This window comes from Anaeromassilibacillus sp. SJQ-1, assembly GCF_046693725.1.
Lineage (GTDB): Bacteria > Bacillota > Clostridia > Oscillospirales > Acutalibacteraceae > Anaeromassilibacillus.
The window spans coordinates 1-54570 of the sequence record NZ_JBKEIV010000040.1 but is presented as its reverse complement, the minus strand read 5'-3'; the positions used below and the strand labels follow the sequence as shown (position 1 = coordinate 54570).

70 protein-coding genes and 4 pseudogenes are annotated in these 54570 nt (G+C 47.1%); 10 read left to right on the top strand and 64 right to left on the bottom strand.

Features of this window, described 5'->3' with window-relative positions:
* The first annotated feature begins 70 nt into the window (after window positions 1–70).
* The gene (locus ACGCCZ_RS10975) at window positions 71–529 is read left to right on the top strand and encodes a TspO/MBR family protein (protein ID WP_411656043.1); all 459 of its coding nucleotides are present in this window, start codon (window positions 71–73) and stop codon (window positions 527–529) included.
* Here ACGCCZ_RS10975 and ACGCCZ_RS10970 read toward each other — a convergent pair.
* From ACGCCZ_RS10970 to ACGCCZ_RS10915, 12 genes and pseudogenes are all read right to left on the bottom strand, one after another.
* Window positions 469–855 (bottom strand): hypothetical protein, encoded by a 387-nt coding sequence (locus ACGCCZ_RS10970; protein ID WP_411656042.1) that lies wholly within the window; start codon window positions 853–855, stop codon window positions 469–471. The genes ACGCCZ_RS10975 and ACGCCZ_RS10970 overlap by 61 nt on opposite strands.
* Window positions 852–1082, bottom strand: a complete 231-nt coding sequence (locus ACGCCZ_RS10965; RefSeq protein ID WP_054323315.1) for a helix-turn-helix domain-containing protein — start codon at window positions 1080–1082, stop codon at window positions 852–854. Before ACGCCZ_RS10965 ends, ACGCCZ_RS10970 begins: the two co-directional genes overlap by 4 nt.
* Window positions 1083–1708: 626 nt before the next feature.
* Window positions 1709–4351, bottom strand: coding sequence for an NYN domain-containing protein (locus ACGCCZ_RS10960; protein ID WP_411656041.1), 2643 nt, complete (start codon window positions 4349–4351; stop codon window positions 1709–1711).
* Between the two features lie 137 nt (window positions 4352–4488).
* A complete protein-coding gene (locus ACGCCZ_RS10955; RefSeq protein ID WP_411656040.1) occupies window positions 4489–4665 on the bottom strand; it encodes a hypothetical protein in 177 nt (58 codons plus the stop codon).
* 535 nt (window positions 4666–5200) lie between these two features.
* A pseudogene (locus tag ACGCCZ_RS10950) lies at window positions 5201–6762 on the bottom strand (glycine betaine ABC transporter substrate-binding protein).
* Window positions 6759–7895: an ABC transporter ATP-binding protein gene (locus ACGCCZ_RS10945; RefSeq protein WP_054323319.1), complete on the bottom strand. Its 1137-nt coding sequence runs from the start codon at window positions 7893–7895 to the stop codon at window positions 6759–6761. Before ACGCCZ_RS10945 ends, ACGCCZ_RS10950 begins: the two are co-directional and overlap by 4 nt.
* 410 nt (window positions 7896–8305) lie before the next feature.
* Window positions 8306–8986, bottom strand: a complete 681-nt coding sequence (locus ACGCCZ_RS10940; protein ID WP_411656039.1) for a YczE/YyaS/YitT family protein — start codon at window positions 8984–8986, stop codon at window positions 8306–8308.
* Entirely contained in the window at window positions 8983–9117 is a 135-nt protein-coding gene (locus ACGCCZ_RS10935; RefSeq protein ID WP_411656038.1) for a hypothetical protein, read from the bottom strand. The genes ACGCCZ_RS10940 and ACGCCZ_RS10935 overlap by 4 nt, the downstream gene beginning before the upstream one ends.
* Before the next feature lie 17 nt (window positions 9118–9134).
* Window positions 9135–9410, bottom strand: coding sequence for a MarR family transcriptional regulator (locus tag ACGCCZ_RS10930; protein WP_411656037.1), 276 nt, complete (start codon window positions 9408–9410; stop codon window positions 9135–9137).
* Between the two features lie 178 nt (window positions 9411–9588).
* Window positions 9589–10011, bottom strand: a complete 423-nt coding sequence (locus ACGCCZ_RS10925) for a cupin domain-containing protein (RefSeq protein ID WP_411656036.1) — start codon at window positions 10009–10011, stop codon at window positions 9589–9591.
* A 111-nt stretch (window positions 10012–10122) separates the two neighbouring features.
* Window positions 10123–10359 (bottom strand): hypothetical protein, encoded by a 237-nt coding sequence (locus tag ACGCCZ_RS10920; RefSeq protein WP_411656035.1) that lies wholly within the window; start codon window positions 10357–10359, stop codon window positions 10123–10125.
* Window positions 10360–10681: 322 nt separating this feature from the next.
* Window positions 10682–11242 (bottom strand): flavin reductase family protein, encoded by a 561-nt coding sequence (locus tag ACGCCZ_RS10915; protein ID WP_411656034.1) that lies wholly within the window; start codon window positions 11240–11242, stop codon window positions 10682–10684.
* Between the two features lie 616 nt (window positions 11243–11858).
* Between ACGCCZ_RS10915 and ACGCCZ_RS10910 the strand changes: the two genes are divergently transcribed.
* Together ACGCCZ_RS10910 and ACGCCZ_RS10905 are read left to right on the top strand one after the other, a co-directional pair.
* A complete protein-coding gene (locus ACGCCZ_RS10910; RefSeq protein ID WP_411656033.1) occupies window positions 11859–12275 on the top strand; it encodes a DUF3788 domain-containing protein in 417 nt (138 codons plus the stop codon).
* A gap of 73 nt (window positions 12276–12348) precedes the next feature.
* Window positions 12349–12711 (top strand): VOC family protein, encoded by a 363-nt coding sequence (locus ACGCCZ_RS10905; protein WP_411656032.1) that lies wholly within the window; start codon window positions 12349–12351, stop codon window positions 12709–12711.
* A gap of 198 nt (window positions 12712–12909) precedes the next feature.
* On the opposite strand, the gene ACGCCZ_RS10900 is transcribed toward ACGCCZ_RS10905, so the two are convergent.
* The 8 genes and pseudogenes from ACGCCZ_RS10900 to ACGCCZ_RS10865 all read right to left on the bottom strand — a co-directional run bounded on the left by ACGCCZ_RS10900 (window position 12910) and on the right by ACGCCZ_RS10865 (window position 18658).
* Window positions 12910–13935: an LCP family protein gene (locus ACGCCZ_RS10900; RefSeq protein ID WP_411656031.1), complete on the bottom strand. Its 1026-nt coding sequence runs from the start codon at window positions 13933–13935 to the stop codon at window positions 12910–12912.
* Window positions 13932–14603: pseudogene (locus ACGCCZ_RS10895) on the bottom strand (CpsB/CapC family capsule biosynthesis tyrosine phosphatase). The gene ACGCCZ_RS10900 and the pseudogene ACGCCZ_RS10895 overlap by 4 nt, the downstream one beginning before the upstream one ends.
* Window positions 14587–14733, bottom strand: coding sequence for a CpsB/CapC family capsule biosynthesis tyrosine phosphatase (locus tag ACGCCZ_RS10890; protein WP_411656030.1), 147 nt, complete (start codon window positions 14731–14733; stop codon window positions 14587–14589). The pseudogene ACGCCZ_RS10895 and the gene ACGCCZ_RS10890 overlap by 17 nt, the downstream one beginning before the upstream one ends.
* Entirely contained in the window at window positions 14730–15575 is an 846-nt protein-coding gene (locus ACGCCZ_RS10885) for a CpsD/CapB family tyrosine-protein kinase (protein ID WP_411656029.1), read from the bottom strand. Before ACGCCZ_RS10885 ends, ACGCCZ_RS10890 begins: the two co-directional genes overlap by 4 nt.
* Window positions 15572–16117: a hypothetical protein gene (locus ACGCCZ_RS10880; protein WP_411656028.1), complete on the bottom strand. Its 546-nt coding sequence runs from the start codon at window positions 16115–16117 to the stop codon at window positions 15572–15574. Before ACGCCZ_RS10880 ends, ACGCCZ_RS10885 begins: the two co-directional genes overlap by 4 nt.
* 445 nt (window positions 16118–16562) lie before the next feature.
* Window positions 16563–17168 carry a GNAT family N-acetyltransferase gene (locus ACGCCZ_RS10875; protein WP_411656027.1) on the bottom strand — a complete coding sequence of 202 codons (606 nt, stop codon included), beginning with the start codon at window positions 17166–17168 and terminating at the stop codon, window positions 16563–16565.
* A 55-nt stretch (window positions 17169–17223) separates the two neighbouring features.
* Window positions 17224–17625, bottom strand: coding sequence for a MerR family transcriptional regulator (locus ACGCCZ_RS10870; RefSeq protein WP_054323334.1), 402 nt, complete (start codon window positions 17623–17625; stop codon window positions 17224–17226).
* Between the two features lie 214 nt (window positions 17626–17839).
* Window positions 17840–18658: a carboxymuconolactone decarboxylase family protein gene (locus ACGCCZ_RS10865; RefSeq protein WP_054323336.1), complete on the bottom strand. Its 819-nt coding sequence runs from the start codon at window positions 18656–18658 to the stop codon at window positions 17840–17842.
* Window positions 18659–19019: 361 nt separating this feature from the next.
* Between ACGCCZ_RS10865 and ACGCCZ_RS10860 the strand changes: the two genes are divergently transcribed.
* Complete coding sequence (locus ACGCCZ_RS10860) at window positions 19020–19250, top strand: helix-turn-helix domain-containing protein (protein WP_054323337.1); 231 nt, start codon at window positions 19020–19022, stop codon at window positions 19248–19250.
* Between the two features lie 596 nt (window positions 19251–19846).
* Here ACGCCZ_RS10860 and ACGCCZ_RS10855 read toward each other — a convergent pair.
* The 3 genes from ACGCCZ_RS10855 to ACGCCZ_RS10845 all read right to left on the bottom strand — a co-directional run bounded on the left by ACGCCZ_RS10855 (window position 19847) and on the right by ACGCCZ_RS10845 (window position 21672).
* On the bottom strand, window positions 19847–20602 hold the full coding sequence (locus ACGCCZ_RS10855) for a class I SAM-dependent methyltransferase (protein ID WP_411656026.1): 756 nt from the start codon (window positions 20600–20602) through the stop codon (window positions 19847–19849).
* Between the two features lie 143 nt (window positions 20603–20745).
* Window positions 20746–21333, bottom strand: a complete 588-nt coding sequence (locus tag ACGCCZ_RS10850) for a GNAT family N-acetyltransferase (RefSeq protein ID WP_054323338.1) — start codon at window positions 21331–21333, stop codon at window positions 20746–20748.
* An 81-nt stretch (window positions 21334–21414) separates the two neighbouring features.
* Window positions 21415–21672 carry a phosphotransferase gene (locus tag ACGCCZ_RS10845; RefSeq protein WP_411656025.1) on the bottom strand — a complete coding sequence of 86 codons (258 nt, stop codon included), beginning with the start codon at window positions 21670–21672 and terminating at the stop codon, window positions 21415–21417.
* A 436-nt stretch (window positions 21673–22108) separates the two neighbouring features.
* On the opposite strand from ACGCCZ_RS10845, the gene ACGCCZ_RS10840 reads away from it, so the two are divergent.
* The 5 genes from ACGCCZ_RS10840 (at window position 22109) to ACGCCZ_RS10820 (ending at window position 25938) form a co-directional block, all read left to right on the top strand.
* Window positions 22109–22663, top strand: a complete 555-nt coding sequence (locus ACGCCZ_RS10840) for an RNA polymerase sigma factor (protein ID WP_411656024.1) — start codon at window positions 22109–22111, stop codon at window positions 22661–22663.
* 17 nt (window positions 22664–22680) lie between these two features.
* Entirely contained in the window at window positions 22681–23394 is a 714-nt protein-coding gene (locus ACGCCZ_RS10835; protein WP_411656023.1) for a DUF4367 domain-containing protein, read from the top strand.
* A gap of 98 nt (window positions 23395–23492) precedes the next feature.
* Window positions 23493–23723 carry a helix-turn-helix domain-containing protein gene (locus ACGCCZ_RS10830; RefSeq protein WP_411656022.1) on the top strand — a complete coding sequence of 77 codons (231 nt, stop codon included), beginning with the start codon at window positions 23493–23495 and terminating at the stop codon, window positions 23721–23723.
* Between the two features lie 137 nt (window positions 23724–23860).
* On the top strand, window positions 23861–25219 hold the full coding sequence (dinB, locus tag ACGCCZ_RS10825) for a DNA polymerase IV (RefSeq protein ID WP_411656044.1): 1359 nt from the start codon (window positions 23861–23863) through the stop codon (window positions 25217–25219).
* A 152-nt stretch (window positions 25220–25371) separates the two neighbouring features.
* On the top strand, window positions 25372–25938 hold the full coding sequence (locus tag ACGCCZ_RS10820) for an SOS response-associated peptidase (RefSeq protein WP_411656021.1): 567 nt from the start codon (window positions 25372–25374) through the stop codon (window positions 25936–25938).
* Between the two features lie 37 nt (window positions 25939–25975).
* Here ACGCCZ_RS10820 and nrdD read toward each other — a convergent pair.
* The 40 genes and pseudogenes from nrdD to ACGCCZ_RS10620 form a co-directional block, all read right to left on the bottom strand.
* Window positions 25976–26095 (bottom strand): annotated as a pseudogene (gene nrdD, locus ACGCCZ_RS10815) (anaerobic ribonucleoside-triphosphate reductase); the annotation flags it as partial.
* A 281-nt stretch (window positions 26096–26376) separates the two neighbouring features.
* Window positions 26377–27363, bottom strand: a complete 987-nt coding sequence (locus tag ACGCCZ_RS10810; protein WP_411656020.1) for a BspA family leucine-rich repeat surface protein — start codon at window positions 27361–27363, stop codon at window positions 26377–26379.
* On the bottom strand, window positions 27282–27899 hold the full coding sequence (locus ACGCCZ_RS10805) for a hypothetical protein (RefSeq protein WP_411656019.1): 618 nt from the start codon (window positions 27897–27899) through the stop codon (window positions 27282–27284). The genes ACGCCZ_RS10810 and ACGCCZ_RS10805 overlap by 82 nt, the downstream gene beginning before the upstream one ends.
* Window positions 27889–28122, bottom strand: a complete 234-nt coding sequence (locus ACGCCZ_RS10800) for a hypothetical protein (protein ID WP_411656018.1) — start codon at window positions 28120–28122, stop codon at window positions 27889–27891. Before ACGCCZ_RS10800 ends, ACGCCZ_RS10805 begins: the two co-directional genes overlap by 11 nt.
* A gap of 31 nt (window positions 28123–28153) precedes the next feature.
* Window positions 28154–28480 carry a PF13754 domain-containing protein gene (locus ACGCCZ_RS10795; protein ID WP_085532756.1) on the bottom strand — a complete coding sequence of 109 codons (327 nt, stop codon included), beginning with the start codon at window positions 28478–28480 and terminating at the stop codon, window positions 28154–28156.
* The gene (locus tag ACGCCZ_RS10790) at window positions 28477–29394 is read right to left on the bottom strand and encodes an Ig-like domain-containing protein (protein WP_411656017.1); all 918 of its coding nucleotides are present in this window, start codon (window positions 29392–29394) and stop codon (window positions 28477–28479) included. Before ACGCCZ_RS10790 ends, ACGCCZ_RS10795 begins: the two co-directional genes overlap by 4 nt.
* Window positions 29395–29397: 3 nt before the next feature.
* Entirely contained in the window at window positions 29398–29685 is a 288-nt protein-coding gene (locus ACGCCZ_RS10785; RefSeq protein ID WP_085532758.1) for a hypothetical protein, read from the bottom strand.
* A gap of 13 nt (window positions 29686–29698) precedes the next feature.
* Window positions 29699–29986, bottom strand: coding sequence for a hypothetical protein (locus ACGCCZ_RS10780; protein WP_085532760.1), 288 nt, complete (start codon window positions 29984–29986; stop codon window positions 29699–29701).
* A 15-nt stretch (window positions 29987–30001) separates the two neighbouring features.
* Window positions 30002–30739 (bottom strand): N-acetylmuramoyl-L-alanine amidase, encoded by a 738-nt coding sequence (locus ACGCCZ_RS10775; RefSeq protein ID WP_085532762.1) that lies wholly within the window; start codon window positions 30737–30739, stop codon window positions 30002–30004.
* A gap of 122 nt (window positions 30740–30861) precedes the next feature.
* Complete coding sequence (locus ACGCCZ_RS10770) at window positions 30862–31284, bottom strand: carbohydrate-binding protein (RefSeq protein ID WP_411656016.1); 423 nt, start codon at window positions 31282–31284, stop codon at window positions 30862–30864.
* Window positions 31277–31942, bottom strand: a complete 666-nt coding sequence (locus tag ACGCCZ_RS10765) for a phage tail assembly chaperone (protein WP_411656015.1) — start codon at window positions 31940–31942, stop codon at window positions 31277–31279. The genes ACGCCZ_RS10770 and ACGCCZ_RS10765 overlap by 8 nt, the downstream gene beginning before the upstream one ends.
* Before the next feature lie 147 nt (window positions 31943–32089).
* Window positions 32090–32524 carry a DUF6273 domain-containing protein gene (locus ACGCCZ_RS10760; protein WP_411656014.1) on the bottom strand — a complete coding sequence of 145 codons (435 nt, stop codon included), beginning with the start codon at window positions 32522–32524 and terminating at the stop codon, window positions 32090–32092.
* 653 nt (window positions 32525–33177) lie between these two features.
* Window positions 33178–34158: a hypothetical protein gene (locus tag ACGCCZ_RS10755; RefSeq protein ID WP_411656013.1), complete on the bottom strand. Its 981-nt coding sequence runs from the start codon at window positions 34156–34158 to the stop codon at window positions 33178–33180.
* Between the two features lie 41 nt (window positions 34159–34199).
* Entirely contained in the window at window positions 34200–35747 is a 1548-nt protein-coding gene (locus tag ACGCCZ_RS10750; protein ID WP_411656012.1) for a hypothetical protein, read from the bottom strand.
* Between the two features lies 1 nt (window position 35748).
* On the bottom strand, window positions 35749–36126 hold the full coding sequence (locus ACGCCZ_RS10745) for a DUF6711 family protein (RefSeq protein ID WP_411656011.1): 378 nt from the start codon (window positions 36124–36126) through the stop codon (window positions 35749–35751).
* A complete protein-coding gene (locus ACGCCZ_RS10740) occupies window positions 36123–40208 on the bottom strand; it encodes a hypothetical protein (protein ID WP_411656010.1) in 4086 nt (1361 codons plus the stop codon). Before ACGCCZ_RS10740 ends, ACGCCZ_RS10745 begins: the two co-directional genes overlap by 4 nt.
* Before the next feature lie 718 nt (window positions 40209–40926).
* Entirely contained in the window at window positions 40927–41487 is a 561-nt protein-coding gene (locus ACGCCZ_RS10735; RefSeq protein WP_411656009.1) for a hypothetical protein, read from the bottom strand.
* Window positions 41488–41590: 103 nt separating this feature from the next.
* A complete protein-coding gene (locus ACGCCZ_RS10730) occupies window positions 41591–41914 on the bottom strand; it encodes a hypothetical protein (protein WP_411656008.1) in 324 nt (107 codons plus the stop codon).
* Window positions 41915–41976: 62 nt separating this feature from the next.
* Window positions 41977–42348 (bottom strand): DUF5055 domain-containing protein, encoded by a 372-nt coding sequence (locus ACGCCZ_RS10725; RefSeq protein WP_411656007.1) that lies wholly within the window; start codon window positions 42346–42348, stop codon window positions 41977–41979.
* A 13-nt stretch (window positions 42349–42361) separates the two neighbouring features.
* Window positions 42362–42841: a hypothetical protein gene (locus ACGCCZ_RS10720; RefSeq protein ID WP_411656006.1), complete on the bottom strand. Its 480-nt coding sequence runs from the start codon at window positions 42839–42841 to the stop codon at window positions 42362–42364.
* A gap of 66 nt (window positions 42842–42907) precedes the next feature.
* Window positions 42908–43312, bottom strand: coding sequence for a hypothetical protein (locus ACGCCZ_RS10715; protein WP_411656005.1), 405 nt, complete (start codon window positions 43310–43312; stop codon window positions 42908–42910).
* Complete coding sequence (locus ACGCCZ_RS10710) at window positions 43309–43635, bottom strand: hypothetical protein (protein WP_411656004.1); 327 nt, start codon at window positions 43633–43635, stop codon at window positions 43309–43311. Before ACGCCZ_RS10710 ends, ACGCCZ_RS10715 begins: the two co-directional genes overlap by 4 nt.
* 61 nt (window positions 43636–43696) lie before the next feature.
* On the bottom strand, window positions 43697–44209 hold the full coding sequence (locus tag ACGCCZ_RS10705; RefSeq protein ID WP_411656003.1) for a hypothetical protein: 513 nt from the start codon (window positions 44207–44209) through the stop codon (window positions 43697–43699).
* Window positions 44206–44535 carry a hypothetical protein gene (locus ACGCCZ_RS10700; RefSeq protein ID WP_411656002.1) on the bottom strand — a complete coding sequence of 110 codons (330 nt, stop codon included), beginning with the start codon at window positions 44533–44535 and terminating at the stop codon, window positions 44206–44208. The genes ACGCCZ_RS10705 and ACGCCZ_RS10700 overlap by 4 nt, the downstream gene beginning before the upstream one ends.
* Window positions 44532–44837, bottom strand: a complete 306-nt coding sequence (locus tag ACGCCZ_RS10695; protein WP_411656001.1) for a hypothetical protein — start codon at window positions 44835–44837, stop codon at window positions 44532–44534. Before ACGCCZ_RS10695 ends, ACGCCZ_RS10700 begins: the two co-directional genes overlap by 4 nt.
* Window positions 44800–45015, bottom strand: coding sequence for a hypothetical protein (locus tag ACGCCZ_RS10690; protein WP_411656000.1), 216 nt, complete (start codon window positions 45013–45015; stop codon window positions 44800–44802). Before ACGCCZ_RS10690 ends, ACGCCZ_RS10695 begins: the two co-directional genes overlap by 38 nt.
* Window positions 45016–45032: 17 nt before the next feature.
* The gene (locus ACGCCZ_RS10685; RefSeq protein ID WP_411655999.1) at window positions 45033–45404 is read right to left on the bottom strand and encodes a hypothetical protein; all 372 of its coding nucleotides are present in this window, start codon (window positions 45402–45404) and stop codon (window positions 45033–45035) included.
* Window positions 45401–46177 (bottom strand): major capsid protein, encoded by a 777-nt coding sequence (locus ACGCCZ_RS10680; protein WP_411655998.1) that lies wholly within the window; start codon window positions 46175–46177, stop codon window positions 45401–45403. Before ACGCCZ_RS10680 ends, ACGCCZ_RS10685 begins: the two co-directional genes overlap by 4 nt.
* Window positions 46141–46470 carry a major capsid protein gene (locus ACGCCZ_RS10675; protein ID WP_411655997.1) on the bottom strand — a complete coding sequence of 110 codons (330 nt, stop codon included), beginning with the start codon at window positions 46468–46470 and terminating at the stop codon, window positions 46141–46143. The genes ACGCCZ_RS10680 and ACGCCZ_RS10675 overlap by 37 nt, the downstream gene beginning before the upstream one ends.
* Window positions 46471–46483: 13 nt before the next feature.
* Window positions 46484–46816: a hypothetical protein gene (locus tag ACGCCZ_RS10670; protein WP_411655996.1), complete on the bottom strand. Its 333-nt coding sequence runs from the start codon at window positions 46814–46816 to the stop codon at window positions 46484–46486.
* Window positions 46817–46835: 19 nt separating this feature from the next.
* Window positions 46836–47405 (bottom strand): hypothetical protein, encoded by a 570-nt coding sequence (locus ACGCCZ_RS10665; protein ID WP_411655995.1) that lies wholly within the window; start codon window positions 47403–47405, stop codon window positions 46836–46838.
* Between the two features lie 127 nt (window positions 47406–47532).
* Window positions 47533–47706: a hypothetical protein gene (locus tag ACGCCZ_RS10660; RefSeq protein WP_411655994.1), complete on the bottom strand. Its 174-nt coding sequence runs from the start codon at window positions 47704–47706 to the stop codon at window positions 47533–47535.
* Window positions 47707–47794: 88 nt separating this feature from the next.
* Complete coding sequence (locus tag ACGCCZ_RS10655) at window positions 47795–47986, bottom strand: hypothetical protein (protein ID WP_411655993.1); 192 nt, start codon at window positions 47984–47986, stop codon at window positions 47795–47797.
* Window positions 47983–48588: a hypothetical protein gene (locus ACGCCZ_RS10650; protein ID WP_411655992.1), complete on the bottom strand. Its 606-nt coding sequence runs from the start codon at window positions 48586–48588 to the stop codon at window positions 47983–47985. The genes ACGCCZ_RS10655 and ACGCCZ_RS10650 overlap by 4 nt, the downstream gene beginning before the upstream one ends.
* A complete protein-coding gene (locus tag ACGCCZ_RS10645; RefSeq protein WP_411655991.1) occupies window positions 48585–50060 on the bottom strand; it encodes a phage portal protein in 1476 nt (491 codons plus the stop codon). The genes ACGCCZ_RS10650 and ACGCCZ_RS10645 overlap by 4 nt, the downstream gene beginning before the upstream one ends.
* A 123-nt stretch (window positions 50061–50183) precedes the next feature.
* Entirely contained in the window at window positions 50184–50351 is a 168-nt protein-coding gene (locus ACGCCZ_RS10640; RefSeq protein ID WP_411655990.1) for a hypothetical protein, read from the bottom strand.
* Window positions 50352–50613: 262 nt separating this feature from the next.
* Complete coding sequence (terL, locus tag ACGCCZ_RS10635; RefSeq protein ID WP_411655989.1) at window positions 50614–51534, bottom strand: phage terminase large subunit; 921 nt, start codon at window positions 51532–51534, stop codon at window positions 50614–50616.
* 121 nt (window positions 51535–51655) lie between these two features.
* Entirely contained in the window at window positions 51656–52246 is a 591-nt protein-coding gene (locus ACGCCZ_RS10630) for a hypothetical protein (RefSeq protein ID WP_411655988.1), read from the bottom strand.
* A gap of 111 nt (window positions 52247–52357) precedes the next feature.
* Window positions 52358–52629 (bottom strand): annotated as a pseudogene (locus ACGCCZ_RS10625) (type II toxin-antitoxin system YafQ family toxin).
* 18 nt (window positions 52630–52647) lie between these two features.
* Window positions 52648–52902, bottom strand: a complete 255-nt coding sequence (locus ACGCCZ_RS10620) for a type II toxin-antitoxin system RelB/DinJ family antitoxin (RefSeq protein ID WP_411655987.1) — start codon at window positions 52900–52902, stop codon at window positions 52648–52650.
* A 254-nt stretch (window positions 52903–53156) separates the two neighbouring features.
* Here ACGCCZ_RS10620 and ACGCCZ_RS10615 point away from each other — a divergent pair, with 254 nt between their 5' ends.
* The gene (locus tag ACGCCZ_RS10615) at window positions 53157–54062 is read left to right on the top strand and encodes a hypothetical protein (RefSeq protein WP_411655986.1); all 906 of its coding nucleotides are present in this window, start codon (window positions 53157–53159) and stop codon (window positions 54060–54062) included.
* 91 nt (window positions 54063–54153) lie between these two features.
* Here the strand turns inward: ACGCCZ_RS10615 and ACGCCZ_RS10610 are convergent.
* The coding region (locus ACGCCZ_RS10610) for a recombinase family protein (protein WP_411655985.1) at window positions 54154–54570 on the bottom strand (417 nt) is incomplete at its 5' end.

Here is a 54570-nt window from a genome sequence, read left to right as displayed (position 1 = left end):
TTCATGTAGTCTACTTCGTTCAGTTACGCGCTTTGAAGCCGGATATTAACCCAACGACTTCCATACTCGTGTGAGTTTTCGCATTTATCGTGAAACGCTTTCGCGTTTTTCGTCGCTTCAGCCCGCACTGCGAATCTATGGTATTCAGCTGGCGGTCAACTTTTTCTGGTCCATCCTGTTTTTCTGCTTACAAGCCTATTGGTTTGCATTTGTGTGGCTGATTCTTCTGTGGGTGCTGATTCTCGCCATGATCGTGTCGTTTGCAAAGGTGTCCTTCCCTGCTGCAATGTTACAGAATCCCTTATCTGCTCTGGGTCACCTTCGCGGGGTATCTCAGCCTAGCGGTCGCTTTGCTCAATTGACGGCTGTTTTCCCTTTTCAAAAGGCTGCCCGCACTGGCAGGCTTTCGGAAAGGGCATTCCGCCGGCCGGCCGGATTTCATTCAACCGCCTGGCAAAGCCCGATCGGTTATTCGCAGGTATCCGCACTCGTTCCCGCCAGGAAGTCCGCCATGTGCTTTGCACAATAGGCGTGCCGGATCTCGCCGCAAAGCCTCTCCTCCAACCCGCCCTGATCGGTCAACATACTGCGTATCAATGCTGCGCGGTCCCGTCCGGAGAGCTGTTGCCAAAAAAACCGGGCAAAATCCTCCGCACGCGACCCGCTGCACGCATACGCCGTTTCCCATCTGGCCAGGCAATCCCCGCAGATCTCCTGCCCGCCCGTTTCTCGCAGGGAGTCCTCCGGCACAACGCGCCGGCATACGTCGCATCTCCCCCAGCCGATTGGCAGATAGCGCTCCGGTCCTTCGCACCGGTCGCGCTGCTGCTGGGCGGTTGCAAGCCCCCAGATCATGAATCCCTCCCGAGCAGCCAGTCCACAGATACATACAGCGCATCCGCCAGCGCCACCAGTTCAAAATCCAGAACCTGCCGCGTCTGCCGCTCCATATTGCACAGACATGTGGGATGCATCTCCACACCGCTCGCGTGGACACGCTCCAATACCTCCTGCCTGCGCATTCCCTGTGCAATCCGAGCCAGTTTGATTCGTTTTCCCGCTAGATTGTTGATCCGTTTCATCCCGAATCCCCCCCTGATCTTCCAATGTATTCGGCTGTGCATGGGCGGCGCCCTCCTGACCGGTCGAGTTTCGTTTTGCGGACAAAAGGCGCCTTTCGCACGGTCCAGTCATATTTTCTTTCTACGCATTGCTTTTGCGTAAAAGAAATCTTATTAGTACGCTACCAGTATAGTACGTTTGTTCGCAAATTGCAAGAGGAAATCGAAAATTTGTTCCTAATTTTTTGTGAAAAAAACTGGCCTGCTATATGCGGCCAGTTTCTTTCTTTTCTATTGTGGGAATGAGGCGCGGCTTCTTTGGCGATAGCCGCCCCTTTTTCTGAAGATCCGTGCAGGGCGATAGCGGGCGGATGTAGGCCGCAAGGTTGCGGCAAAAGGGGAAACGCACGGCTATTCCCCTCCTTTCAGACAGCACCTGCCCACCGGACATCGCCTGCCCCCTAACTTCCCAAAAGTCTGCTGCTGTAACGGAACGGGGACTTTCAACGGCTGTCGCTCTTGCGCGCCCCTATCCCCATCGGGTTCCAAAGCGCCAAACTCCCTATTAAAACGCCCGGCGTGTTGCCTTTTACCGCCTGCGCCCATCGGGTTCCACACACCGGAACCCAGCGCCATGGCCTTTCGCTTTACGTCTTTTCCAAAGCCTTGTCCATAGCGGCCTTGACCGTCAAAGTGCGGCGGTGACGGTTGTTTTCGGTCAATATCTCCCGAATCTGCCGGTTCGTAAAGCCGATCTCTTCCTGGAACGCCCGGGCAGAAACGCGCAGCGCCCCATGCCCCAAGATGATGAGCTGTTCCGCTGCATCGGAGGTAGCCACCCGGACGCGGTATTTCTTCGCAATCTCATAGGTAGCTTTTTCGATATAGGCGTCCGCGGTCTCGGCCTCTTTGGTATATACCACGTAGATGTTGTGGTAGCGGCTGACTTCGCCCAAACCGCCCGGAACCTTGTAGGCGTCAAATACCAATATCACCTCGCATTTGTGAAAACCCTGGTAATTGCTGAGCAAGTCCATCAGGACCTGGCGGGCTGCATCGAGGTTATCCTTTGCGAGATCCTTGAGTTCGTCCCAGGCAAAGATGATGTTGTATCCATCCACCAGCAAAAACTCCGGCCGTTCGTCCCGCGGGGGAACCGGCCAGAGCTCGGCTGCACCCGCTGCTTCGCGTTCTGAACGAGGACGGATGGACCGCGGCTTGATCGCTCCATAGGTGCGTTCAAAGATGGTTTGCAGTTCTTTGTCCTGCTCCAAACCTCCTGAATACACCACCGCCTGTGGAATATGAGCGGCAGACGCCTGCGCCTGTCCCGGCGCGTTCCAATCGAAACCCTCCAGATGCATGTGCTGGCGCACCTGGTCCCACTTCACCACAAAGCCCGCGCCATGGCTGCAAAAGACTGAATCCGCGGGGTTGTCCAGATCCTGCTCGCTGTTGTAACCAATGGCCTCTATGACCTCGTCGGGGTTGTGGCACACTTCATAGCCTTTGAGTGTGCAGAAAAGCCGCCCCTGCCCGCGGGTGTATGCGGCGACCTCCGCCGCATAGTCGCGCATATTTGCCACCGGCGCCGAGCCGGTCAACACCACGTCACTCCCCACCGTCTCCGGCGGAGAAACCGTCCCCGCCATGCGCTGTACATCCGACATCGCGCGGCCCACATAGGCAGCGGGCATTTCCAGCCGGAAATCATACCATGGTTCCAACAAAAGGCTTTTCGCACACATCAATCCCTGCCGCACCGCTCGATAGGTGGCCTGCCGGAAATCTCCGCCCTCCGTATGCTTTTCATGGGCGCGGCCAGCTATGAGCGTGATCCTCATATCCGTAATGGGGGAACCGGTCAGTACGCCCCGGTGCACCCGTTCCTCCAAATGGGTAAGAACCAGCCTCTGCCAGTTGCGGTCCAGCATGTCCTCGCTGCAATCCGTGCCGAATTGCAGGCCGCTGCCCCGCTCGCCGGGTTCCAGCAGCAGATGAACCTCTGCATAATGGCGCAGCGGCTCGAAATGGCCTACACCTTCCACCGGCGCGGCGATCGTCTCGCGGTACACAATGTTCCCGGCGCCGAAGTTTACATCCAAGCCGAAGCGTTCCCGGATGATCCTCTGCAAGACCTCCATCTGCACGGCGCCCATGAGTTGAATATGGATTTCACGCAACTGTCCATTCCAGACGATGTGCAGCTGGGGGTCCTCCTCCTCAAGCTGGCTCAATTTCTGCATAGCGGTGTGCGGGTCATATCCATAGGGCAGCAACACCTGGTAGGTCAAAACCGGCTCCAAGATGGGCGAATCCGAGGAAAACTCTGTGCCCAGGCCTTCTCCGGGATAGGTCCGGCCGAGCCCCGTCACTGCACAGACCGTCCCTGCGGGGACCTCATCCACCGCCTGGAATTTCGCGCCGGAATAGATGCGAATTTGATTGACCTTTTCCTCCCAGATCTTTTCCTCCGGCAAACTCGCCCGGCGGTTGCTCAGAAGCGCCCGCACTTTTAGGCTTCCACCGGTCACCTTTAAATACGTCAGGCGGTTGCCCTGCGGGTCCCAGGCAACCTTATAAACCTTCGCGCCAAACGCCTCTGGATACGCGGGGCAGCGCGCATACCGCGCCAAGCCCTGCAAAAAGGCGTCTATGCCGTCCAGTTTGAGCGCCGAACCGAAAAAGCACGGAAACAGCCTGCGCCGCGCGATCAACCCGGCAATCTCCTTGTCTGCAATTCGCCCATTTTCCAGATATTGATTGAGCGCGTCCTCATCGCACATGGCAACGCTCTCCCAAAAGCCCTCCCCGTATCCCCCGCTGAAGTCCACACAGCTGCTGTCCAGGCGCTCCTGCAACTCGGTCAACAGTGCGCTGCGGTCCGCCCCATCGAGGTCCATTTTGTTGACAAATAGGAACGTTGGAATCCGATACCGCTTGAGCAGATGCCAGAGCGTCAGGGTGTGCCCCTGCACGCCGTCGGTCCCACTGACGACCAGGATTGCATAGTCCAGCACCTGCAATGTCCGTTCCATCTCGCTGGAAAAGTCCACGTGCCCGGGTGTGTCAAGCAGTGTAATCTCCCAATCCTCCAACGGCAGGATTGCCTGCTTGGAAAAAATGGTAATTCCACGCTCCCGTTCCAGGGTATCCGTGTCCAAAAAGGCGTCCTGATGGTCTACCCGCCCGAGCTTTTTCAAACATCCGCAGCGATAGAGCATCCCTTCCGAGAGGGTAGTTTTTCCTGCGTCCACATGTGCCAGAATCCCAACGGCCAATTTTTTCATGAATCGATTCTCCAATATGATTTGATCTTGCTGGCTATGCACAGGCGATGCCCTGCCGTATGCGCATAGCCGGGAAATTTCCGCGCGACCGCTATGGTGGGGAACACCCGCCAAGCTCCATCTTACAGAGTTGCCATTTAAGGATGCAAACTTCTTGAACCGTCCAAAAAGCACTCCGCCTCTGCCACAAAAATCGGAACCGAAGGCGTTCTGTCCTCCTTCAAACGTGGAACCGCGCGGCTTTGCAGAGCATGTTGCCGCGCCCCATCCATTCTACCGCCGGGAATGGCAGACCTTTGCCGTCCCGCTTTCATTTCCAATATAAAATGATTATAACACATTTCGTCTCCGGAGAAAATGCAGCAGAGCGCTGAAGAAGAAAAATTGCTAATGGCGTTCTCCCGCGCCCGGGAAGACGCCGTCACCCCTCTGGCTCAGCCGGATGCATAAGAAGGCCCCATAAAAGCCCCTTACCGGCAAGCGTTTCCAAACGCCTGGAACTGGATTCCCTTGCATCACTTACTCCACAGCCCGTAAGCGGGCAATCGCCGTTCAAGCGTCAACCCTCTATCATGGAAAGATGGTTGTGGGCAACTCGCTTCATTCGATGCTGGGAGCGGAAGCTTTTTTGCGGGATACCTCCACCGGCAGAACGGGTTCTCCTAACCAAAAACGCCATACAGAAGGCAGCCTTTCTGCGGCCTTCCGTATGGCGTCTCTTTGGGGATACCACCCGTTGAAGATCGGTTGTGATGGGAGGGGTTCGACATGCTTCACGCGGAATGGCTCCTTAAAATGTCGAATCACGGGAAACCCTTTCCTCAGCAACGGATGTTCTTCACACAGCCTTTAAAAGCCGTGCGCCTTTAAGAATTCCTGAGCTACTTCCCGTTCGGTTCTTTGCAGCTCGTCAATCTGATAATTCATCTCCTGCATGGCCTCTTCTGTTGAGCAGGGGGCCGAGTTCGTCAAACACCGCCTTGAGTTCCGGATACATCTCATAAACCTCCTCCCGAATCACCGGCACCGGATAATACGGCGGGAAGAAGTCCTGATCGTCCTCCAAAACCGTCAGGTCGAACTTCCGGAGCAGGCCGTATCTGGAAAAGGCGTCGATCACGTCGCTCTCCCCGCTCATAATCGCCGTATAGCGCGGGGAGCCATCGATTCCGATCTCCTCTGCAAATTGGAGCCCATATGCTTTTTTCAAACCTGGAAGCCCATCCTCGCGGTTCATGAACTCCAAAGTCGGGGAGATGCGCGCCTGACCGTTGATCTTGGTCAGGTCGCTGATGGTCTGAAGCTGGTGCGCCTGCGCATAGGCGGGCAACACGGCAAGGGTGTAGGTATTATTGAACGCCATCTGGTCCAACACGACCAACTGGTATTGGTCCTGGAATTCCTTCCGGACGGTTTCAAACACCGTCTCCACATCTGAAACCGGCGGATGCCCCAGTGTCTCTGTATAGGCGGTCCCGGTGTACTCGATATAGGCATCTACTTCTCCGCTCTTCATAGCATTGAACAAAACCTGGGTTCCGCCGAGGTTGGATTTTCTCTGGACGGTGAGATCGGTTTTGGCTTCGATAGCCTGGGAGGCAAGTTCGCAAAGCAAGCGTTGTTCGGTGTAGTTTTTCCCTCCCACAACAATGGTGTCCCCGGTGGGCGTTCCCACCATGCTGCGGATACCGGAAAATGCGAGCAGGCCGGCCAACAGGACCCCACAGGCTGCCAGGAGAATCTTTTGATGGGTGCGGCGCTTTTTGCTGTCCGCATTGCGCTGGCTGACCGGGGTGACAAATTTCTCCACTTGACCGAGTAGAAAATCCACCAGCAGCGCCAGCAGGCAGGCCGGGATGGCTCCAGCAAGGATTTGGGCATTGTTGACCGTGCTGATGCCGGAGAACACCAGGTAGCCCAGGCCGCCGCCACCGATAAAGGCCGCCATCGTCATTAAGCCGACCGCAGTCACCGCAGAGATGCGGATGCCGGCCATCATCACCGGAAGCGCCAGCGGAATCTGTACTTTAAAGAGGATTTCCGGCTTTGTCAGCCCGATTCCCTTCGCCGACTCCATCAATTCGGGGGAAATCCCCTGAATGCCGGTGAATGTATTCTTCACGATCGGCAGCAGGGAATATAGCACCACCACAATGACGGACGGCAGAAACGCCGATCCCAAGAAACGGGATGGCAAAACCGAGCAGCGCCATACTGGGCACCGCCTGAATCACGCTTGCAATGCCCAACACCAGCTTGTTCAACCCCTTCGTATAGCTGATGAGCAGGCCGAGCGGAACCCCGATCACAATCGCCAGCCCAACGGCCAGGCAGGTCAACTGGATGTGGTCCAGCAGCAGGGAAAGAATCTGTTCCCGGTTCTGGACGATGTACGTGAAAAAATCAGTCATATGTGCAAAGCCCCCTCTCCATCCGTATCCAGGAATTGCGTGCTCATGGTGGAGACCAGGCTGCTTTTGGTAATCAAGCCCTCCAATTTTCCATCCGCATCGACGACCGGCATATTGGAGGTCGTCGCGTTTTGCAAGGCCTTTAGGACGCTGATGATGTCGGAATCCGGGCTGGTGGAAAGCAGCGGCGGATGCATAATGTCTTTGACATAGCCGTAGTTGTTTTCCCTCTGGCGGACGTCCTTGGACTGTACCACGCCGAGCAATGTGCGGTTGCGGTCGACCACCATGAGGCTGTCCACCTTATTGGAACGCATCTTTTCCACAGCGCGCACCAACGGGAGGTTTGGCGGGCAACTGACCGGTTCGGTAATCATAATATCCCGCACCTTGATAAAATTGGGCGATTCCCAGATGCGGTGTTTTCCGACAAAGTTGCTCACGTAGTCGTTGCACGGATGTTTTAAGATCTCCTCTGGAAGGCCGTACTGTAAGATCTCCCCCTGGTACATCATGCAGATCTTGTCCGCAATTTTGATGGCCTCCCCCATATCGTGCGTGACAAAGACGATGGTCTTTTTAAAATCCTCTTGGAGGGTGACAAGCTCATCCTGAAGCTGGGACCGCGTCAAGGGGTCTAACGCACTGAACGGCTCGTCCATGAGAATGATCTCCGGGTCTGTTGCAAATGCACGCGCCACGCCGATGCGCTGTTTCTGCCCGCCGGATAGTTCCGTGGGGTAACAATCCAGATACGCCGGGTCCATATTGACCATTTTCATCAGTTCCAAGGTACGCGCAGCAATCTGTGCGCCGTCGCGTTTTTCCAAACGTTCAATCAGCTCGATATTTTGGCGGATGGTCATGTGAGGAAACAAGCCGGTGGACTGGATGACATACCCCATGCTCCGCCGGAGGCGAATCACGTTTTCCTCCATAATATCCCGCCCATTGATGAGAATCCTCCCCGTGGTGGGTTCCAAAAGCCGGTTAATCATCTTGAGCGTTGTGGTCTTCCCGCAACCGCTCTCCCCGATCAAAGTGACCAGCTCTCCGGATTCGATGGTAAAATTCAGCTCTTTTAAAATGGGGCGGTTCTCAAACGATTTTGTGACATGTTCAAATTGAATCATAAAGTACCTCCTTTGGATGGGCTATCCATGATTCTATAGGACATATACACAAAGAATTGTATCACACGCTCCATGAAAAACGTGTTAGAATTCCCCGGCTTTTATTAAGACGCTATAAAGATGAGGGCCCGACAGGGCCTGCATCACAGGAATGGGAACCGTACTCTGCATTTTTTGGGGCCATTCTCAGCAAAAAGAGGATGTCCCAAAACTACGAATTTTTCGATTCATAGGAATGGGGCGTCCCCTTTGTGTTTGGAAAAATATCTGCGTTTCGAAAAAACGAGGGTATTCCTTCCGTCATTTTATGACTTTTGGGACACCCTCCTTCCCCAGTTGTGGGAATGGACCGGAACTTTCAACCGTCTGTCTCCCCAAAACCGGCCCCTGCCGGCTACCGGCTGAAACCGTCACTGTCCAGCTGCCGTTTCCGCAGTGTGATCCGGAACAGCAAGCGCGCGAATCTTTTGTACGGCCTTGACATGGCGGTTGATCCAATTGACGCATTTGCCAACAGCGACAGCGGAGACGACGGTGCCAACCCCCACGCCGTTCAATTTGTGAAAGAAGGCCAACGACAATAAGGCGGCAATGGCAATCAAAGCGACGTCGAAATAGACCTTGACCGTGCCAAACGTTCGCCGTGTTTTCTTCGAAAGAGCGCGGACAACCCCCTCCCCCGGCACGACCAGGACGTCCGGCGCCACCTCGATGCAGATTCCGAACGCAAGAATCAGGCAACCGATTCCCAAGCTGAGCAGCCGGAGCCAGAGGGCCTGCGGTTGAAAAAAGGACAGCGCCCCCATGCTCAGATCGATCAGACCGCTGAACAGCAGGTTGACCAGAACCTGGAGGAACTGTACCGGGTGGAAATCCCGTTTGAGCAGCAGCAATTGGAGCAAAATAAAGAGCAGGTTGAACAAAAAGGTACACATCCCAAAGCTGACGCCCGGAAATTGCAGGCTGAGTACATAGGGCACGCTGGAAATCTGCGAAGTGCCCAGTGCACTTTTGGTTATAAACGCAATCCCAAAAGAATTGACGGCGACCCCCAGGACAAAATACAGATAACGCAGTGCCAAGCGTTTCATCGGGTCCCCTCCTCTAAATTGGAAAGAATCGTCCGCAGGGTTTGCAGGAACGTTTCCTGCCTGTCGCGAGAAATCCCCCGAAAAGCCGCTTCATCGGTTTGCGCACAGATCTCTTTAACCTTCACCGCCAACGCCTGCCCTTCCTCCGTCAGATGGATGTGGGAGGCGCGCTTATCCAGGGGATGCTCCTTTTATAGAGCAAATTCTGCCGCTCCATGCGAACGAGCAGATTTGCAATCGTGGATTTATCGATCACACATCCCTCGCCGATCTCTTTCGCAATCGCGCCATCGTGTTCCAGCAGGTATTCCAAAATCTTTGGCTGACCTGGATACAGCCCCAACGCCAATACCTTTTGGGAGATGGCCTTATTGCTGTAGTGAAACCCGCACAGGAGCAAAAAATGCAACTCTGCTTCCAGCATATTATGGTTCCTCTCCTGTACATTTTCCTATACTGTGTTTCATTCTCTTTCATTAGTTTTAATTCAAACGATATAACAGTATAAATACATTCAACGGATTTTGCAATACTCCCTGCAAATTTTCTCGAAAATGGACAAACCGAGCTGTTGAGACAACCCAACAACCCGGTTTTCTACTTTAAGGAAGCTTGTCATATTCCTCCGGGGCGAGAAATTCCAACCATTCATTGGATGCCCCTTCCGCCGGAACCTCCACCGCCAAGTGTTGAAACCAGCTGTCCCTGGCCGCTCCGTGCCAGTGCTTAACCTCTGGCGGGATGTTCACAACGTCGCCGGGGTGCAGTTCCTGCGCGGGCTTTCCCTCTTCCTGATACCACCCCCTGCCACCGGTCACCAGCAAAATCTGCCCGCCCTTGTGGTGAATGTGGTATGCATTGATGGTCCCCGGTGCAAAGGTTACATTCCCAATGGATACCCCCTGTGTGGTCAATCGATTCAGATAACACTCACCGGTAAAGTACGGCGCAAACGCCCGGTTCTCCTCGCCAATGGGAAATACGGCGCCTCCGCCCAACTCCTGTTTCATCCGTCCTTCTTGCATCGACCCATTCTCCCTTTCGTGGATTTCTTTGGCGAATGTATGCATTCGCTTTCTTTAATAAATAGCATACTCCTTGGAGTAAACTCTAAGTCAAGCCCCTCTTTGCAAATTTTATGCAGACACAAAGAATCTTCCCTCCTGGGAATGTCCAGATGCAGTTTCGCGGCGAATTAGAAGGACAAACCGTTCCATCTTCATAACCCCTGCCCATATCCCATAGGTTCCGGCCAGAATGGACAAAACGCCCTGTCTCCGGCCAAATAACCGGGTGCAGGACGTTTGGGTTGATTCGGGAACCCTCCGCAGAACCGGTAGAGGGACCCGGTAAAAAGTTTTCGCTTCCAGCATTGCGCGAAGCGAACGGTTCACAACAATCCTTCAATGATAGAAGGCCGCCATTAGAATGGCGGCTGCCCGTTTACGGGCTGTGGGGCAAGTGATGCAAGCGGAATAAAATCCCGTAGATCGGGAGACGCTTGCCAACAATCGGTCCTTATAGGGCTCCTTACATCTCCGGCTTGGCCGGTGGGATGGCCCAATAATAAGGGATTCGTACCGTTCGCCTGGATGCCCTTTTTCTAAAAATCCGGTTCGCTGTTCGGAACGTTCCCCTTTGAAAAAGCTGTCTCATATGCCCGCCAAATGGACAGTTGGACGAGTCAAATCGCGCTTACTTCAGCCGGGCGCCATCTTTAAACGCATTGCCTACCTTTTCTCCCAGTTTGAGATATGCATAGTTGACCGGGTCAAATGAAATCGGGCACAGCTTGGACGGATCGATCTTTCCCTCGTCGTTGAGTATGGATTCCTCCGCGCACACATTGACGATCTCTCCGATCAACAGCTCGGATTCCTCATCGAAGCGCACCAGCTTACACTCCAAAGCCATCGGCAGCTCATCAATCAGGGGCGCATCCACGAATTCGCTCTTGGTTGTGTGAAGCCCTGCCCGGGCGAGCTTGTCCGGCACATTGTTGCCCGAAACGATTCCAACATAGTCCGCTTCCACAACGTGTGCGGCGTCGGCCATGCTGACGGTAAACGCCTTGCGGGCAAGGATATTTTTTACCGTCTTGTGGGTAGCGCTCAGATAGAGCGCAATCTGCTTGGTGTCGGCGATGCCTCCCCAGGCGGCGTTCATCGCGTCGGGGGTGCCGTCCTCCCCATATGTGGCGATGATGAGAACGGGTTGCGGGTACAGAAACGGCTTTGCGCCAAAATTCTTTCTCATGGAAAACCTCCTGTTATCAAATACATTTCCTATAGTATACAATTTGTCCGCAAAAAAATCGAGGGGATTCTGGTATTTCTTTCTCCACCGGGCGAAAACTTGCCGGTACCGCGGTCCAGCCGTTTCATCTAACGCCCCAGGGGCCTGCAACAAGAGAGTCCTTCAAAAGCGCCCTTTTGTCCTCCCTTGCGTGTGTCCCGAATTCCTCTATTTCTTCCATGAAGACGGTCAAAAAATGGAGGACATCCGTATAAATAGAACATTTACCCGTAAAATATCCAAAGAAAAAGGAACCCATTTCCAATAAAATTGCAACCAGTAAAAGAGCCATATTAACGGCTTGCACAAGGGAATAGAATCATATGGAAAAAAGGCACTTGAAATAAAGTGCTTTTTTCTATGGTGAAACAGCATCGTGTTCCATTTCGGCATGATTCCCCAAAACGTATGAGCGTATGATTTGTCAAGGGGTCGTTGCGGAAACAATGCTTTCGTACCCTTTCCAAAGCATAGGTGGATCAGTAGCTTTTCAAAAAACAGAAAAGAAATGACGGTATTGAACGATCATGATATAATGTGCATAAAGATAAATAGGGGTTTACGGAGGGAGAAAACGATGCTTGATAAAATACCCAATGCAGAGGAAATGACTGCTTTGGTCGGGCAACCATTATATGATGCATGGAATAAGTTGTGCGCTTTCATTGATGAAAAATATGAGATGGAATGCCTGTGGAATAAGGGCGGTAAAGCATGGACCTATGAGTATAAATACCGTCGAGGTGGTAAAACACTTTGTGCATTATATGCCAGAAAAAATTGTGTGGGTTTTATGATGATCTTGGGAAAAGATGAGAGGGCAAAGTTTGAAGCCGAACGAAATCATTATTCTAAACAAGTCCAAAAAATCTACGATGCAGCGAACACTTACCATGATGGTAAATGGGTAATGTTTGAACCGATCGACCCAGCAATGTTTCCGGATTTTATGAAATTATTAAGCATTAAAAGAAAGCCCAACAGAAAGGCATGACTTTCTGTTGGAATGAGAAGGTAAAACCCAAGTTTATAAAACTTGATAATTTAAATTTGGTGGGATAACGACAATGAAATTAAAGAACATTTTGATTGTTGTAAAAGATATTGAAGCATCCAAACAATTTTATCACGACTTGTTTGGTCTTAATCTGGTACTTGATAATGATGGCAACATGGTTTTGACAGAAGGTCTTGTACTCCAGGATGAAAAGATATGGAAAAAGTTTCTGGGAAAAGATGTTATTCCAAAAAGCAATTCATGTGAGCTGTATTTTGAAGAACAGGATATAGACGCATTTATTGAAAGGTTGGAAAAAATGTATCCCTCAATTCAATACGTCAATCGGCTTATGACACATAGCTGGGGACAAAAGGTAACCCGTTTTTACGATTTAGACGGCAATCTGATTGAAGTGGGAACACCTATGTAATGCGACCATTCCCCGTTTGTGTGGCGAATGATCCATAAGAACTTGTTCATTTCCACTGACAAATACGATGTAAGGTAAAACAATACCAGCAGCAAGCTTCATTTCGCTAGAAAGAAGGGCGATCCGCTTACAGCGGTAGCCCTTCTTTTGCCGTGCGCTTGCCTACAACCTTATTGGAAGGTTCCCCGCTCCTTCTGACTAATGAAGCGCTTCCTTTCTCCCAAAAGCGTGGAGAGGAAGATATTCCTCCTGCAAAAGGCTCCGAATCTTCGGAAGGTCCGGCACCAACACATACATTCCTCGAATCATGGCGCTGTAGTATGTCTGGTCGGCGGGAATGCGGTACGAGGAGAGTTCCATGGAGCGGAATACGGGGAACATCTGAAACAGCAGGGAAAAAATCTGCGCATCCGTCAAATCTGTGGTGAGGGATGGTAAAATCGCATTGGCGAGGTCCTTCATCTCTGAAAGGCTCAAATGTTTAATCTTTCGAAAGGCCGCTTCCAGGATGTTTCTCTGCCGTTCCGTCCGTTGAAAATCGCTGTCAATCTTCCGAATTCTGGCATATTCCAGCGCCATTTTCCCATCCAGATGATTCATCCCCGCAAAGGTTCCTCTGCCCAAATGTTCCGCCTCAGCAGCAGTCAGAACAATATCCACGCCGCCCAGCACGTCGATCACCTTTTCGAAGCGCTCAAAATCCACCTCGATGTTGCCGTCGATCGTAATGCCAAAATTTTCATAGATGGTGTCATCCAGGAGGGGAAAGCCCCCAAAGGCGTAAGCCGCGTTGAGGCGGTTGTCCGAATATCCACCGGGGATTCGGACATAGAGATCCCGCATGAAGGAAATCAGAGAAACCTGTTTTGTGTCCGGATTGATGCTGCACAGGATCATGGTGTCGGAGCGTTGGCGCCCCTCCCCCTCCCGGCGGTCCTGCCCCACCAACATCAGGTTGACCAGCGCATCGTCCTCAATCTGCTCAATCTCCTCCCATTCGACGGCCTCGGGGTCCAAAACAATCTGCGAGCTGGCTTCCGGCGCAGTGGGCGGGTCCACCTCGAAGTCCTCATCCTTCGGGGCAACCGTAGACAGGGTGGATTCGTCCACCCGGTTGATTTTATTCAGGTAATGCTTGGCAATCAGTCCTCCCGAACCGACCAGAAGAAGCAGTACCAAGAGAATGCTGCCGGCAATCCACATGGTTTTCTTTGGGAGCTTCAATATTCCCACACCCTTTCCTTTTCTCGGCCCCTGCCACGGGCCTTTTTAACACCAATCAAACGGGATGGGGCCTTCCATAGGACCCCTTTGTCCTGTAAGATTCGCAGGGGATTTCGTTCCAGTAGGAGCGGCGTACAGCCCTCGCCATCCTTCCAGTCCAACGTCCGGCGCAGTTCCATCAGGTCCGGGGTACGGTAGAGGGACCCATGCGCATCCAAGGCGATGACAGCGGCCAGACGATGCCGTAAAATGGCATCCGCTGTCTGCTGGATGTGCTTTCCAAACCGTCCCAAAATGCTGCCCTTGTTGATTTGGATAACAATGCCCATCCGATACCAGTCGTATATACAGGAACGATCCTGCATCACGCAATGGTAACGCTCTGGATGCGCTAGGATGGGCTTATACCCGGCGTTCAATAGGCGGTCCATCTGCCGTTAGATTTCCATTGCATCCACCTCAAAGGCAAACTCCACCAACGGGTATCGAGTGTGATTGAGACAGATCAATTGCCCGGAATTCAATCGTTCCAGTACATCGTCTGTCGCAAAAATCTCCATCCCCTCGACCACGCGAAGCGGGATGTCCTGTTCCTCCAAAAGTTCCCGCAGGTGTTGAATCCTGCGCTGGTAACGTGCATCCCAGATGGTTTCAAAGAAGCCGGGCATATCTGTGCGGTGTCGCTGCAATGGCAAAAGTGCCGCTGTGCACCGCCATACTTGCCATCCGAAGGGCTTCGCTCCATATCTGTGCGCCGTCGTCCAGCCCCGGCAGAAGATGTATGTGTAAATCGGTCATATCCTATTTCTCCAGGCGCCCGGCGCCCTTTTGTTCTCAGGTCTCATGGTCTTTCCCTGCGGGCGCTTTTCTTCGCCGTAGACCTTATAATGGCCATACGTTCTATATTTCCCATATCTACCATATTTTCCGTAGCTATAAGGAGAAAATACGCCGGAAACACCATTGAATACATATCCAATGATTGGAAGGTCCCCTGCCTCCAATTCAGCGACAGCCTCTAAAATTTGTCCCTGGCTGGCGTGGTCCTGTTTGACGACAAACAATACCCCATCCGCATATTCCTCCATCAAGAACACATCTTCGAAGGCGCCGCAGGGCGGTACATCTATTACGATGTAATCCACCTGGAACTCAAGCTGGGCCAGCATCGCCGGCATCTTTTGGCTCAGAACCTTGGCAGGATTTTTAACCGCTTGATTCCCTCCCAAAAAGAATACATGCGTCTGTTGGTCAAAACAGAGCAGATCATCAATCGCACATGTTCCCTGTAGGGCGCCGTCCAAACCATGCTGTGTGCGGAGCTGTTTCATGTAAGTGCGTAAGTCCTGCTTCCGGAGGCCGGCGTCGATCAAAAGGACCTTTTTCCCATAACGCGCCAGTTCCGCCGCCAGGTTCAGGGTCACAACGGATTTTCCTTCGCCCGGCACAGCGCTTGTCACCAAAAGCGTCTTACTGTCCAAATCCTCCAGCGCTTTTGTGACGCGCAGTTGCAACGTCTCCATATTCTCTGAAAACCACGGGCTGACGCTTCGATTCCAGATCGGGGAAGGGGCCGTATGTTCTTTCCGAACCTTCTGCACGACCACCGGTAGCTCGGCCAGGCAGGGAAGGTTCATCATTCGTTGCAGTTCCCCGGCCTTATGAACGGCATGCCCACCAAAAGGGAAGAGATCAACAGCGGCCGTTTGTTTCTCTTCTCTTTCAACACTTCGCGTAGGGAATGGGTTTTTCGCTCATAGGGGATGCTCCCCAAGATAGTTCCATCCAGTTGTTTTTTGGCCAGCTCTCGCTTTTTCACCGTGAACCGCAGGTAGGAGGTCAACACGATCAAAGCAGCTACCACTCCTGCCGCTGCCAGTGCCCCCATCCGGCGTAGTTTGGACATCTGCAGCGGATTGGGCGGATTATAAGGAATGGTTGGGCTTTTCAGCGTATCCAGCAGCGCATTGGAAAACAGGTAGTCCGATACGCGGTTGTACTTGTCCAGAGCCGATTGAGCCATTTGGTAAGCGTGGCGCGGGGAATCCGAAGTCACGGTCAAAAGCATCAGGTTCGTCTCTGAAACCAGTTCGATCGAAATGATCCCTTCGACCGATGCGACTCCCATATCCTCCGCGATGAGCTTTCGCAGTGCGTCGCTCTGAAAAACCTCACCAAACACCGCCGCCATCTCCTTCGCGGTATTCAGCGAGGTGTAAGAGCCCCCATTATCTCACACCCCTATACAAAATAGATTGACATTATTATACTTGCATATAAAGTCGTTGTAATAGACGAGAAAAGTAATCTTTACCAATCTCTTCCTTTTAATGAATACTATATATAACACAAAATAAAAGTGATAAACCAGTAAATAGAATTCATTTCATCGCTTATAGATCTGTGAAATTCGCCTCCTGAATGAAGTGGCTATTTCCGACTTTTCCAATCCTTGCAACTTCTCTCTATTTTTCAAGTAAACAGAATATCTCTTATCTTCTAAAAGAAAAATCTCTCTACTATGAATTTCATAGTAGAGAGATTTTTTAAAAAGGAAATGGTCATTCATGCTATATCCAAAAACTGTCCCTAAAAAAGCTCCTGAACAAAAACATTGCTCTCACATTTCATGAAAAAGCGGTTTCATATACACCATAGAGAAAGACCCAAAAAGGCCGATCTTTCTTGTAAGGGTTCTCATGTGCTTGTTGTGCAAGACAACGCAAACCATGCGTATCATAAAACCGATAATTGCAGCCAGTATCCGTATAGAGAAAAAAAGAGCGACTGTTGAAATACGCCCGAGCACGTTCAAATAGAGCCGAACCAATTCCTCTTCCTTGCCATTTGGGCGCGACTGCAAACAGCGTAATCTCCCCGTCAAATGTATAGCCACTTTTCTCTAAAAGTGCTGTGCACAGGCCGTCGTACTCTTCCATCCGACGCCGCATGGAAAGGATCTCCATACCTTGTTGCTCTTCTTCCGAGGCCATATTCGGAAGCAAAAGGTATGGACTTGTTGTCTCTCTATATGCGAGAAATCCAGCTACTTCTCCATCCCATACGGCCACTTGCGCCCCTGTGGAATGGCCCAACGTCTTCCAAAGATATTCCCGAGACATGAACCGTCCCGCCTTCTTCCCACCACACAGAGCATCCATATTCCACACACGCTCGACGATCTGCGCCATTGTGTCCAGATCACTGTCCTGCATTGCACGAAACTGCAACATCGTATTCCTCCTGATGCGAATTCTTCCAGCCCTTACAGATAGCAGTTGAAAGTTGTTATCCCTTTTGTTTTTCCTCATGAATGCGCCGAAGCTGCTGCTCCTTGGTCATCAGCCCCTGCTCATAACGCTCAATTTTCATATTCAACCGATCTAAAGACCTCTGCATGTCTGCCATACGGACAAGCAATTGCTCCCTCTGTTCTATCAACAGCGCTTTGCGTGCATCAAGGGTATCGTCCCCTTGTTGGAACAAATCTACATATTCTATGAGTGCTTCAATCTGGACCCCGGCTGCACGCATACATTTCATGAGTTCAATCCAGCCACAGGATTCCTCGTCATAATCTCGGAGGCCCCCCTTTGTGCGGGGGACGGGCGGAATCAATCCAATCCGTTCATAATAGCGTAAGGTATCGGCAGATATATCGAACTTTTTGCTCACTTCCGCGATGGTCATAACCATTTCCTTTCCATCAAATCATTTCCAAGCAATCTGAATGTTCTCAGGTTTCGATGTGCAGCGGTTTTTGCCAAACCGGCAGGAGGCCTGTTCCATCAACAACCCAACACAGTCAACCTGAGACCATTCAAAGAAACATAACGACTCCACAGCGAGTTTTCCGTGGTTGTACACTTCTAAATTGAGTGTAGCCCACAGCCACTTTTCGTTTTCAAGTAGATTTTGAGAACGACTCCTCTGACGGCAAAGAGGCGTCTTTTTTAAAGTCCTTCTCCTCGACCTTATCCGCTGCCTCATAAATACACCGTATCGCGTTGAGGCTACGCGGATAACCAATATATGGTAAGCACTGGGAAACTACTTTGATTAAAAACCTCTTATCGTTTCCTATACGCAGATTGGCAACCGCATGGCTGACCAGTTGGGATTCACAGCCTCCCTGTGCAAGCAGGAAACAGAAGGTAATCATTTCACGTTGTTTATAATCCAATCCTTTACGGGTGTAGTAATCTCCAAAACAATTCTCCGCAAGCCAACGGTTGATATGACGGCTCTCCTCCGGACCACGATTTTGGAAACCACGCATATCCTCACCAAAAATATCTACCTGCGCTTGATTTCCCGCCTCCAAACGAGTTTGCCACGTGGTGGTGGACAAATTCTCTAGAGGAAGCGGCGTATCGTCAACAATTAAGCGTTCATTTACAACACATAAGAATGGATAAACACGGCCCATCCCAAGATACGCCACCGCCTGATAGACGATCTCCTTTATTTCCACCGGCGTGACACCAAACTTTCGTGCTACAGGCAGGTAATCGCGGAAGGCATCCAAGCTTTGACTCCCCAGCAACGTAGCCAAAATGGCCATAAGCCGGCTGTGGGCATCTAAATCGCTCTGATAAAGTACCTCATGAAAGGCAAAGTGGCAAAACCGTTCAAAGAATTCTGGGTCGGTTTTTTGTAAACTGGCAAACGGTTCAGCAAATATCCTCTCTTGATCCTGTTTCAAATCCACTGGATGTGCCATTGTGGGCATCTCCCTTCATTTGTCTATATCGGTCATAGAGAGCCTTTCCAACAGAAAACTCTCTTCCCTGCTAAAACTTTATCACTTGGAGTGCACTCCATGTCAAGATAAAATTTATATCCATTGGATCTGAAAAAACCTTGACCGAAAAGCCGCTCTTGAGCGGATTTTTGGAATCCCCGCAAGCCCCCTTCAATCGCTATTCAATGTTTAAACCAATGGCCCAAAGAATCCATCTATATGTACCATATATTGAGTATATCGTATTACAACATCCACTTATATACTATATAATAAATAAAGTATAATATAGATTCTATTTAGAAATTAAAATATTCTTCTTAAAAAAGGAGGAATATTTATGTCGTTTAGAACACACTTTGGGCATGACATCTATCACATTCGCATGGACAAGCTAAAATGGACACAACAACAGATTGCCGATGCTGTATTCATATCTCTCCGTGAATATCAGAAGATCGAAAAAGGAGAGATTTCACCTGGCTCTGAAATCTTTCTTCGTCTGGTCTTTTTCTTGAACGTAAATATCGAGAATTACCGGCAGGACCTATTCAATTGGTCTCCTCTGTAATAAATCCATAGAATGAGCCTCGCATCATACTCCCACACAGTTTCAGGGCTTAAAAACGCTCTTCATACCGTGCGCACGCGGAAATCCCCACAAAAGCGGCCTCCCGACCGTCAGAGACTCGCCAGAAAAAATTTCCCATCATCGGTGTACTTCTGGTCCTCAGCGGCAAGAAAACGGGAACCCAAGCACAATACTTTAGCCAATGATATCTTCTAACGTTTTTGAAAAAGACCCTCTTTTTACCATATGACTTTGTGAAACAAACTATCATATGGTTCGCTTTTTGCCCAGGCATTGTCCTAAAAATGCTGTTGTTGCTGGAAAAGTTGGACATTTGGGGTAGCGGAAAAACAGGACTGTGACTGTGTAACAAGGAGCAGCGGGCATCGAGTCGGTTGTATCAGCAAGCAGGATGGCTACGCGGATATCCGCCCCCATCCACTCACCCGTTGGCGGGAAAAGGATTCCGAAGTTTTGAATACATTCCTGAAAAACAACAGGGCATCGGGCAATCCTCCAGGCCGATTGATCCGGTATTTGTCGCATGCTGGCCATTGCGGTGGGGCCAACTTATCTATTCCCCATTTATAAGTTCGTTAGCTTACAGTACACTCAAATAAAAACATCTCGCATTCGTCGTTGATAGCTTGTTCTTTTTTGAAAGAGGAATATGTTCGAATAGCCGTAAACCCGATTTCAGTTAAAAGTTGTTCCATCTCTCCGAATTTGTAAAGATGTGTTTGAAAATCCATCAACTCGCTTTTTAATAATCTCGCGCCATCGTATAATTCATAAATACCCGGAGAAAATTGCGTCTGACTTGATTCATCATAATAATTTTTGCTTCTTAATGTCAAATCAAGCCCTTCTTTTGTTTTTACTGCAATAGAAAGCTTGTAGTCGCTATCATCAGGACATCTGTTGGCCACAGTATCAACTGCAAAAACCAATTTGCCTTTCTGGGCTAACATTCCTTTTAACTTCTTCAAAATTTTTTTGCACAAGTGAATATCCGTAAATAACGAAACTGAGCCAGACGATATAAAAATATAATCAAACGGCTCGTCGGGTGAATACTCTAAAATATCCGCCTGAACTACATTTGCATTAGGCGCTTTTTGCTTTAATTTGTCCAACATTTCACCGGACAAATCTACCCCGCTAATATCAAATCCCTGCTTCATAAATGGAACAAGAAAACGTCCGCTACCGCAAAGAGCCTCTAAAATCTTCTGCTCTTTTTTCGCATAGGAAACGTAAAAATCCAATTCCTCTTTTGGTGCTTGTCTATGTAAAATTTCGTACATTTCGGTACATAAGCTGCCATAATAATTTTGCTTTCGCTCTTTCATCGTACTACCTCGAATATGAAATATTAACGTCCTGAATGGACAGAGCTAGAAAACCTTAACTTGTGGGTCATTCATTCTAGCCATCGATGGGCTCGGCTAACCCTGCTGTTTAATGGACCATAAATGGACCATATAGGTTGATCTTATATATCCATTTCCACAAAATGTACAGCAGATGTGTCCCAATATTTTTTGTAAACCCGTTCTAGATTTCCATCAAGATTTAGCTGATACATTCTGAATGTGACTAGTAGATCCTTTGGTTGCCATTGTTCCTCATATGAATATTGATATTTCATTCCTACATTTCTCATCACGCCGCCACTCCGGGGGTTGTTTCTGTCATGGGTAGCTGTGATATAAGGAAGTCCGTCTTTTTGTACCCGCTCTATAACGGCTTTTCCGGCTTCTGTAACGATGCCTTGATGCCAAAATTCCTTCCGCAGTCCATAGCCGAAATCATGGTGTTCTTCCATATCCACTTTTATGTAACCAATCGGATCATTATCTGTTTTTAGACAGATCGCATACGCATATGCCTGTGGCTTGGCATATTTCACAGCATACTGTTCCTTAAAGAACGGATACGCTTCTTCAATGCTATTTAATGGAAACCAGGGCAAAAACCTATTCACTTCTTTATCGCTATAAATCTTAAACAGGGCTTCCATATCATTTTCTGTAAATTTTCTTAATATCAGCCGTTCCGTTTCGAGTGTAGGTGTATTCATATCCTTCCCTCCATAATTAACGCTTCTATCATATTCTTCAAATATGTATCGGGCGTTATCAGATGTTCTTTTATTTGTGTCCTAGTAAGTAATCAGGGTTTTCCATAACGCCCATCCCCTTGCCCGGTCAATTGTTTTTCTATCCAGCCTCTTTAAAAAATCATTACGACTGCTATGATCGAAAAAGATCCATGCCATCGCATAGTCACAGGCAGGATCGTCGATTCCCGTCATTCCAAAGTCAATGACGCCGCAAAGATGGCCGTCCTTTACCAGAAGGTTCCCCGGCGCAATATCTCCATGAAGCTCGGGTGGTATTTGTTTTCCTCCATATCTCACGTGAAGCTGCAATAGTCATTTAAGTCCTGTCCTTGTATAAGCGCTATCTCGCCTACATGAACCTCTATATTGCCGATCGCTTTTCAGAGTTCTCATACGCTATCCACCCGAAACGCGAGCGAAAGCAAAAGAAAAATCCGAACCTGAAACGCAATATATGTCCAGGTTCAGCCAGTGTGACTGTAACAAAATAGATATCCAGTAAAAAATCGATTATACCGAAAAAAGCCGTATTTTGATTTCTCAAAATACGGCTTTTAACTTGGCGGAGAAGGAGGGATTTGAACCCTCATACTAGCCGATAAAGACCGCATTTACGTTAGCTTATTTATTTTTGTGTTGCATTTCGTGTTGCATACTGTGTAATAATTGCCAATGACAAATTCCTACTATTATAGTATGCTTTTTGTATCATTTATAGTAAGGAGGAATCCGTGTGTGGATTTTACTCACCGGCCCCAGTGATGAGCAAAACCCATATGCAAACAAAGTCAGGGACGCTTATCATAAATATATGGGCCTCGCTACCCTGGCGGCAAACAGGATATTACATAATTTAGAGGATGCCAGGGATGCAGCAATGCAAGCATTTGTCCGTGTCTTAGAGCATCCCGAAAAAGTGTTTGATGGTCGATCTGACGAGTATATTAAAAATTACATAGTGATTATTGCACGTAATACCGCTCTTAATATGGCAAAGCATAACCATGTTATCCCTGTTGCGCCTCTAGGAGAGGATACTAAAGTTGATAGCTCATCACCCGACGCAAAACTTGAGGCTAAAGCATTAGCACGCAACATAATCGCAAGCCTCTCTGAGACAGAGAGACGAATATTATCCTTAGAGATTATTTACGGCGAATCAGTGCAGGAAATAGCTGATGACTTGCAAAAGACCCCTTGGGCAGTACGCAAACAAAGGAGTCGTGCAATTAAACGTATAAAAGACTACTGCTATCACCAAAATATAAATCCTCTTGAGTATATATAGATAAAGGAGGGTTTACATTGCAAAAAATATCTAATAGGAATATTATACGTTTTCTTAAAAAACATCAAGACATTATTATACAGGTCGAATTAGCCAATTTACCTAAAGAAGAGGATTTATCACGTATATACATTCCAGCCGACTTTGACCAGCGCATGGAAGAGCTTATTGTCAAATATACTCAACCGCAAAAGCTGTCTCATCACACAGGCCGCCGGATAGCTGTAGCGCTATTGGCTGCTCTTATCGCTGCTACGGTTACAGTTATGTCGGTAAGTGCGGCGCGTGAATGGTTCTTTAAGGTTATTTCGCAGATGTTCCCAACGCATACGGAACTCCAATATGGACCAACTGAAGAATCGCAAGAGGATGAACCTTTTGTAGCATATGCACCAAGCTATATACCGGAAGGCTATGAATTAAAAGACGGACCGCGTGTGAGGGAACAGGCGCGCTTAGTGCAAATTGGATACAAAGGCTCTGGCAGCAGAACGATCCGATACACGCAATCTTTTAACGGGGGATCGAGCATCGATACAGAGGGTTCTCATACAGAAACGGTCGAACTGAATGGCCGTGATGCTCTGTATATTCAGAAAGAAGATACAAAAATGCTATACGGACAAATTGACAACGCTATGTTTTGGTTATATGTCCGCGACCCCGACTTGGCAAAAGACGATGTACTGAAAATCGCAGATAGTATCGTTCCCCTGGAGGAACAAAATTAACTATCTTTTGACATTTTTAACATTTTTCACAATATGAACAATTTTCCGTAGAATGATCGTACATGTTCGAATATTCTTCTTTTAAAGGAGGAATATTTATGTCATTTAAAATGCACTTTGGACATGACATCTATCATCTTCGTACGGACAAGCTCAAACTAACACAACAACAGGTTGCAGATGCCACATTCATCTCTCTACGAGAATATCAAAAGATCGAGAAGGGAGAAATCGCACCCGGCTCTGAAATTTTTCTGCGTCTTGTCTTTTTCTTGAATGTAAATATTGAGAATTACCGACAGGACGTACTTAATCGTCCCCCTTTATAACAAAAGCCCGTAGAACCTCTGTAGTTAGGGGTCCTACGGGCTTTATTGGTTCCAACATTTACCGCTTGCATTTGACCGAACAGACATTCTATAATAAAAATACAAACAATCGTTCGGAGGCGGTTCATTTGGAGCGTGTGATCTTACATTGTGATATGAACAACTTCTATGCAAGCGTGGAATGCCTCTATAACCCTAAATTGCGTGGGAAACCGGTCGCGGTAGCTGGAGATGTTGAGCAGCGACATGGGATTGTACTCGCTAAAAATTACGAAGCTAAACGCTATGGCGTGTCCACGGGGCAACCGCTTTGGAAAGCAAAGCAGCTTTGTCCGGAGATTGTATTCGTCCCTCCCCACTTTGACCGCTATCTTCATTTTTCTGCGCTTGCCAGGGAAATCTATGAGGAATACACTTGCCAGGTGGAAAGCTTTGGTCTGGACGAATGTTGGCTTGATGTTACAGGCAGTCAAAAACTTTTTGGCTCCGGCCAAGCGATTGCGGACGAACTTCGGCGGCGTATCCAATATGAACTGGGAATTACGGCTTCCGTGGGGGTCTCATTTAACAAAGTTTTTGCAAAGCTCGGCAGCGATTTGAAAAAGCCCGATGCAACAACTGTCATTACACGGGAAAACTATCGCGATGTCGTTTGGCCGCTGCCCGTGTCCGACCTGCTATATGTAGGCCCCGCAACTACACAAAAATTACATCGCTATGCCATTCACACCATTGGTGATTTGGCAAATTCTCACACAGATTTTTTAAATGGATTATTGGGAAAAATCGGCCTCATGCTTTTGGGGTTTGCAAACAGTTGGGACCATTCTCCGGTCACTGACGCAGGGGTTTATCCAGCGGTTAAATCCATAGGAAATTGCACAACGGCGCCAAAAGATCTGGTCACGGAGGATGCTATAAAAATCACCCTGTTCCTCCTTTGTGAAAGTGTGGCAGAGCGACTTCGGGAACAAAATTTTCAATGTAATACCGTACAGATTTCCATTCGTTACGCAGACCTATGGTCTTGTGAACGTCAAAAAAAGTTGGATTTTCCCGTTTATAATTCAGAAAGTATCTATCAGGCAGCCTATACGCTTTATCAAAGGCATCACCTGCCGGATAAAGCCATACGTAGCCTGGGAGTGCGCGCCTGCAATCTTTCGTTGGCAGAGCACATCCAGATTTCTTTTTTGCCCGAAATAGCCCGTGCGCAGAAGCAGGAAAACCTGGAACATGCCATCGATGATATTCGGCGACGATTTGGACATTTTAGTATTCAAAGAGGCTTGGCTTTGACGGACCGGGAACTGTCTGCGCTCGAATCCAAAGGCGGAGCATATCATCCATCCGATTGGGTTCTTACACCGTGGATAGAGGGATATACGATGGAAACACGAAAGATATATGTGGAAGTGGATGCGCATTTTGATGTTAATGGAGCAGCTTTTCCCTACTGCAATCACATGGGAAGACGGAAGACAATTCGCAATTGACCGTGTTTTAGATGCGAGACGGGCTGCAAGCTTAAAAGCAGGCGGCATTGGCGTGCGGTATCGGGTGCGTATTCTCGGTAAGGAGCGATATTTGTGGTATGAGGGGCCCGGTTGGTTTGTAGAGGCTCCCGCCTCATGTTAGGAGGATTACTATGTGCGGACGATATACGTTGTTTACGGACGAGGAATACCAGGACATTCGGAAAATCATCGATGAAATAGAGCGCAAGCATGGAAGCGGCTGTGTCAAAGTAGGAGAAATCTTTCCCACCAATTCCGCTCCTATCCTGCTGGATACCGGCGCGGGCGTGACGCCCGATGTGGCCAAATGGGGGTTTCCCTCCTTCCGTGGCAAGGGCTCAACAATCATCAACGCGCGGTCGGAAACTGCCGCGGAAAAACGTTTCTTCCGCGAAAGCTTGATGATACGACGTTGTGTTGTACCAAGCACCGGTTTCTATGAGTGGGATTCACAAAAGCAAAAGCACCGATTCCAACTCCCCGGTTCCGGCTCTCTATACATGGCGGGACTTTATAACGACTATCAAGATGGCCGCCGTTACGTCATCATGACCACCGCAGCCAACAAATCCATTATTAACGTCCACGATCGGATGCCCGTAATTGTACCAAGCGATAAAATATACGACTGGATTACAAATACGGATGTGGCCTTCGGAATAATGAGAGGAGCCCAACCAATACTACAAATAATGTAAAAAGGTGCAGCTATCCGAATTGGATAGCTGCACCTTTTCATTTTCCGATTCCATGCTTCACCCGATCATGCTCTTCCGCGCGCTTTGCGTCGTTGAAACGGTCAGTTGTCCCCACCAAATAACCGGTGATCCGGCGGATACGTTCAAAGGGTACGCCCTGGCCTATAATTTTGGATTTATCTGCTTTTGGTGTCAGTATCTGTGCCTCCTGTCCGGTGACGATGTTGTAGGCAGCGCGGTACACGTCCAGTTGTTCTATGGCTTCTTCATAGGTGTCGGGGAGAGGTGATTCCGGCTCTACAGGGGTGTCTACTTCTTTCCAATTCATTTCATTGTCATTTAGAGACAACCAAATTTCTGTACCTACCGTTTCACCACTTTGGAGCACTTTCCCTTTATCTGCATATAGGACAGTAACCCCGTACCTGATTTCTTTTTTCATAGCGTAAGTGTCCATCCTTTCCTTGTAGCAATAGCCTTATCTTCATCTGTAAGGTCGGGTACGCCTGGGTTCCCGGTAAGGGTAAGTTTAGCTGTCACATTATTTACAATTGGGAGAGAGTCAAATAAATCCAAAATCGCATTGCGTGACAATACTAAGCTTCCAAGATTAATTGTGGTCGTTCTTGTTATAGAGCCTTCATTTGCAAACGTTAATTTTGACAGCGAGTCACAATTGCTGAATGGTGTAGAAATACTTTTCGCTGAACTAATATTCAGACGCAAAATTTGAGATACCGAATGGCAATAATAAAAAATTTTTCCCATAGTTATAACTTTGCTAGTATCCATATACGGGACATATTCTAATGATCGGCAATTAGAAAGCATATTGTCCATGCTAACTACCTTGCTTGTGTCCATTTCGGGAATTCTTTTGATCGAGTAACAGGCGCTAAACATACTAGCCATACTAGTTACTTGGCTGGTATTTAAACGTGGTATTGCTATTAGAGTATAACAACTGCTAAACATATTAGCCATACTAGTTACTTGGCTGGTATCCAACTTAGTGATCGCGATTAAATCATAGCACGAACTAAACATATTACTCATGTCTATTATAGAAGATTTAGAAAGAGAAAAATATTTCGTACGCTTATTTGCCATTTTAACGCTGGTCGCTTCCGGTAAATTTCCGGAAAAATCTAAGACTGGATATTCTTTGTATCTAGAGTTGGATTTCAGGCTGTGGGTTGCAAAAGATAAATTGGTTATATTGTTTCCCGAAATTTTTATCAACACTTGCTTAAATCCATCCTTAGTTAGATTTTCACACGCATTCCAGTCAAATTCAGTTTCAAACGCCACGTCAGAGACTAATGAAATTGGCTCTGTATCGCCTAGCTGAATCGTTGCGCTACCGCTAAATACCACTTGCACCGCAAAAAGCGCCTGATCCGTAGGAGGGACCAAATAAAGCATATAGGCTTCTCCGGCATCTGGCTCTGCGGCATTGGAAGCCAGTCGCCAGGCCGAGTGGCTTTATATACACTCATAGGATCAGTAAGATCACAGTTTCCGCCACTTTCTTCCATCGTTCCCGTCACAAGCCCGTCTTTGGTAATCGCCTTTTTCCCCTCCGCAATATCACTAGCGGTTGCATCCGCCTGTGCCTGCGCGGTTTGCCAACCCTCTATGGCAGCATCCACTTCTGCACCCGTGTGCGTCAGTAGATATGTCCCTGTGCTCTCTTGTCCGCCGGGACCAGCCGCCCGTGTTATATTGTTTTCCAAGATAATAAACCTCCTATCGCTCGATCGATCTCCCCGCCAGGTATCTGGGATTGTATAGTCTCGTTTGTCCGCTGTGTGGAGTTCTAAGCAGGCTTTATCACAAAGAGCCGCCCCGGAAGACTCTTGCAATACTCCGTATTCCTCTAGCCCGATTGCGATTAAATATCCCTGCCCGGTTGATACAGGATTTGGGGTGATCTGCGCAGACGTAATCTTAACGGACATCCAGTATCACCCTTACCTTCCGTGTCTCTGGCGGTATCTCATAGGTGATTTCTAAGGTATACATGCCGGTTTGCTGTGGCTCTACTAAAACGCTTATACGCCCTTTCTCTACCTCACAGGTCCCTTCCTGTTCAGGCTTTCCCTTCAAATTCTTTGTAAGCGTCCATTCTGCGTGCGGGATAACCACGGGTCCAGGCTGTCCGCTTCGGACTTCCAAGTCCACATACTTGTCCTCCCCCAATATCCAGTTGCGTTTATACACTGGTAGCACAACAACACCCCTTTTTGATCGTGACTAGATACCTTTCATCCATTAGTTCTGCCTGCACCCGTTCTGACAATAAAATTACCCTATAGGGGTCTTCTTCCAGACAGACGCACACTAAGCGGCTGTTCTGCATATACAGGACGCCGGACCAATAGGTTTGTTCCGCCGCGGCGTTTTCTGCCCAAAACTCACACGCGTATTGCCCGTCGGTCAGGTCGGCGGGAACCGACGCTTGCCAGTCCCCGCCCTCCACTTGCCTCAAGATCAGGTTGTATTGGTCGGCGTGTCCCCACACCTTTACTGCACTACTCATACAACCGTTACGCTGATTGTATACGTTGCACCTGCATCCACTGGATTCGGTGCAATTTCTACTTTGGTAATCTTCGGCGCGGTTGTGTTGAGTGTAACCGTCCGTGTAATCGCAGTTGTTTTTCCTGCACGATCGGTTGCCGTTACAACAATGGTATTCTCTCCCTCTTGTAGGGTAACTGCCTTGCTCCAAGCGCCGGAACTCTCAACCGTAACCGCTCCTTGGTCAACTTGATTGAGGTTAATCGTAATGGTTACCGGCCCGCTGGTTACGTCGCTGGTCGTACCGGATACGGTAAGGTCCGTCTTGTTGGTAACGAAATTATCCTGCGGGCTGGTTACATCCAAAGTTGGCGGCGTGGTGTCAACCGTGATACTGCGAGTAACCGTATCCGCTGCATTGCCGTCGTTATCCGACACATTGACTGTGATGGTATGCGCGCCATCTCCCAGGGCTTTCTGTGGCGTGTATGTTATATCGTAGCCGTTTTCCGCCTCTTGTACAGACATCCCCGGCGAAGTGTTCCCCACGGTTGCCCCACTGTCGATTTTTAGCGACAACGATGTAATGTCGATTCCGCTGTCATCGTCGCGGATCTGCGCTTTGATTACCGGTGTATTATTGGTGATTAACGCATCTGCCCCCGGGGCAGTAATTGTAATTGTGGGCTTGTTATGTTCCTTTACAACCAGCCGCAATGCTTCGCCAATTTCCCCTTCGGTCGATGCACTTGCCTCCCCGATATTTCCTGCGTCGTCCGTCGCTTTCACCGTCACATCGTAATAGTGGCCGTCCTCATTATATGACGATTTATCTGGTGCAACCAGCGAAGCGGTCCATTTCCTGGAATCCCCATCATATGTAAGGCTATGCTCCTGCCCGCCGATCATTACTTTTACTGTTTGGACAGCCATGCTTTAGCCACCTTTCTTTGTCCGTACGATCGCCTGATACGCGCCGTTGCTTGCCAGGCTGACCAAGGCCGCATTCAGCGGCACCAGCGCCCAGACCGTCCAGGGCTGTATCCAGCCGCCCGTGGCTGCCGTTGTGATTACCAGCAGCACCACAGCGATGATGTAAGACAGCCACTGCGTCGGTAGCTTAGCCGTCACACTCTTCAGCATTTGGGTAAGCAGGCCCGTACAGGCTGCTACACCCGCGAAGGTCGCCAGAATTTCCCAACTCAGAAAGCTATTGAAATCCATATGTAATCCTCCTTTAAAGTATCTGGGCCAAAATTGCCGTTACGATTCCTGTTGCTGCCGCGCCGATCGCCGCCGCAGCCAGCTTGTCCCACCAGGTTCCGGGGCGAGCGGTCAATTTTGATACGCTTTGCTTGATCTCCCGGATGTCCGCCTGTACGCCGGTGATTTCCTGCCTGGTTGCAGCCATCGCCGCGGCGAGGTCGTGGATGTCCTTGACTTCATCTTCTAGGCGGTCCAAGCGGTGATGCGCCGATTTTGCACTGTCCAATGCCTGGACTGCGATGGTGTTGTCTTGATCCATTGTGGTATCGCCCCCTTATACAACCTGCGCAACAAACTGCTTAACCGGCTGCCCACCTGGTACTGTGGTGTAGATACCTGTCATATCTCCGGGTTTTCCAATCGGCACAATCGCTGCCAGCTTGTCCTCACCGCGATTGATTGGCACTATGGTCACTACGTCGCCTGTGCCCGCTGTCACAATGAGCTGGTTTGCATTCGTACCACTGAACTTCGCCGTGTAGTACCCTCCACGTTTGATTTTTACCGTTCCGCTGGTATCACTTGTAATAGCCACGTTTTGTAATCCCTCCAAAATTTTATTGTACGGAAAATCCTTGCCCGGGCAATTGGGTTTAGTCACCGGATTGATTTCACAGTGTCCTATAATATATTCTCGCGACACGGGAATGGTGACGCCGTAGAGGCGACGGACCTCGGCAATGATGTAGCGGTGCAGTTCAATGCTCGCTACAAGCTGTTCCGCAGTGAGTTCTCCGCCGCTCACGCAGACGTGTTCAATGCTGATGGTGTAATAATTGGCGTTAGTACAGCGGTTTCGGACAGCTGCCAATGCCGATCGGCCATAATAGCGGCTGTCCGACGGCGTTGTGCTGGTCCCATTGGCCCAGGCGGCGCGGTCAAGCGCCACCAGCTGATACACGGTGCCGTCCTTGTCCACAACAAAGTGGGCCGAAGCCTCTCTTGCAGGATTACAAAGCGTAGCAAGTGCGCCTGATGCTGTACTCCCTGCGGTAATGTGGTTGACGATCATGTCCGGTTTCCAGCCGTTGCGGCTTCCGTAATTCGGGCTAGGATGTTGTTTGATGTTCGTTTTGCATTCCCCTTTCTGATATACAGGCTTTTACATTCCCAATTTTGCTTTTAAAGCCAAAATTACGATTCCTTTTGTTCTGTCCATTGCGTAGGCGGTTCCCAAACATTGGCGTCTACGTTGCTAATCCAGTGTTTCCCGTTGTGGCTAACCTTTGCACCCTTTGGATATGCGTCTGTACTTCCGGTTGGTTGTCTCCATTCCGGCCACTCAATTGCCGGATCATCAATCCTAACCCACAAAGACGGTGCTACATCTGGTTTCCAACTTCCTTGCGACGTGTGTTCCGTCAAACAGCGATATAGCTGCCCCTCATACTGGACGCGATCTCCGACAGAATATGTATGACTGTTACTGTCCCAAAGAGGGAACATCCATGCACGGTCATATGCCTGCTCATCGGATAAGGCCGACGCCGCTTCTTCGATCTGCGCCCGCTTGGCTTTTGCTTCGGCAATCAGTTTATTTCTGTCAAATTCAGCCATTGTATGTACCTCCCATCAAAATAGATATTGCCTCCTGTTGTGCTGTTACTTGCTCCTGTAATTCCGCACTAGCTTCATTTGTCTTTTGTGCAACTATAATTGTAATTTTCCCCGCCTCGTACACACTCCGAATAAGTTTGGTAAATCCTTCATACTTTTCTTTTTCAATTGTTATGGATTTCGACTTGTCAGGGTCTAAAAATATATTTCTCAATTCTTGATCTTGGTGTGTCCCTGCATCAGTACATAGTTCAAGGGTAAGACATCTTTCTCCATCAATATAGATAGCATTCTGCTCTGCACTTATCAAAGAGATTTCTGTTCCATCTGCCATGATTGCTGTCAAATGATCGCCTCCAAACTTTTTTGCCGGCGCTATTGGAAAAACTATATTATATGGAAATCCAGGCTGCAAAGAAATATCACGTAAGTCTTGCTTGTACTTCGTCCATATAGCTTGTTCGGCCTCTTCCATTTTTGTCCACTGTTCAACATTACAAAACGTCTTATCACATTCATCTAGTAGTCTATCTCTGTATTCGTACATCTTTTTGGCAGTCGTAAAGAAACCGTCTCGATAATACCAATAGCCAGATATTACGCTATTGGGTACATCTTTAACCTCCTGTGTGTGATAAAACAAAACTGGGTAACACATATCCGAATCGCATGCATATATGGTGTCAGAGTCGTCCTCCTGGCACGCAACAATAACCCCATTAGATTGTCTTTTTGTAGGGATTATATGATCGGACATATCTACAATTAAGTCCTGTTGGTCTAACAAAAGAAACATCGTTACCTCCTATATGCAAAAGCCAAAACATATACCTTTTGAGACAGACAGATCAATCGATGTCGTATAATTTCCACCAGTACTAATATACATCCATCGGTTTGTATATGATGTGTTAGGAGTTCTAAGCCAATAATCTTCGACGGATCCATCCCCATTTGATAGGCGTTTAATTCGGCTGGTCGCATTTGTAAAAATTGGATAAGGATACCCTTCTTCCGACGATGATAGATATGCTGATTCAACACCGGACATTGGCCATAGTTTATCTGTTGTAGTTATAGTAGCGATGATCCCCCCTGGTTCATATGTCTTTTTTATTACGGGCTTTATTACAGATTTAAGGTCTTCGGGAAGTTGTGCAAATATAGCCTCTAATTTTGTCCTCATTATGCAATCAGACCAATTTTCACCTTGTTCGGCTATTCTTGACGTATCTTGCATAAGATTTTTTAATCCAAAGGTGATAGGAGCTTTTCCCCTCCATCGAGGTCATCGTGAGCAAAATCCCAAATTTGCGCAGTAAGCGTCTCCCCTGTGCTTAATGTAATATCCTTAGTATCACCAACCTGCCAATAACCAGATGCGATCCCCGCACTAGCTGCTTGGGCGATCTAGTTCCAACTATTGTCCTCCAAATCCGGATATATAGACCTAATAGCAATTGTCTGCATCCCGTAGTATGGTCCAGTTGTTATATCCCGATATGTATCTCCACAGGTAATACGATATGTCGTATCAGCGGAGCTAAGTCCAATGACTTTTTTTAGCGTTCCCGGAACTGTGCCCGTATACACAGTATCGTCACCTTGGGCAACTATAAATTCCTCACCAGAAAATTCTTGATCGAAGGAAATTGTGACCAAATGGAGTGCCAATGTGCGATTATACAGGGCACTAAACATTAGATCAGGAGTAGCATTTGTGCCAAGATCAAGTAATGAGGCTGTATCGTCCTGTAGCAGTGTCGCCTTATTGAGTGGAGTACCGTCCTCTATTGGATCGTCTGCGCGACTCATATCAAATACATTGGTCTGTCCACTAACGGGTGTAAGCTCCACTCTCCCTGGATATGTTGGTATCCTATCTTTGATAAGTCATACCTCCCCTAAATATAAATCTCCACTATAAAACCAAGCTTGTTCCATCTTTGTTATAATCTCATAGAGGTCGAATAAGATTTTCTCTATGTCATTAGCTTGTTGACACGTTAAATTATCCATGCTAGAGGGTGGTTCAGGTGTAGTTTCATACACGGATATTGCTTTTCTCATGGCAGAGATGTTTTTTAAATATTTATCCATCTGGCTTTTTAATGGAATATCTTCTCTTTGCCAAGTAGTGCTAACGGTAACTATATCATCAGGGTTAAATGCTTGGCTTGCTGTAAATTTACCCATACCTGAATTACGAAAAAAGTTATTCGTAATTTCGTCATATAAGCAAGCTTCTCCATTCATATCGTAAACCGGTATGAAGTCGCGCAACAATATCTCACCATTATATATTTTCATTGAGAAAATTTTAAGATTTGCTAATTCTGTGGCTTCACCATATGTGTTTTCACCAAATATATACATTTGATACTTGCCTGTAAAATCCCCATCAGAATTTGTTACTGTAGCTGAATCCAGTTTACAAACATTTCTATTTTTATCTACAATGTGTCTTTCTGTCGGTTGGATTGAATTATCAAATAATTCGTTTGCATCGTTATAGTCTGACCTAAATAGTCCATCTGCTGTAAGATGAAAGCAAAATCTTCCTTCATATGTTGGAGTCTTTCCTCTCCCACCGAATACGCTTTGGAATGCACTTAATGTTTGGGTAACCTGGAAATCACATATAACTCTTGTATTACTTGTAGGATTAATTCCCGTATCGATATATTGTAATCCAGTAGACTGTATATATTCCAATTTCTGATATTTTTTAGACGTCCTATGAGGAATAAAAATTGGAGAATAGTCTACCTTGTATCCATATCCCTGCAACAAATTTGCTATGTAATCGGTTGCTTCACAAACTCGATTAAGATCGGATATGTTATAGTGCCCTTTGGAAGTAAGTGCCTCCACATCTTGGAGAGCTCTATCGAATATTAATGTGTCAATAATACTTATACAACAGCCCTCCCTTCATACATGCCACGGAATGCGCCATTATATGTATATTCTACTTGTGTTACAAACACCGTGCTTTCTGCAAATTTGTTTTCCACTGTGATCTTGTCCATTGCATCTAATCTTGGGTCTGCTCTCCATTCTCCAGAAAAGATGCGCCTATTACTTAAGATTTCTGATGTCCATATGGCTACTTCTTCTCCCCTATCTTTTGAGATTAAGGGGTTTTTCACGTTCTGTGTTTCCCCAACGTTACCTACAGAAAGAACAAACTCTCCATCATTTACATTAACTGACTTTAATTGTTTTGTAAGCTCAATTTCGGAATTTGCAAAGCTATTATCTCTATCAATTCTATAATCTGTAAGGTCTTTGTTTAATGGATTAATATGAATAATCCCTTCCCGATCTTGATAAAAAACACAGCAGGAAGCATTTGCTATCAATTGCAAAACTTCTGCAATTGTATTCTCCGTTAAGTCAATCCCTTCCGGTGCTTCTAAATCGTTAAGAAGGTCAGACAATTCCCATTGATTTGACCCATCACTTTTCTTTGGAAGATTCGCCTGTTGCAATGCGGATTTTGCTATTTCCATAAATGTTCCTGTTGAAGGGCCAGAATAAAGGTCGCTCATATATTCCAATGCGTCTCTTGCGGTAAAGGTCGCAGTTATTCCATTTTGTGGCGTGTCCCATTCGCTGATAAAAAATGTCCCCGCCTTTATCCATTCCACATTTATCCCCATTAGGTATCCATATTTTACAGTGACCGTCTGGCGCTCCATTAAATATTTCTCCGTCCCTTGCGGATTATCAGGATTATATTCCCCGTTGATATTGAGTAACTGGAAAATGATTTCTGATTTCGGTAGATTGGCGCTTAATAAATCAACGAACATGCCATGCTGATATGCCATTAAATCTGTGTTTTGGTAGGATTTAAGTATCCCGATCACCATACGGCTAATTCTTGCTCTACGATATGGCTTACACCACTTGAGAACTTGAATTGTAATTTTGTTGTAATTTTGTATATCAAGAGATACTACTGATAATATATCCTGGTTATTTTGTACTGTCTCTTGTGCAACAACAGATGCCCCATTATATGCGGTTATTTTAAACGATTCTGCATATTCGTTGTAGGTTTCAGACCATGTAATAGTAATCCCTGGGATTAAAGAACTGTATACTTTAGAAAACTGTAATGTAATGGTTGGATAAGTTTCATATTCCCTGTCTGCCCCGGATAATTCGTAACCAATATACCCATTATTCCCCCAAGGCGGATCATCCGGTAAAATTTGGTATGTACCATCTAAAACCCATATATCGTCTTCCAATGTCGCATACCTTCCCGGAATCACTTCTGTCCCATCTGCTATCTTTGGAGTGTTAGAATAATTTTCATGACCGTTATCGGTCGCTGCGGCGTCCAATTGAGCGTCCGGGTCTCCTACATTGAGCGTCACTTCTATGAAGCTTGGTTCTGTTATGATCCTTTTCTTTTGAATATCCTTCCACGCCTGGGATACTTTTTGCATTTTAAGCCTCCACCAGAGATAATGATGCGCCTGTGTATCCTCTTATACTTCCATCTTTGTTTCGCAAAAACACACTGGCCTGCCGATCAGAAACATACATTTGCCGCGTTTCCCAATCATTTGTATCTTGACAAAAAAATGTAACTGAATTTATGTATGCTCCTCCTCGTTTAGAACTAAACTTTGAAAGTAGAGTCGCCCATTCTTGAGCGGATATGAATTTCCATGTCATATCTACTTTTGCTACATCTTCCCTAATAACAGCTCCAGTGAATACAGCCTTTGTGTTCCTGCCACCATCAACAACAGTAGCCGTTGTGCCGTTGTAGGTTGAGGGCTCAGGGACATCATAGTCTCCGATGCTCACCATTGCCCTCATCCTACAACACCTCCACTCATTATCACTGCTCCACGCTCACGGCCTGCTTTTTCAGACGATTTCAAAATTTGTTTTCCGTCCAAATATACATTTCCGCTCGATTTCTCTAGTAAAGCTGCCAAAAGTTCATTTTGTCGGCGTAACAATGCATTTTGCTCTTCATTTGCTTCTAGCGATGCCCGATAGATACCTTCTTCAATCTGTTGATTATTTGCAACCGCAGTTCTTCGACCAATTTGTCCAACAAACTCAGGGCCTCGTTCCCTAGCTATAAACATTTGGCCTTGGTTGACAATTCCACCAGAAGCAAGCAAAGGAATTGTTGGGATTTTAAGCAGTTGAATGGACCCTGCTGGAATAATCTCCCGGCCTGCGATCTCAAATGCGTCCCACGATATTTTCATTTTTTCGTTTATCCATTGAATAAATGAGTTAAACTGCGTAATCCCAGCATTTACAATGTTTTTAAATATCTGCGCGAAATCTTCCCTCCATCCATCCATGCCGTTGTAAAGACCTTGCATGTTATCTTCGCCAATGGTAGTAAATTTTTTAGATGGGGAATGAGTGTCAAATTCTTCTATCGCATAGTCTGTGACTTTGCCGAACAGTCCTTTCCAATCATAATTTGCTGTATCTGTAATCGTGTTAAATGTACCGCCATATAGACCCGCGCCAAGGCTTTGACCGAGGCTATAGAAATTGTTTCTTAATGTAGGAGTGATTTTTTCAGTTTCCCCAGTAATAGTATTTTTAACTTCATTGACTGTTCCAGTTGATGCCTCTCTTACAACACTTACACTACTCAACAGACCAGCAGCAACATCTTTATTAATGCTTTCTCCCGCCCCTTCTGATGTTTTAAGGAGTTCTGTAAAGCTTGGATCAGTAGACAGCATTTGACCTATTAAGTAGTTCTGAGCTTCTAAGGAGCCAGTTATTGCTTCAAGCTTGTATATGCTAGTTAGCCCTTGATTCACATATTCAGGTACGGCTTGACCTGCTTGGAACGCCTCATTTTGCAATTTTTTTAGCTGTTCCTTTGTCGGTTTAAGTTCTTCGAGTAGTGATTCCAAGTTTTGTCTTGCTTCGGCTGATATGTCAACATTTTCAAATCCAATCCGGTATGCTTCCTGTACTCCTAGCATCAATTCCTCGATAGGGGTACTGTATAACTCTTCTGGGTTTTTTACTCCATCAATAAATCCCCCTTCAAACGCATCACGAACAGATGTGCTGAATGCTGGTTCAGCAGACTTTAGTTCCTCCGAAAACGCATCTGTTATCGTCTGAATGCCAAACTCGAAGGTTGCACTATTGAGTGTAATGGATTTGTTCTGGAATGCCTCATCCGCAGCTTTTACAGCAGAATCATATATCTCCTGTGCCGCTTCTTTGCTCATTCCATCTAAAATATTTTGGTCGTACTCCATTTTGGCAACCTTAATTGCCTCAAGCCGGACTCCTTCCAAATTCTTCATCTGGTCTTCAATGGTTTCTTGGGCTTTATCCATCACACCTTGAAAACTTTCTACAGTAAGGTCGGTCCCTTTCGCATCTAATCTCAATCCTTCTAGCTCAGCTTCAAATTCCACATTGGAAATATAATCTAATATCTCTTGAATATCTTTTTGCAATTTTACTGCTTCTTCCAGCTTATTAGGAATCCATTTTCCATCATTAAAGCCACTGGCAACTATCTCTTTTAATTCTTTTCCTTTTTCCGTTAATTCTTCTGATAGTTCACCGTAATAATCTGTTGCAAATCCAGATAATCTATCTCCATTTTCTGTACCTCCCAAAACAATGTCTACAGACATTGCGGCTACAATTTGCTGCTGTTGTATATATTCTTGGGCATTCAATAAAAAAGAATCTACTGCCTCTTGGTAGGAAGCTTGCTCTATCTCCAGACCAATTGAAGCTCTTAAATTTTGTTTATTCAGCTCTGCAATAGACTTTTCAACTTGTCCTTTAAGCGAAGAAAGAGCTTCTTGCTCATCTACGTATACACTAAGCTTTATTGCTAGTTCACTTGTTGTAAGCGCCTGAGCCCATTCACTTATCTGATCGTCGCTCAGAACAATTTCTCCAAATCGGCTTTTTAAGTCATCTTCTACAGACTGGTGCCAGCTTCCGAGCGCAAAACTCGCTATGTTTACAATAATTGCTGCGCTAATTCCGATCGTCCATCCTAGGGGCCCTGTCCCGAACACAAGCAATGAACCTGCAATTCCAAGAGCAGAACCTAATATTGTCTTGATAATATTCTCAGTGGAATAATCCCCTCTTCCGAGGCCATATGAACCTATTGCCGACAAAGTAAATCCTGTTACCATAAGAGTTACCCCTGCGGCTAGCTTAAGATTTTGAATTCCTTTTAATGTATTTTTTAGATTACCAACAGTATTCATAAGGTTGTTTGTGATTTTCCACGCAAGCAGTCCAGCGCCAATCGCCACTACTACATCTAGGACTTCTTCCATTTGCTTTTTGATGTCATTAGTTTGTTCTCTAAAGTTTTTAAGAAAATCATATTCTGGTAAGTCTAGCGCTAAATCTCCCCCAAAACCAGTGCCACTATTTCCAGAGTCCTGATATGGAGATATAATATTGAGCTCGTCAATACCAAGCACTGCGTCCCGTAATTTCTTTGCTGCTGACGTCGTTCCATTCAATGCATCTTCTGCGTCCTCTGCTCCGGAAGCAACCCCTCCTAATCCGGAATAATCAATCTCTGGAAGTTCAAATCCTGCGAGAACGGCTAATCGCTGTATTGCCTCTGTTAAAATCTCGACAAATGCTTGTACATATGGGATAATCTTTTGTAAAAAAGGAATTAACAGATTCCCAAAAGCTCTAGACAATTGAGTGATCTGCTGGTTTAAAATACGCATTGCATTGGCTGGAGTTTGCACAGTTCGGGTCATATCTCCCATCACATTCCCGCTTTGTTCCATAATCGCAACATAGCGAAGCTGGGACTTTTGCGCCTGATTCATGCTGTTTACGCTTTGGTTAATACCGTGCGCATATGCCACTTCTTGCAGGGTAGCTACGTCAATTGCATATCCAAGCCTGCGCAGTGGCTCAATTTCGCCTGCAATACCAGATTGCAACTTCTGCATAGCATCTTCAATCGAAATATTATAGAAGGAGGAAATATCATACCCCAACTGCGTTAGATTCTTTGACATAAGATTGGCTTTTTCTTCTATTACACCGAAGCCACCGGTAATCTGCTTAAATACCCCCTGATTCCTGATCCACTCGGATGGGTCAATTCCGACAGCTTCTTTAACTGTCTCGGCATATTCCAGTGCACTATCAGCTGCATCACTCATTGCTACAGTAAATAGATTTAAGTTTTCAACATACGCCGTGCTGGAATTCACCCATTTGCTCATAATCGTAGCAGCTCGCTTTAAAGCGTAGTAATAGACTCCTATTTTCGCGTAAAGTCCAAAAGAATTGGCTGTGCGTCGATTCGAGTTAAATAAGCGGTCATTTTCAGCGATTAATCGCTGTATTCGAATTGGAAAAGCCGAAAACCCAGCAGATATTCGAGCCATCTCTGTTGACAATGGCCGAATGGCAGCGGCTACACGCTGCATTTGGGTAGCAAACGTATTTAAATCAGCTTTTTGCAATTTCTTAGTAATTTCCGGGAGCTTTTTTAAAGCATTGATCGTTGAGTTTAGTCCAGAAGCCTTTTGTATTTCAGATAAGCTATTAAATCCTATTACTAAATTTTGAATTTTTTTATTAGATATATTTGATAAATTGAGGTCCTTTATTTTCCTTAACGCATTAATGGCTGATAATAAACCCGATGGGCGTTGTATGCTTTGCAATTCCCTCAAAGCATTTACCAGATTTGCTATTTTTTTACTAGCGCTTGTTGCTCCATTAGTAGCAGTTGTAAGCGCCTGTAACTGTTTTGCTACAGTATTTAATCCAGCGCCTCCTTTAGTCACCGCTTTGAGATTTGTCAATGCTTTTGTTAATGCATTAATTTTGTTTGCTGCGTCATTAGATGTTGTCTCAATTTGTATTTGTAGAGTGTCAATATTAATAGCCAAACTGCCACCACCTTTAACGTTAGGCACTTGGCACTGTGACACTTGGCACTAAAATATAAAATTTCCGCTACTTCAACTTCATAGAGGTAGCGGAAATTTCGAATTAATTTTAAGAAATAAATTACCCTCCGCCTATTTCTAAGCGGAGGGTTTCACGCTAAATGGAATCACTTATAAATGTTAACACCCTATTATCCGGTTTAATTCTATTTCCCCATAGACATACTCCATTCTCATCTACAACAGAAGGAGGCAGACTTATAGCTTGAGTTCTGCAACGTAATGGGGATCGCTTACACGTACTCTTCAATTGCTTTTTATTCTCTTCTTATGTTTTTTATTCCTACGGTATGGCAATTTGTATTAAATCATCAGACAAAATTGGGTAGATGCCTATACCCCTCATCCCTTCCATTCCAAGGGAATCGGAAGTTTTTGCTTTATGAACATCTTTCTATACTGATAGAAACTTTGCTCGGTTCTTCGTATATATTTTCCCAAAAGTTTATCTCAGCAACCTTGCAACCAGATTTATCAAGATGCTCAGGCCATGTATTTCTTACCGCGAAAATTCGGTCTTTACTGTCATATAGAGAAATTACAATTCTTCGATTTGTTACGCCTTTTACTGATGAGTCATAGTGGACTTCACAGCGAACGTCTACTTCATAACGCCCACCATCATATTCTGTTTGCTTATAGATACAAGACTGATGCCTCACTTCAACAGAAAACTCATTGGGCAAAACCTCAAAGGTATCTCCAATAACTTAGGAGGATTAAGTTTCAGCCTCTTTGCAGGAACTAATTCCTCCGTTAATTTTTGTTGGTTTTCTTCTACTGACTTGGGGATAGATTGTGCTCCAGCTTCTATTCTCGCCCCAATATCTTCTGTATTTTGTTGATTTATGTATGACATTAACTTGAAATACTGTTCTGTTCCTTCCATTGTAGATACCAGTTGTGGGTCTTTGTCTGAATATGTTACATAAAATGTTACTTCTATGCCTTGTAGCCGCTTTCTCTTACCAAAATAAAGTCTCCCACGGCCACTCGTCCCTATCGAAAAGCCAGTTTGTTCAAATCCTTCTTTATAAATCTTTGCCCTTCCAATAAACTTTACATGGGCAATATTTTCCAACTGTTTTGCTTGTCTCTTTGCCATCGTAACAGAATATATGATAGCCAAAAGTATAACTACACACAATAGGAGTATCCCGATTGGCGTAAATATAAATGCTATGCACAAAATAATAATACCCACTATGACTGCACTCATACCCGTCCCCCTCTCCTCAAAATCTTAACACAATATAGGGGAGGAGGCAATCAAAATCTCCGCTATCTCAATATAAAGTTTTCAAGGTGCAGATGGCCCTGGGCTACTTAAACTTCTTTTGTGCCGATCTGGCCCAATTCCTAAAGAAAAGCTGCGCTTTTAAACGCTCGTTTTCGGCAATTTGTTCTTCTTCCCATTTCGGTTTCTCTTCCTGTCTCATGGAGTACGGCTCTGTTCGATACGGAATCGGCTTTGTGCCTTTCTTGGCAAAAGCATGGAGGACTGGTGATACATCGCACACCGCCTCATAAACGTACATGCCCATCAAGTGGGCCTCTGCGTTTATTCTCCTCTGCTTGAGTTTGTCCGCTTCGCGGAATGCCTCTACCATCCATACATTACCATACCAATACTGTTCCCAGGTCATGCCGATGGACAGATAGTAGGGGCACTCCGCTTCAAATAGTTCTGTGAAGGACTGCGGGCCTTTTACAGTTCCACAGTCACCTCCGCGTTTTTTATCTTTTCCTCTGGGTCCACGATCAGATGAGTAAGCGCTGCCTGATTATAAAGTTGCATTAGCCGTTCCAGTAGATTGGTGGTCAGGCCGCCCATTCGCTCCAAAAGATCATTAGTCTGGGTACGGGTCATGTTTTTGTAATTCTTACGAAATGCATAGAAAAACAGTTCCGGGATTCTGGTCACAGGAAATTCCGTCAGTTCATCAGGCTTAAAGCCTCTGGTTTCTGCGAATTTGACGCTCTCTCTACTAAAGTCCAGCTCATACGTCGTTCCTGTTTTATTGTCAATAATATAGGCAGGTTTTACTCTATCCTGAAGGTTAGTGATGTTATCACTCATATTAATGTCCTCCTCAAACTTCGATGTCAGTTGGCTTTGTCGCCCATGCAGGCGCACCGGTCGGCGTAATGTACAGAGAAGTTTCTAGTACAGCAGAGACCTCCATAGAGGGCATCCCCATCGGGGAGGGTTGGCCTGTGAAATACAGCGCCTTGGTCAATCCAGGAATCACAATGCAGAACCAAGTAGCTTTATTGTCGGCAGCCGCCGTTTCATAAGCGTCAACAACACCTTCCCACTCCTCCATAGACTTTTCGGTCAAATTGGCCGTAAAGGAAAGTGCGCCGCCAATGTCCTTCAAACCGGGGATGTAGGTCTTCCATTCGGTTTCCGCCAGCGTGGTTGTCTCCAGGTTATCAGGCTCCGGGTTCAGTTCCGGGATGCTCTTGATTTCGGTAATCTCTTCATAACCCGTAGTAGGACGGGTGCCAGCTGTGGCTTCAGCTGCATAAAAAAGCTTTACACCAGCGGTTGATAACTGAATACCAGACATAAGATAGTACCTCCTAATTTCTTAAGGAAGGCACTTGGCACACGGCACTTGGCACTGTCAGCCCTTTTAATTTGTGTAGATTCTAAAATTTCTGTCCGCTATGCCCTCATACCGGGCTACAATGCGGTAAATGGTGGCATCTTGTAAATTGGACACCGGATTGCACATAGTCCGGGTAAAGCCCATATTAGAAAATTCATTGTCGATGGTTTCCAAAATTTTTTTTGCCTCAGATTTTTTATAGCCAATACTGTTAGTATAGACGTTTACTTCATACGTCAGCGAGACGGCGTTTTCCAGATTTGGCGCGGCTGTTCTCATCTTTTGAAACACACCGTTATTGATCTCAACAATAGTAACGGCAGGGAACTTCGCGGGGCTATCTACATATTCGCCGGAAACATACACATTGTATTGAAAACGGAGTATTCCCGCTATCTGGTTGAAAAGGAATGATTCAACATCTATCAACGCATAACCCCCTTCGCGAGTGGTACTACCATATTTCGCAACATTTTAGCAGTATCGTACATAAATGGACGGCTTGGCATCCCTTTTGTCCAGTGTGCCTTCCCATCTCTTCCGATGTACCACCACCCAAGTTCCCCGTGGTCGTTTACATCGTATTTCCATCCAGCAATTGCCACCTCTGGGTGTGAATTCTGAGCGCCAATAATTCCAGTGCCGAACTCACAGAAAATGGAGTGTGTTGCAGTAGACACTACAAACCCCATTTTCCCCTTGTACTGGCTTTCAATACCACGCATCAGCTCGCCGGTATCGTAGATATTCATATACGAAGCGTTTAACTGGGCCAGGGATACGCCTTGCTCTGTGAGCCTTTTCGTCAGTTCGTCAGCAGCTTCTTGAACCTTCTTCCGGTATGCCTTGACTTCCTTCAGCGCCTGGCTGATTGAGTCCGTGCTCAGCTTTAGTTTGATTTTGGGCACTTAGCATCACCGCCTCAATCTCTGCTTTTCGAGCAAACAGTTTTTGTTCCGCTTCGTACTCAGATACAGTTACCTTTTTGATAGCGTACTGAATACTGTTCTTCCATAGGGCTTTCCGCTTGACAATGTAGTTATACGGGCCGTCAATATCCGCCCCATCTACCCACAAAACGGAATCCTCGTCAATTTGACAGGTCGTGTCTGCGGTGGTCGCTGTCCGGTCGTAGTCTTCCAAAGAGCCAAACTGTTCCACCTCGGAATTGCCCTTGTTGGGAGAGACACAAAGCATAGCGGATTTTAACTCACTATAAATGGGGATATATGAGCCGGTCGGATTTCTCCACTCATCTAAAATTTCCTCTTGGCCTTTGTAGAGCTTGTAGAACACGGGCTGCTGATTGTGGAGGAGGCTCCTCACAGGGCATCCACCTCCCGAAAGGCAGCCAGCAACTTCGGAAACTGCTTGGCAAACCAGTCCACCATTTCTTCTTCCTGCGCCCATGTGGAGTTTTCTGCAAGACCGCTTTCGTAGAGAAACGCATGAATAATTTCATGCCGAAAGTTCTTTTTCTCTTGCAGGTCAAGGGCTTTTTTACTCCCCGGTTCACCACACTTGTACTGCTTGACCACCAGTGTTTTGATGGTTTCGTCACAGTAGCCGTCGCAGTCTTTGAGACCTTCGTCCTCTTCCTCCGGGATAAACTTCAGAGTGTAACTTGCTCCAAGTACATTGACCGTCATCACGTCACCCTTCCTGCCAACGGTGTCACTTCCTGCAAGAGCGATTCAGAAATCCAAGAAGATTCCCAGGTCCGGCTAATAGAGTTTTCTCCATGACTAAGTTGGCCCTCTGCTCCGATTCTGTTATAGAGGTCAAGCGCACATCTAAACTGCAAATCCAGATAACGGTCCTCCAGCTCCTCCGGCCATTCCTGGAACGGATACCGCCTCGCCATAATCGCCGCCTTTGCGCTCTCCAGGCAGTCCTCCAGAATGGCCTCGTCCGGCTCATTCGTGCGGAGCTTCAGCCTCGCCAGATTGTCCATTGTCCGCCCTCCTAGGTCTGCCCGGCTCTTTAGGTGCGGCGGGAGGCGGCGTCGGCTCATCCAACACCGTCCCGTGCCGCTTCATCATATCCGCGTCGTCGGCCTTGATAGAAACCTGTGCACCAGCCTCATAAAACCGGCCACCATAACATACGCGGTAATTTGGAATAAACTTCATGCTGCCTCCCTCTTTTCTTAACTCTCGAATGTAGCTCCAGAGAAATTGAACTTAACAACACTCTGGTTGTCTACCAGCACTTCAAATGTGTCACTCTTTGTTACTCGGAAAACAATGTCCGGATCAAATGCAATGTTCTGTTTGGTCGGAGAGTCGTTTTTCTTGAAAGTCATTTTGGTTCCGGTCTTGGTCAAGTGGAAGGGAAAGTAATAACCTTCCTGCTCGTCCGGCTCGGAACTGAACTCGGTGTATCCTGTCACATGATGGAATGTACCGACCACGGAGCCCTCAGCCTTGACCATCAGGTCATCGCCTACCAATTCAGACACCTGTTTCCCCAATAGGGTCTGACTTCCGGGGAAAAGGGTTAGAGTGTCAGACCCAATCATTCCCCCAGGACATTGAGCACCGCCACCTCGTCCATACGCTCAAAAGAAGGAAGGACGATCTCGGAAGCAAGAGTATTGATGTTTACAGGATGTTCCTGAATAATCCGGGTAATCGCAACTCCAGTGTTCACAATGGACACTTCGGCACTGGACGAGCCTCGCAGGTCTGCCTCTTCGGGTGTAGTGCCATACCAAGTACCTCCAAGATTCCCATCAGGAATCAGGCAAACATAGCCGTTTGGCACAAACGCATGGGCCACCTTGCTCTCATCACGGTACTGCTTGTCATAAATTGCAATGCGCAGACCGGAAGTAGACTCCACAATCGCCTTTACCTCAGTATCGGTCAGATAGCCAAGAGACAGGCCGTTGGTGGTCAGGTAACGGTTCTTTACGGCGTCCGTCTTGGCAAGCAGATTGAACGTGTAGGAGTTCATAATAGCGACTGTCAGCTCAGTACCAGTCTTGGAGCGGATAGCGTCCTTGACCGTCTTGAACGCCGCAAAGGGATCAGCCGTGGAAGGTTTGTCCCAAGTGGCAGTATCAGTCAGTGCGGTGTAGTTAGAGGTCTTCCAAGAACCGTCCGTATCATAATTGTAGGTGTAGTTCATCCCGTTTGCTTTGATCGCAATACCCACATTACCGCCCTCCGGGAACAACAGCTGCATAATCATCCGCTCAGGAACAACATTTGCACCGTCAATCAGGTCTCGAGTATCGTCAAACACACGGGCGATCACCTCAGCGGCATAGGGGTCGGAAGAATCCTGCACACGCAGCATCTCCTGGCGGTCCTTCTCCTTGATTTATAGCCCTCACGGAAGAAGGGCATCTCAGTCTCCAGCTTCTCAAAGCCGATACGGTCACGGAATGTTGCCTTGGCGTCAAAAGCGGAGGGCATCAGGGAGACGGGCAGCCCACGGGAACCTTTCAGCCAGGACAGATCAAGGCCAGCCTTCTTGCGGGCGGGGAACAGGGTAGCACCCAGGTAGGGAATCTGATTGGAGGCAACCTCAGTCCAGTTGGCCGCAATCGCAGCAGGGGTAAAAACTTCTCTCAAATCCATTATGTACGCCTCCTTACTCGTTCACACCAATGTTGTCCCGCAGGATAATACCGGGCACAGCAAAAGTATCGTCCAGCGTAATGCTTGCGTGAGACTCAACTTTCTTCTTGTCGACAACACCCTGCACTAGAAGCGCACCGTTTGGGTTCTCGGTAGGGTCTACATCATACAGCAGCATACCCACAGCGGTAGCATAAGAGGTGGTCGCCACCTTCTTGCCCGCAGCGGTCATAGGCATACCGGCAGGAACAGCGGCGGCTTCTGTGACGCAAATAGGAATCGCCACAAAATCGTCAGCGGCCAGAAACTCAACGGTGCCGCCAACAGAAGTCTTAGTAAACTTCATCTGTTTCTCTCCTTTTCAATCAAAAGTAGTGTTTCAAACCTTCGTTTGCGTTTTTAAGGGCGTCGGCCCGCTGTTTGCCCAGCCTCTTGGCAAACTCAACAGCCTCGTCCTTCTCATCTGTTCCACCGCCAGCACCGTCAGGTTTTGGGTCCTGCTTCACCAGATCAGCCCGCAGCTTCTTCTCATATGCGGCGTTGGCCTTCTGCTGGTTGGCAAAGACCCGCTCCATATCGCCGTCAAACAACGCCTCTGCTGTCTCACGGGCCAGCTTCTCGTCATAGCCCGGCATGGCGATATAGCGGGCGGCGTGCTCGGCAATGGTGGACTTCCGAAGCAGTTCAGTGTACTTGTCCTCCAGCGCCTTGCGGTCAGCGTCAGCCTGCGCTTTTGCCGCTTCATCATCGGTCATCTTAGACTTGAGCTGTTTGGACAGGTTGGCCGCCTCGGTAGCCTTGGCGTCAAAAACTTCTTTCTTCACATAGCCGCTCAGGTCAACCGGGTCAGGTACATCAAGCCCCAACAGGGCGGTAACCTTGTCGGCGTCGCTCATTTCCGCGAAGCCCTGGATGCTGTCAGTGGAAATCTTCATGTAAATTCTCCTTTTGGGTTTTGTAAGTGTTCTCTCACTATGTTTTTGGGTTATTAAGCGTTCTCTCGCTGTTGGGAGATTTATACCGCCCCTTCTCTGGGGCCATATTCAAACGGAGTTTATTCCTTCACGATTTCAAAATCAGATGGAAGAACACCGCGAATTTCAATAATTTCTCCTGCACAAATTTTAGGTCATAGGAAGAAACTACCGTCCGCGGTTCTTGACAAAGGTAGTATTCTTCTGTGTTCGCCGCCAACAAAAGGATTTCCCCTTCAAAGTTTCTGCACTTAATTTTCACGGCTTCCTCCTATTTCTCTGTGGACATATTCAAACGGCTGGGCCGCTTAAATTACTTTGTTACATTGTGTTGCCACTCAAGTTCTTGCTCATCGCAAATACTTGTGCCGCACCATATATCTCTCAATTTCATTTTCCGGATAATTCGCAATAGCGTTGTAACTTCTCACATAGACATCGTGCGATTCTGGCAAGTCCTGTAATGACCTTTCCCAAGATTTCACAATCACGCCACTCTGATTGCCATCTACTACGACAATGTCTCCAAAACAAAATTTCATTTCACAGCCTCCATCCAGCACCTACATTTTCTATGTGGTTTTGGCGGAATAGAATTTATTGGGTATATCTTTCCGTCCCGTTCCTTGCAGGTTTCGCATTCTTTCCCATCCAGTACAGTGTGCCACTTGACTCTTTTCACACCAGCGTCACGGTATGCTTTCAGGGTGGATTCATCGGTCACGATGTCCCCATAGGTTGCTGTCAGGTCAGCCCAATAATGCAACCCCCGCCGGAACTCTGTCACCTTGGCCGTGCTGGAATTGATGCCCTCAGCGGTGTACTGCCTCTTGCGGTCAACGTCGTTATCATAAATGACCTTCGTTACAGCGTTGTACGCCGCCAGCAGAGCCAGCAGCCACGCTAAATCAGGCGGTTCCTCTCCATGCGGTTTGGCCTCCTGATACCGCTCCTGCGCCAGTTCAAGAAAGATTTCTTTATTATCACGGGTGAGGTCTTGATATAGGGCACGGGTGACTTCCAGCACATTGAGTTCATCAAACCCGTTCTGCGCCGCTTCGTCTTTGGCATCCTCAAACCGCTTGACCGCCCTCCTGTTCAAAAGGTCAATGGCTTTGTCGGTGAGATCATAAAACCCACTCATTCAGCATCACCGCCGCCGTCCTGCGGATTGGCCGGATCGTTCCCGCTGGCTCGTTCCGCCGCCAGTTCATCCCGCAGGCTCCGCTCCATCTTTTTCTGCTGTTCCTCGTACCAATCCATACTCACACGGTACGCAGACTCGGGGTCGCTGAATAGCCCGCTGTACTGGAACGCCAACTTCGGATGAATCTTGCTGTTGTTCAGCATCTCCGCTAGCACTTGCGCCTTGGACTGGATATTGGACAGGTTCTTGCGGGTGAACTCCGGCTTGATGTCGGCCAACTGCAAACCCAAATCGCCAGTCTCCCGGCAGATATACAGCACCAGCCGCAGGAACTCCCGCTCCGACCGTTCCCATGTCTTTTCTGTATCTTTGGCCCGGCTCTCAGCTGCGGACCAGCCATCCCGGTAAATGACCGCCTGTCCGGTGTCGCTGGTAGAGGAACCTCCGTTCCGGTTCGGCATCCCGCAGATAGTCAGGTATGCGTCCTCCAGATCGTCTACAATGGTCTGCGTGTTGGTTTGGTTCAGCTCAGAGGCAATGCGGTATACCTTGGCCTCCATGCCGGGCTGAACACTCTTGATAGCAATCGCCATCCCGCCCTTTGCCAATTCCTTGTACTGTCCGTTCTCTAACTCACAGTTTTGGAACACGTCAAAAGCGTTGACGAAATCCTGAATACTATCCAATCTATTGGACTCAATCATATTGATCGCGTTCAGAATGGGGATGACCGGCTCAAACGCACCCATTCGAGCATCGTTGTTCACATACTCTACAATGGGGATGTATGGGATAGTACGGGCCTCTTGCTTTGTAATCTGCCCGTTCTGTACCTCGAAATACCATTCAGGGGTGTACACGCAGAAGTAGGGTTGTTCCTCCTCGTCTACCTGTTCCAGCACACCAGCGACCTTTTTCTGCCCAACGCCGCTATGGTAGATGCAGAACGCCGCCCTCGGGTCAAGGGTGTAGATAGAGGCTGGAGAACCCTCTTCCTCCCCAGCCTCGTCCGGGAGGACCATTCGCACTGCCACACCGCAAATGTGCATCCAGTCTGCCAGCTCTTTGTCGTGAGTGTCCTTGCTCTCAGAGCGCATATACTCGTTGAGCGTGTTTACACTGGCCGACACATCATCTTCTCCGCCGTTAGACACATAGCGGATAGGGCCGTCCAGAAGATAGGCCGTCTTGAAGGTCACGATCTCATTCGCCCGGTTAATCATCACCTTGTTGTTGATCTCCGGGCGGACGATTTTATCTTTCAGGCGGATGTCCTGCTTGCCCCTGTAATAGTCATACAAATAAGCAGTTTCCGCTCTGTTGATCCTGTGAACCGCCAATGCTTTTCCCAGCACCTCCACCACGTTTTCCGCGGTGACCTTCTTTTTGCTGGTGTAAATCTTACGTCGACCCGTCAAACCATCGACCGGCCACTCTGATATAGCCCGAATAGTATCGTTTTCAGTCACCTTGCCACCTCCAGACAAACAAAAAAGTGCCAAGAACAGACCTCGTCTAAGGTCTACTCTCGGCACTCGGCACACTTCGTCCAGGCGTTGCCCGGAGGCACTTGGCACTAAACTTTATTATTATCAGGTGCTCTTGTTTCCTTTCAATTCGATCCTGATGTTCTTCTTGCAAGCCTTACAGTAAGGATAGACCACACCTACCGTTTTGCTATCTACCTTCATCAAAAGCCGCCCTTTGCCATGATTAATGCCAGCAGCGGCACAGACAGGGCAGTAAATATCAATCTTCATTCAATAGGTGGCTCCTTTCTAATTCTTGGAATCATTTCAATCCACACCCTCCGCATGGAGGGTGACTTTCCCTTCGGGTTAATAGCTCAGGTATATGCGGAGAAAGAGGAATCGTATAATGCATGTCATTGACCCGTCGAAACTACTGCTCGACACCGACATACCATCCGTCAAGGATAGCTATTGGAACTCTATGTTACTATTTATAGTATACCACTATATATAGATTTGTAAAGAGGTTGAATTTCAACATATTGTGTTTTTAAAACAATCGCTTGAATACTTCAACTTTGTTCCCTTCAAGAGATTGAACAAATTCTGCCAACATTGCCATACCATCAGGTACATCGTCATGTTTATTATCCCCTGCCATCGTATAACCGCATAGAAAGTTTAACGCCTTTCTATATTCTTTGTCATGCTTGATAATAGAATTATCCTTAAACAGGCAGTGTTCCTTCACCCACGGGCTATTTACAATAATTTTTGTTTCCTTGTTTGCCGTAGTGTATTTTGTAGTAATGTGCGTAATTCCCCCGCGCTCCTTAACTTCTTTTTGAACTTTTTCAGCAACCTTACCACCAGCACTGTTGCTTTCAAAGCGACTCATTTTAACTTTGTATCGAATAAGTTCTGTTACTAATCTCGCTTCTACAATCTCGGGAGAAGAATTATCACAAAGCATAAACTCAATATAAAAATCCTGCCCATATTGGAAAGCCACAGGCATAAAAGCATAGTCTTTTCCTTTATCTTTGGTGTCGCAAATAGATAGAATTGTGTCCGGCTGCCCAACAGGCAAATCGAAATATCGCCTCAATTCATCCTCATTATACAGTTGCCCTTCGCGCTCGATGGGCTGATTCATGAAGAGGGCCCGCCAGCTGGCATCGTCCATTATCTCTCGTTGTTCATGGTAAAACGCTGTAGTAAATCCAACATGGTTCCCGTAGTCAAAATTGCTTTCGTCATTCTCGTTTAGCGCGGGCATGACGATAAACTCCGCCCGGTCACTTTCCCCGTAGGACTGTTCCAATCGGCCTATAACATCGTGGATTGACCATCGAGTCGCAATATGGAGCTCCTTGCAGTCTCCAATTTTCCGTTGCCGCAAATCCGTTGCGTACAGATTCCAGAGCTTGTCCATGCGCTCCTTTGAGAGAGCGCTTTCCAGGCCATCCACTAAGTCATCACAATAAAGCAGATTTTCCGCCCGAACCTTACCAGCGTTTCCAGAACCAATGGAGGAAATTCCAGCGTTGCAAAGCGTTTTCCTCTCTTCGGGTCTGTTCCAAGGTCAATCATCATATCCTGGGCGTTGGTCTTGACCACTTGAACCATTGGGAATACATCATGCCAAAGGTAATCCCCATGCGGGTCCATAATGCGGAGGCATTCATCATACACACCGCGCAGAAAGGCATTTGAGTGAGAGCCGCCGAGGCTAGGTTTCTCGGGGTTTCTCCTCCAAGCCAAGTGAGGAAGAAGAGCGCAAGCGTTGTCTTTCCGACACCTGGAGGCAAGGAAATTGCAAGCAAGTCTAATTTATCATCAGCCAGATTTTGAAGCGCCGACGCCACTTTGTAGAGCTGCTTCCTGCGCGGTAGATAAAACCGCTTTGACGGATCACGGTTCCACTCAATATACCGGCAGTGCGCATCAAAGTCATACGGCGCATCAAACAGCAGACTCCGCTTGTTCAGCTCGAACATACGGAGACTTTTTTGTTCTGCGGCAAATTTTCCAGACAGCCGCCGCACTTCCTTGTTCCGCTCATGCGCCAGCGAAAAATCTTCCGGTTCTAACAGCCTGATCGTATCAAACGCATCAGATAGCGCGGATGGGTCAGACAGGTCCCGTTGAAATGCTCTCTTTACCAACTCCCGAACTTCCATTAAAAAAGTGCCTCCTATCCCGTAAGATAAAAGGCACTTGGCACTGTTCGCTCCACAAGGGAGAGGCACTTGGCACTATGTTTGCCGTACTCAATGGCAGGCATATATTAATTAAAACAAATCGCTATGCGATCCCGTCCGGGTAAGATATAAAATCAGCTCGTCCCCGTCCACTTCGTAGATCAGCAACCAATCCGGCGTAATGTGGCACTCACGACACCCCGCATAGTCCCCGGAAAGCTGGTGATCCCTGTTCTTCTCCGGCAACGGCTCCCCGCAGCCAGCTTTTTAATAATATCCGTCAGCAAAGAAATATCAAAGCCGCGCTTTTTCACGCGCTTCAAATCCTTCTGAAACTTTGTGGTTGGTCTTATGTTATACATCGGCAAGTAGCTCCTCCATCATCTGATCGACATTGGAATAGGTCTTGCCGAGGCTGGATCGGCTTTCATTCTCTTTACTTCCTTGATTGCTTCGACGGTTTCATCGTTCGGAAGAGGACTCCCAACTCTAAACGGTATCGCCTGCTCTCTAACCGCTTGCCGAAGGAACATATTCACGGCAGCAGATAGCGTCAAGCCTAAACTCTCAAACAATTCTTGTGACTGTTCTTTCAATTTCGGATCAATCTTGATGTTAGTACTCACTGGCGTCATAATATGCACCTCCTTTCATTTTTATTATACGCCTGTTGTATTTACAATGTCAACATATTTTTGTTTTTCGGCGATTTTTAGGACGCTCTTCTCGCTAACACGTACCACTGGCTCTTGCTTATCCCCATTTGCTTACAGGCGGCTTCTACTGTGATGGAGCCGTCTTTTTGCATTTTTAAGAATTTGGGAAGCACCAATAGATTTGCGCAAACTGTTCTGGTATAATTACACTATTCGTCTTGGGGGTGTTTCAAGTGAACTTTTCCGAAAGTTATAAGCAAAACGAAGAACTGTCTGTTTGCGTAAATGCTATCTATGAATTATTCGTGGCTGCTTCTGAAAATCGTGTGCTTCCCTTGACTAGAACAGCTGTATGTAGAAATAGCGACTATTTGTATATAGAAATACCACAGACATATGATAAAAAATACTTCACCGCAGAAGAATATGCACGTTCAATAGGAAAGCATAACTTCTCCTCAAACATTCACGTTGTCCGATTTCAACTTCATGAATTAAACAAGATCTCTATTCTACTGCACTGTCTCGGAGATAAAATAGGATACGGCATCTCTCTTGAGAACATGAAATACCCCGAAATAGTGGACTTTCTGAATCATAATCATTCGGCATATGTTTTAGCAAGCGAACTAACAACGTGCCTCCATAAGTTCGGAAGCGCACCATCCGTCTATTATGCTCACCCAATTGTAGTGGCGCGGTCTTTTATCAACCAGCGCCGGCGCGAATTAAACAAGTATGTAGACGCTATATATGCCTCCATACTTCAAGATGGGAAAGTTCCAATAAAATGGAAGTCAGAGTATCAACTATACAGCATTGTAAAACTAATCTGTCCGGACGCAATATTTCAATATCACCCAGAATGGTTGAACAAACAAAGTCTTGACATTTACATTCCATCCAAAAATATTGCTATCGAATATCAAGGGCAACAACACTACGAGCCGATTGGTTTTTTCGGAGGGGAAAATTCATTCTCGCAAGTTCAAATAAGAGACAAAAGAAAAGCAGACTTGTGCAGGCAGTTTGGAGTTTGTCTTTTATATTGGAAATATGACAACCCAATTTCCATCGACAACCTTAAAGACCTTCTTCTTCTTGCGGCATATAACAATATTTACAGACGTCAGCCATGAATGGTTGGCGTCTGTATTCATTTTTTGGAAATTCATATCAGTAAGCATATCAATCGAGTTTTTTTTGAAGGACAAATTCTTTATTTTGTACTCAATTTTCGTCCTCCTTATAGTACCTGTCCAGTTTCGGGTCATACTGCCCGTGGCTTTCCTCCCACCTTGCAACCCTTCTATAAAATGTGTTCGGCTTTAGCCTAAGATTGCTCATTGCCTTTTTTGCGGTAATGATTTTTGCCCGCCACGCCTTGTACTGTTCCTCAAAATCGGCATCCTCAATTTTGATGGGAACACGACCCTTATACTCTCCACGGGCCTTCTTCAATTCGATTCCCTCTTGTTGCCGCTCTCGGATGCACTCTCTTTCAAACTGGCTAATCGACGCAAGAATGGTCAAGAGCATCCTTCCGGCAGGGGTCTTTGTATCGATCGTTTCCTTCTGGCTGATAAACTCAACGCCCTTCTCAGTCATGGTGTCCGTTATCTCCAGCAGGTCTTTCGTACTTCTCGC

Excerpts from the sequence above, each read along its gene's own strand:
- ACGCCZ_RS10970 (WP_411656042.1), bottom strand. The coding sequence starts at position 855 with ATGATCTGGGGGCTTGCAACCGCCCAGCAGCAGCGCGACCGGTGCGAA.
- ACGCCZ_RS10965 (WP_054323315.1), bottom strand. The coding sequence starts at position 1,082 with ATGAAACGGATCAACAATCTAGCGGGAAAACGAATCAAACTGGCTCGG.
- ACGCCZ_RS10960 (WP_411656041.1), bottom strand. The coding sequence starts at position 4,351 with ATGAAAAAATTGGCCGTTGGGATTCTGGCACATGTGGACGCAGGAAAA.
- ACGCCZ_RS10955 (WP_411656040.1), bottom strand. The coding sequence starts at position 4,665 with ATGAAAGCGGGACGGCAAAGGTCTGCCATTCCCGGCGGTAGAATGGAT.
- ACGCCZ_RS10945 (WP_054323319.1), bottom strand. The coding sequence starts at position 7,895 with ATGATTCAATTTGAACATGTCACAAAATCGTTTGAGAACCGCCCCATT.
- ACGCCZ_RS10940 (WP_411656039.1), bottom strand. The coding sequence starts at position 8,986 with ATGAAACGCTTGGCACTGCGTTATCTGTATTTTGTCCTGGGGGTCGCC.
- ACGCCZ_RS10930 (WP_411656037.1), bottom strand. The coding sequence starts at position 9,410 with ATGCTGGAAGCAGAGTTGCATTTTTTGCTCCTGTGCGGGTTTCACTAC.
- ACGCCZ_RS10925 (WP_411656036.1), bottom strand. The coding sequence starts at position 10,011 with ATGCAAGAAGGACGGATGAAACAGGAGTTGGGCGGAGGCGCCGTATTT.
- ACGCCZ_RS10920 (WP_411656035.1), bottom strand. The coding sequence starts at position 10,359 with ATGCTGGAAGCGAAAACTTTTTACCGGGTCCCTCTACCGGTTCTGCGG.
- ACGCCZ_RS10915 (WP_411656034.1), bottom strand. The coding sequence starts at position 11,242 with ATGAGAAAGAATTTTGGCGCAAAGCCGTTTCTGTACCCGCAACCCGTT.
- ACGCCZ_RS10910 (WP_411656033.1), top strand. The coding sequence starts at position 11,859 with ATGCTTGATAAAATACCCAATGCAGAGGAAATGACTGCTTTGGTCGGG.
- ACGCCZ_RS10905 (WP_411656032.1), top strand. The coding sequence starts at position 12,349 with ATGAAATTAAAGAACATTTTGATTGTTGTAAAAGATATTGAAGCATCC.
- ACGCCZ_RS10890 (WP_411656030.1), bottom strand. The coding sequence starts at position 14,733 with ATGACCGATTTACACATACATCTTCTGCCGGGGCTGGACGACGGCGCA.
- ACGCCZ_RS10885 (WP_411656029.1), bottom strand. The coding sequence starts at position 15,575 with ATGATGAACCTTCCCTGCCTGGCCGAGCTACCGGTGGTCGTGCAGAAG.
- ACGCCZ_RS10875 (WP_411656027.1), bottom strand. The coding sequence starts at position 17,168 with ATGTTGCAGTTTCGTGCAATGCAGGACAGTGATCTGGACACAATGGCG.
- ACGCCZ_RS10870 (WP_054323334.1), bottom strand. The coding sequence starts at position 17,625 with ATGACCATCGCGGAAGTGAGCAAAAAGTTCGATATATCTGCCGATACC.
- ACGCCZ_RS10865 (WP_054323336.1), bottom strand. The coding sequence starts at position 18,658 with ATGGCACATCCAGTGGATTTGAAACAGGATCAAGAGAGGATATTTGCT.
- ACGCCZ_RS10860 (WP_054323337.1), top strand. The coding sequence starts at position 19,020 with ATGTCGTTTAGAACACACTTTGGGCATGACATCTATCACATTCGCATG.
- ACGCCZ_RS10855 (WP_411656026.1), bottom strand. The coding sequence starts at position 20,602 with ATGAAAGAGCGAAAGCAAAATTATTATGGCAGCTTATGTACCGAAATG.
- ACGCCZ_RS10850 (WP_054323338.1), bottom strand. The coding sequence starts at position 21,333 with ATGAATACACCTACACTCGAAACGGAACGGCTGATATTAAGAAAATTT.
- ACGCCZ_RS10830 (WP_411656022.1), top strand. The coding sequence starts at position 23,493 with ATGTCATTTAAAATGCACTTTGGACATGACATCTATCATCTTCGTACG.
- ACGCCZ_RS10820 (WP_411656021.1), top strand. The coding sequence starts at position 25,372 with ATGTGCGGACGATATACGTTGTTTACGGACGAGGAATACCAGGACATT.
- ACGCCZ_RS10810 (WP_411656020.1), bottom strand. The coding sequence starts at position 27,363 with ATGCTTTATTTGGTCCCTCCTACGGATCAGGCGCTTTTTGCGGTGCAA.
- ACGCCZ_RS10805 (WP_411656019.1), bottom strand. The coding sequence starts at position 27,899 with ATGTCCGTTAAGATTACGTCTGCGCAGATCACCCCAAATCCTGTATCA.
- ACGCCZ_RS10795 (WP_085532756.1), bottom strand. The coding sequence starts at position 28,480 with ATGAGTAGTGCAGTAAAGGTGTGGGGACACGCCGACCAATACAACCTG.
- ACGCCZ_RS10790 (WP_411656017.1), bottom strand. The coding sequence starts at position 29,394 with ATGGCTGTCCAAACAGTAAAAGTAATGATCGGCGGGCAGGAGCATAGC.
- ACGCCZ_RS10785 (WP_085532758.1), bottom strand. The coding sequence starts at position 29,685 with ATGGATTTCAATAGCTTTCTGAGTTGGGAAATTCTGGCGACCTTCGCG.
- ACGCCZ_RS10780 (WP_085532760.1), bottom strand. The coding sequence starts at position 29,986 with ATGGATCAAGACAACACCATCGCAGTCCAGGCATTGGACAGTGCAAAA.
- ACGCCZ_RS10775 (WP_085532762.1), bottom strand. The coding sequence starts at position 30,739 with ATGATCGTCAACCACATTACCGCAGGGAGTACAGCATCAGGCGCACTT.
- ACGCCZ_RS10770 (WP_411656016.1), bottom strand. The coding sequence starts at position 31,284 with ATGGCTGAATTTGACAGAAATAAACTGATTGCCGAAGCAAAAGCCAAG.
- ACGCCZ_RS10765 (WP_411656015.1), bottom strand. The coding sequence starts at position 31,942 with ATGTGTTACCCAGTTTTGTTTTATCACACACAGGAGGTTAAAGATGTA.
- ACGCCZ_RS10760 (WP_411656014.1), bottom strand. The coding sequence starts at position 32,524 with ATGCAAGATACGTCAAGAATAGCCGAACAAGGTGAAAATTGGTCTGAT.
- ACGCCZ_RS10750 (WP_411656012.1), bottom strand. The coding sequence starts at position 35,747 with ATGCAAAAAGTATCCCAGGCGTGGAAGGATATTCAAAAGAAAAGGATC.
- ACGCCZ_RS10745 (WP_411656011.1), bottom strand. The coding sequence starts at position 36,126 with ATGAGGGCAATGGTGAGCATCGGAGACTATGATGTCCCTGAGCCCTCA.
- ACGCCZ_RS10735 (WP_411656009.1), bottom strand. The coding sequence starts at position 41,487 with ATGAGTGCAGTCATAGTGGGTATTATTATTTTGTGCATAGCATTTATA.
- ACGCCZ_RS10730 (WP_411656008.1), bottom strand. The coding sequence starts at position 41,914 with ATGACCTGGGAACAGTATTGGTATGGTAATGTATGGATGGTAGAGGCA.
- ACGCCZ_RS10725 (WP_411656007.1), bottom strand. The coding sequence starts at position 42,348 with ATGAGTGATAACATCACTAACCTTCAGGATAGAGTAAAACCTGCCTAT.
- ACGCCZ_RS10720 (WP_411656006.1), bottom strand. The coding sequence starts at position 42,841 with ATGTCTGGTATTCAGTTATCAACCGCTGGTGTAAAGCTTTTTTATGCA.
- ACGCCZ_RS10710 (WP_411656004.1), bottom strand. The coding sequence starts at position 43,635 with ATGAATATCTACGATACCGGCGAGCTGATGCGTGGTATTGAAAGCCAG.
- ACGCCZ_RS10695 (WP_411656001.1), bottom strand. The coding sequence starts at position 44,837 with ATGGACAATCTGGCGAGGCTGAAGCTCCGCACGAATGAGCCGGACGAG.
- ACGCCZ_RS10690 (WP_411656000.1), bottom strand. The coding sequence starts at position 45,015 with ATGAAGTTTATTCCAAATTACCGCGTATGTTATGGTGGCCGGTTTTAT.
- ACGCCZ_RS10685 (WP_411655999.1), bottom strand. The coding sequence starts at position 45,404 with ATGATTGGGTCTGACACTCTAACCCTTTTCCCCGGAAGTCAGACCCTA.
- ACGCCZ_RS10675 (WP_411655997.1), bottom strand. The coding sequence starts at position 46,470 with ATGGATTTGAGAGAAGTTTTTACCCCTGCTGCGATTGCGGCCAACTGG.
- ACGCCZ_RS10670 (WP_411655996.1), bottom strand. The coding sequence starts at position 46,816 with ATGAAGTTTACTAAGACTTCTGTTGGCGGCACCGTTGAGTTTCTGGCC.
- ACGCCZ_RS10665 (WP_411655995.1), bottom strand. The coding sequence starts at position 47,405 with ATGAAGATTTCCACTGACAGCATCCAGGGCTTCGCGGAAATGAGCGAC.
- ACGCCZ_RS10655 (WP_411655993.1), bottom strand. The coding sequence starts at position 47,986 with ATGAAATTTTGTTTTGGAGACATTGTCGTAGTAGATGGCAATCAGAGT.
- ACGCCZ_RS10650 (WP_411655992.1), bottom strand. The coding sequence starts at position 48,588 with ATGAGTGGGTTTTATGATCTCACCGACAAAGCCATTGACCTTTTGAAC.
- ACGCCZ_RS10640 (WP_411655990.1), bottom strand. The coding sequence starts at position 50,351 with ATGAAGATTGATATTTACTGCCCTGTCTGTGCCGCTGCTGGCATTAAT.
- ACGCCZ_RS10630 (WP_411655988.1), bottom strand. The coding sequence starts at position 52,246 with ATGGAAGTTCGGGAGTTGGTAAAGAGAGCATTTCAACGGGACCTGTCT.
- ACGCCZ_RS10620 (WP_411655987.1), bottom strand. The coding sequence starts at position 52,902 with ATGACGCCAGTGAGTACTAACATCAAGATTGATCCGAAATTGAAAGAA.